This is a genomic window from Cupriavidus basilensis OR16, assembly GCF_000243095.1.
In the GTDB taxonomy this organism is placed as follows: Bacteria; Pseudomonadota; Gammaproteobacteria; order Burkholderiales; family Burkholderiaceae; genus Cupriavidus; species Cupriavidus basilensis_D.
On the sequence record NZ_AHJE01000029.1, the window covers coordinates 57672 to 112822 of the forward strand.

At 66.2% G+C, this 55151-nt stretch carries 58 protein-coding genes, 2 tRNA genes and 2 pseudogenes (2 of these 62 cut by a window edge); 33 read left to right on the forward strand and 29 right to left on the reverse strand.

Annotated features, from left to right (window positions below):
- The 3 genes from ada to OR16_RS11705 form a co-directional block, all read left to right on the forward strand.
- Positions 1–652, forward strand: partial view of a bifunctional DNA-binding transcriptional regulator/O6-methylguanine-DNA methyltransferase Ada gene (gene ada, locus OR16_RS11695; RefSeq protein ID WP_006158172.1) — the 3' portion only. Its footprint begins 434 nt before the window's first position; the window shows 652 of its 1086 coding nt (coding positions 435–1086); the start codon falls outside the window, past its left edge; its stop codon occupies positions 650–652.
- A 33-nt stretch (positions 653–685) separates the two neighbouring features.
- Positions 686–1393 (forward strand): 2OG-Fe(II) oxygenase, encoded by a 708-nt coding sequence (locus OR16_RS11700; RefSeq protein WP_006158173.1) that lies wholly within the window; start codon positions 686–688, stop codon positions 1391–1393.
- 229 nt (positions 1394–1622) lie between these two features.
- Entirely contained in the window at positions 1623–1853 is a 231-nt protein-coding gene (locus OR16_RS11705; RefSeq protein WP_006158174.1) for a hypothetical protein, read from the forward strand.
- Positions 1854–1923: 70 nt separating this feature from the next.
- Here OR16_RS11705 and OR16_RS11710 read toward each other — a convergent pair whose 3' ends face one another.
- The 3 genes and pseudogenes from OR16_RS11710 to OR16_RS11720 form a co-directional block, all read right to left on the reverse strand.
- Positions 1924–2499: a hypothetical protein gene (locus OR16_RS11710; RefSeq protein ID WP_337459827.1), complete on the reverse strand. Its 576-nt coding sequence runs from the start codon at positions 2497–2499 to the stop codon at positions 1924–1926.
- 62 nt (positions 2500–2561) lie between these two features.
- A complete protein-coding gene (locus OR16_RS11715; RefSeq protein WP_006158176.1) occupies positions 2562–3248 on the reverse strand; it encodes a glutaminyl-peptide cyclotransferase in 687 nt (228 codons plus the stop codon).
- A 9-nt stretch (positions 3249–3257) separates the two neighbouring features.
- Positions 3258–4477, reverse strand: a pseudogene (locus tag OR16_RS11720) (helix-turn-helix domain-containing protein).
- A 133-nt stretch (positions 4478–4610) separates the two neighbouring features.
- Here OR16_RS11720 and OR16_RS11725 point away from each other — a divergent pair.
- On the forward strand, positions 4611–5375 hold the full coding sequence (locus OR16_RS11725) for a DUF899 domain-containing protein (RefSeq protein WP_006158178.1): 765 nt from the start codon (positions 4611–4613) through the stop codon (positions 5373–5375).
- An 8-nt stretch (positions 5376–5383) separates the two neighbouring features.
- Positions 5384–6208, forward strand: coding sequence for a DUF2182 domain-containing protein (locus OR16_RS11730; protein ID WP_006158179.1), 825 nt, complete (start codon positions 5384–5386; stop codon positions 6206–6208).
- A 194-nt stretch (positions 6209–6402) separates the two neighbouring features.
- On the opposite strand, the gene OR16_RS11735 is transcribed toward OR16_RS11730, so the two are convergent.
- Positions 6403–7386 (reverse strand): aldo/keto reductase, encoded by a 984-nt coding sequence (locus tag OR16_RS11735; RefSeq protein ID WP_006158180.1) that lies wholly within the window; start codon positions 7384–7386, stop codon positions 6403–6405.
- A 325-nt stretch (positions 7387–7711) separates the two neighbouring features.
- Between OR16_RS11735 and OR16_RS11740 the strand changes: the two genes are divergently transcribed.
- Both OR16_RS11740 and OR16_RS11745 read left to right on the forward strand, forming a co-directional pair.
- A complete protein-coding gene (locus OR16_RS11740; protein WP_006158181.1) occupies positions 7712–8080 on the forward strand; it encodes a c-type cytochrome in 369 nt (122 codons plus the stop codon).
- Between the two features lie 91 nt (positions 8081–8171).
- Positions 8172–8546 carry a hypothetical protein gene (locus OR16_RS11745; RefSeq protein WP_006158182.1) on the forward strand — a complete coding sequence of 125 codons (375 nt, stop codon included), beginning with the start codon at positions 8172–8174 and terminating at the stop codon, positions 8544–8546.
- Positions 8547–8600: 54 nt separating this feature from the next.
- On the opposite strand, the gene OR16_RS11750 is transcribed toward OR16_RS11745, so the two are convergent.
- A complete protein-coding gene (locus OR16_RS11750) occupies positions 8601–8993 on the reverse strand; it encodes a hypothetical protein (RefSeq protein WP_043419388.1) in 393 nt (130 codons plus the stop codon).
- A 188-nt stretch (positions 8994–9181) separates the two neighbouring features.
- A tRNA-Leu gene (locus OR16_RS11755) sits at positions 9182–9268 on the reverse strand.
- 336 nt (positions 9269–9604) lie between these two features.
- Here OR16_RS11755 and OR16_RS11760 point away from each other — a divergent pair.
- From OR16_RS11760 to OR16_RS11780, 5 genes are all read left to right on the forward strand, one after another.
- The gene (locus OR16_RS11760; protein WP_006158184.1) at positions 9605–9955 is read left to right on the forward strand and encodes a DUF1428 domain-containing protein; all 351 of its coding nucleotides are present in this window, start codon (positions 9605–9607) and stop codon (positions 9953–9955) included.
- A gap of 221 nt (positions 9956–10176) precedes the next feature.
- Positions 10177–10449 (forward strand): hypothetical protein, encoded by a 273-nt coding sequence (locus tag OR16_RS11765; RefSeq protein ID WP_006158185.1) that lies wholly within the window; start codon positions 10177–10179, stop codon positions 10447–10449.
- Positions 10450–10537: 88 nt separating this feature from the next.
- Positions 10538–11479: a hypothetical protein gene (locus OR16_RS11770; RefSeq protein WP_006158186.1), complete on the forward strand. Its 942-nt coding sequence runs from the start codon at positions 10538–10540 to the stop codon at positions 11477–11479.
- A 103-nt stretch (positions 11480–11582) separates the two neighbouring features.
- Positions 11583–12158, forward strand: coding sequence for a TetR/AcrR family transcriptional regulator (locus OR16_RS11775; RefSeq protein ID WP_043419417.1), 576 nt, complete (start codon positions 11583–11585; stop codon positions 12156–12158).
- Positions 12159–12242: 84 nt separating this feature from the next.
- The gene (locus OR16_RS11780) at positions 12243–12938 is read left to right on the forward strand and encodes a pentapeptide repeat-containing protein (RefSeq protein WP_006158188.1); all 696 of its coding nucleotides are present in this window, start codon (positions 12243–12245) and stop codon (positions 12936–12938) included.
- A gap of 54 nt (positions 12939–12992) precedes the next feature.
- On the opposite strand, the gene OR16_RS11785 is transcribed toward OR16_RS11780, so the two are convergent.
- Entirely contained in the window at positions 12993–13334 is a 342-nt protein-coding gene (locus OR16_RS11785) for a hypothetical protein (RefSeq protein WP_006158189.1), read from the reverse strand.
- 105 nt (positions 13335–13439) lie between these two features.
- Positions 13440–13880: a YciI family protein gene (locus OR16_RS11790; protein ID WP_006158190.1), complete on the reverse strand. Its 441-nt coding sequence runs from the start codon at positions 13878–13880 to the stop codon at positions 13440–13442.
- A gap of 291 nt (positions 13881–14171) precedes the next feature.
- Between OR16_RS11790 and OR16_RS11795 the strand changes: the two genes are divergently transcribed.
- From OR16_RS11795 to OR16_RS11805, 3 genes are all read left to right on the forward strand, one after another.
- Entirely contained in the window at positions 14172–14870 is a 699-nt protein-coding gene (locus tag OR16_RS11795; protein WP_043419392.1) for a DUF2076 domain-containing protein, read from the forward strand.
- A 143-nt stretch (positions 14871–15013) separates the two neighbouring features.
- Positions 15014–15967, forward strand: a complete 954-nt coding sequence (pip, locus tag OR16_RS11800) for a prolyl aminopeptidase (RefSeq protein WP_006158192.1) — start codon at positions 15014–15016, stop codon at positions 15965–15967.
- Positions 15968–16213: 246 nt separating this feature from the next.
- Positions 16214–16594, forward strand: a complete 381-nt coding sequence (locus OR16_RS11805) for a RidA family protein (protein ID WP_006158193.1) — start codon at positions 16214–16216, stop codon at positions 16592–16594.
- Between the two features lie 136 nt (positions 16595–16730).
- Here the strand turns inward: OR16_RS11805 and OR16_RS11810 are convergent, their stop codons facing one another.
- The 4 genes from OR16_RS11810 to OR16_RS11825 form a co-directional block, all read right to left on the reverse strand.
- The gene (locus OR16_RS11810; protein WP_006158194.1) at positions 16731–17426 is read right to left on the reverse strand and encodes a dienelactone hydrolase family protein; all 696 of its coding nucleotides are present in this window, start codon (positions 17424–17426) and stop codon (positions 16731–16733) included.
- Positions 17427–17535: 109 nt separating this feature from the next.
- Positions 17536–18540, reverse strand: a complete 1005-nt coding sequence (locus OR16_RS11815; RefSeq protein WP_006158195.1) for a Bug family tripartite tricarboxylate transporter substrate binding protein — start codon at positions 18538–18540, stop codon at positions 17536–17538.
- Positions 18541–18568: 28 nt separating this feature from the next.
- Positions 18569–19978 (reverse strand): amidase family protein, encoded by a 1410-nt coding sequence (locus OR16_RS11820; RefSeq protein ID WP_006158196.1) that lies wholly within the window; start codon positions 19976–19978, stop codon positions 18569–18571.
- 108 nt (positions 19979–20086) lie between these two features.
- A complete protein-coding gene (locus tag OR16_RS11825; RefSeq protein ID WP_006158197.1) occupies positions 20087–20863 on the reverse strand; it encodes a FadR/GntR family transcriptional regulator in 777 nt (258 codons plus the stop codon).
- Positions 20864–21220: 357 nt separating this feature from the next.
- On the opposite strand from OR16_RS11825, the gene OR16_RS11830 reads away from it, so the two are divergent.
- The 8 genes from OR16_RS11830 (at position 21221) to OR16_RS11860 (ending at position 26734) form a co-directional block, all read left to right on the forward strand.
- Positions 21221–22366: a GGDEF domain-containing protein gene (locus OR16_RS11830; protein WP_006158198.1), complete on the forward strand. Its 1146-nt coding sequence runs from the start codon at positions 21221–21223 to the stop codon at positions 22364–22366.
- A 193-nt stretch (positions 22367–22559) separates the two neighbouring features.
- Positions 22560–23072 (forward strand): DUF6622 family protein, encoded by a 513-nt coding sequence (locus tag OR16_RS11835; RefSeq protein ID WP_006158199.1) that lies wholly within the window; start codon positions 22560–22562, stop codon positions 23070–23072.
- Positions 23073–23151: 79 nt separating this feature from the next.
- Positions 23152–23679, forward strand: coding sequence for a sterol desaturase family protein (locus OR16_RS11840; RefSeq protein WP_006158200.1), 528 nt, complete (start codon positions 23152–23154; stop codon positions 23677–23679).
- Positions 23646–23930 carry a hypothetical protein gene (locus OR16_RS47670; protein ID WP_337459828.1) on the forward strand — a complete coding sequence of 95 codons (285 nt, stop codon included), beginning with the start codon at positions 23646–23648 and terminating at the stop codon, positions 23928–23930. The genes OR16_RS11840 and OR16_RS47670 overlap by 34 nt, the downstream gene beginning before the upstream one ends.
- Positions 23923–25038 carry a sensor histidine kinase gene (locus OR16_RS11845; RefSeq protein ID WP_237717031.1) on the forward strand — a complete coding sequence of 372 codons (1116 nt, stop codon included), beginning with the start codon at positions 23923–23925 and terminating at the stop codon, positions 25036–25038. Before OR16_RS47670 ends, OR16_RS11845 begins: the two co-directional genes overlap by 8 nt.
- 47 nt (positions 25039–25085) lie before the next feature.
- Positions 25086–25904 (forward strand): LytR/AlgR family response regulator transcription factor, encoded by an 819-nt coding sequence (locus tag OR16_RS11850; protein ID WP_006158203.1) that lies wholly within the window; start codon positions 25086–25088, stop codon positions 25902–25904.
- Positions 25905–26144: 240 nt separating this feature from the next.
- Complete coding sequence (locus OR16_RS11855) at positions 26145–26411, forward strand: hypothetical protein (RefSeq protein ID WP_006158204.1); 267 nt, start codon at positions 26145–26147, stop codon at positions 26409–26411.
- Between the two features lie 83 nt (positions 26412–26494).
- Positions 26495–26734 (forward strand): hypothetical protein, encoded by a 240-nt coding sequence (locus tag OR16_RS11860; protein WP_141639864.1) that lies wholly within the window; start codon positions 26495–26497, stop codon positions 26732–26734.
- Positions 26735–26796: 62 nt separating this feature from the next.
- Here the strand turns inward: OR16_RS11860 and OR16_RS11865 are convergent, their stop codons facing one another.
- The 5 genes and pseudogenes from OR16_RS11865 to OR16_RS11885 all read right to left on the reverse strand — a co-directional run bounded on the left by OR16_RS11865 (position 26797) and on the right by OR16_RS11885 (position 33605).
- The gene (locus OR16_RS11865) at positions 26797–27381 is read right to left on the reverse strand and encodes a glycerol-3-phosphate responsive antiterminator (RefSeq protein WP_006158206.1); all 585 of its coding nucleotides are present in this window, start codon (positions 27379–27381) and stop codon (positions 26797–26799) included.
- Positions 27382–27386: 5 nt separating this feature from the next.
- Complete coding sequence (locus OR16_RS11870) at positions 27387–28940, reverse strand: FAD-binding oxidoreductase (RefSeq protein WP_006158207.1); 1554 nt, start codon at positions 28938–28940, stop codon at positions 27387–27389.
- A pseudogene (locus OR16_RS11875) lies at positions 28937–30602 on the reverse strand (FAD-dependent oxidoreductase). The gene OR16_RS11870 and the pseudogene OR16_RS11875 overlap by 4 nt, the downstream one beginning before the upstream one ends.
- 22 nt (positions 30603–30624) lie before the next feature.
- Positions 30625–32148, reverse strand: coding sequence for an FGGY family carbohydrate kinase (locus tag OR16_RS11880; RefSeq protein ID WP_006158209.1), 1524 nt, complete (start codon positions 32146–32148; stop codon positions 30625–30627).
- Positions 32145–33605, reverse strand: a complete 1461-nt coding sequence (locus OR16_RS11885; RefSeq protein ID WP_006158210.1) for an MFS transporter — start codon at positions 33603–33605, stop codon at positions 32145–32147. The genes OR16_RS11880 and OR16_RS11885 overlap by 4 nt, the downstream gene beginning before the upstream one ends.
- A 324-nt stretch (positions 33606–33929) precedes the next feature.
- Between OR16_RS11885 and OR16_RS11890 the strand changes: the two genes are divergently transcribed.
- Complete coding sequence (locus tag OR16_RS11890; protein WP_006158211.1) at positions 33930–35066, forward strand: zinc-binding dehydrogenase; 1137 nt, start codon at positions 33930–33932, stop codon at positions 35064–35066.
- Between the two features lies 1 nt (position 35067).
- Here the strand turns inward: OR16_RS11890 and OR16_RS11895 are convergent, their stop codons facing one another.
- Positions 35068–35457, reverse strand: coding sequence for a DUF302 domain-containing protein (locus OR16_RS11895; RefSeq protein WP_006158212.1), 390 nt, complete (start codon positions 35455–35457; stop codon positions 35068–35070).
- Between the two features lie 313 nt (positions 35458–35770).
- Between OR16_RS11895 and OR16_RS11900 the strand changes: the two genes are divergently transcribed.
- Entirely contained in the window at positions 35771–37087 is a 1317-nt protein-coding gene (locus OR16_RS11900; protein ID WP_006158213.1) for an Nramp family divalent metal transporter, read from the forward strand.
- Positions 37088–37129: 42 nt separating this feature from the next.
- Here OR16_RS11900 and OR16_RS47675 read toward each other — a convergent pair whose 3' ends face one another.
- Genes OR16_RS47675 through OR16_RS11935 form a run of 8 tightly spaced genes read right to left on the reverse strand, consistent with a single transcriptional unit; the run spans position 37130 to position 43637 of the window.
- On the reverse strand, positions 37130–37537 hold the full coding sequence (locus OR16_RS47675) for an enoyl-CoA hydratase/isomerase family protein (protein WP_337459832.1): 408 nt from the start codon (positions 37535–37537) through the stop codon (positions 37130–37132).
- Complete coding sequence (locus tag OR16_RS47680) at positions 37438–37908, reverse strand: enoyl-CoA hydratase/isomerase family protein (protein ID WP_337459829.1); 471 nt, start codon at positions 37906–37908, stop codon at positions 37438–37440. The genes OR16_RS47675 and OR16_RS47680 overlap by 100 nt, the downstream gene beginning before the upstream one ends.
- A gap of 46 nt (positions 37909–37954) precedes the next feature.
- On the reverse strand, positions 37955–39106 hold the full coding sequence (locus OR16_RS11910; protein ID WP_006158214.1) for an acyl-CoA dehydrogenase family protein: 1152 nt from the start codon (positions 39104–39106) through the stop codon (positions 37955–37957).
- Positions 39107–39109: 3 nt separating this feature from the next.
- Complete coding sequence (locus tag OR16_RS11915) at positions 39110–39940, reverse strand: SDR family NAD(P)-dependent oxidoreductase (RefSeq protein ID WP_006158215.1); 831 nt, start codon at positions 39938–39940, stop codon at positions 39110–39112.
- A gap of 23 nt (positions 39941–39963) precedes the next feature.
- Positions 39964–40410 carry a MaoC family dehydratase gene (locus OR16_RS11920; protein ID WP_006158216.1) on the reverse strand — a complete coding sequence of 149 codons (447 nt, stop codon included), beginning with the start codon at positions 40408–40410 and terminating at the stop codon, positions 39964–39966.
- Between the two features lie 10 nt (positions 40411–40420).
- On the reverse strand, positions 40421–40861 hold the full coding sequence (locus OR16_RS11925; RefSeq protein ID WP_006158217.1) for a MaoC family dehydratase N-terminal domain-containing protein: 441 nt from the start codon (positions 40859–40861) through the stop codon (positions 40421–40423).
- 2 nt (positions 40862–40863) lie between these two features.
- A complete protein-coding gene (locus tag OR16_RS11930; RefSeq protein WP_006158218.1) occupies positions 40864–42045 on the reverse strand; it encodes a lipid-transfer protein in 1182 nt (393 codons plus the stop codon).
- Between the two features lie 32 nt (positions 42046–42077).
- On the reverse strand, positions 42078–43637 hold the full coding sequence (locus OR16_RS11935) for an acyl-CoA synthetase (protein ID WP_006158219.1): 1560 nt from the start codon (positions 43635–43637) through the stop codon (positions 42078–42080).
- 144 nt (positions 43638–43781) lie between these two features.
- On the opposite strand from OR16_RS11935, the gene OR16_RS11940 reads away from it, so the two are divergent.
- From OR16_RS11940 to OR16_RS11950, 3 genes are all read left to right on the forward strand, one after another.
- Complete coding sequence (locus OR16_RS11940) at positions 43782–44795, forward strand: AraC family transcriptional regulator (protein WP_006158220.1); 1014 nt, start codon at positions 43782–43784, stop codon at positions 44793–44795.
- Between the two features lie 111 nt (positions 44796–44906).
- Positions 44907–46082 carry an ABC transporter substrate-binding protein gene (locus tag OR16_RS11945; protein ID WP_006158221.1) on the forward strand — a complete coding sequence of 392 codons (1176 nt, stop codon included), beginning with the start codon at positions 44907–44909 and terminating at the stop codon, positions 46080–46082.
- Positions 46083–46103: 21 nt separating this feature from the next.
- A complete protein-coding gene (locus tag OR16_RS11950) occupies positions 46104–46973 on the forward strand; it encodes an NAD(P)-dependent oxidoreductase (RefSeq protein WP_006158222.1) in 870 nt (289 codons plus the stop codon).
- A 19-nt stretch (positions 46974–46992) separates the two neighbouring features.
- Here the strand turns inward: OR16_RS11950 and OR16_RS11955 are convergent, their stop codons facing one another.
- Complete coding sequence (locus tag OR16_RS11955) at positions 46993–47922, reverse strand: alpha/beta hydrolase (RefSeq protein ID WP_006158223.1); 930 nt, start codon at positions 47920–47922, stop codon at positions 46993–46995.
- 240 nt (positions 47923–48162) lie between these two features.
- Here OR16_RS11955 and OR16_RS11960 point away from each other — a divergent pair.
- A tRNA-Leu gene (locus OR16_RS11960) sits at positions 48163–48247 on the forward strand.
- Positions 48248–48689: 442 nt separating this feature from the next.
- Positions 48690–49262, forward strand: coding sequence for a type 1 glutamine amidotransferase family protein (locus OR16_RS11965; RefSeq protein WP_006158224.1), 573 nt, complete (start codon positions 48690–48692; stop codon positions 49260–49262).
- 54 nt (positions 49263–49316) lie between these two features.
- Here the strand turns inward: OR16_RS11965 and OR16_RS11970 are convergent, their stop codons facing one another.
- Both OR16_RS11970 and OR16_RS11975 read right to left on the reverse strand, forming a co-directional pair.
- On the reverse strand, positions 49317–50222 hold the full coding sequence (locus tag OR16_RS11970) for an adenylate/guanylate cyclase domain-containing protein (RefSeq protein WP_006158225.1): 906 nt from the start codon (positions 50220–50222) through the stop codon (positions 49317–49319).
- A 74-nt stretch (positions 50223–50296) separates the two neighbouring features.
- Positions 50297–51328, reverse strand: a complete 1032-nt coding sequence (locus OR16_RS11975) for a patatin-like phospholipase family protein (RefSeq protein WP_006158226.1) — start codon at positions 51326–51328, stop codon at positions 50297–50299.
- 564 nt (positions 51329–51892) lie between these two features.
- Here OR16_RS11975 and OR16_RS47685 point away from each other — a divergent pair.
- The 3 genes from OR16_RS47685 to aspT all read left to right on the forward strand — a co-directional run.
- Entirely contained in the window at positions 51893–52408 is a 516-nt protein-coding gene (locus tag OR16_RS47685; protein ID WP_337459830.1) for a hypothetical protein, read from the forward strand.
- A complete protein-coding gene (locus OR16_RS11980; RefSeq protein WP_337459831.1) occupies positions 52297–53460 on the forward strand; it encodes a TrkA C-terminal domain-containing protein in 1164 nt (387 codons plus the stop codon). The genes OR16_RS47685 and OR16_RS11980 overlap by 112 nt, the downstream gene beginning before the upstream one ends.
- A gap of 121 nt (positions 53461–53581) precedes the next feature.
- A protein-coding gene (gene aspT / locus OR16_RS11985) for an aspartate-alanine antiporter (protein ID WP_006158227.1) crosses the window boundary here: on the forward strand, positions 53582–55151 show its 5' portion. Its footprint extends 116 nt past the window's final position; 1570 of the gene's 1686 nt are visible here — the first part of the coding sequence; its start codon is at positions 53582–53584; its stop codon lies off the right edge, out of view.

A 55151-nucleotide genomic window follows, 5' to 3' on the forward strand; every position in this document is an offset into this window, starting at 1 on the left:
CGCCAGGAAGCTGCGCGAAGAACTCAACGCACCTAACGCGTCGGTCACGGATGCGATCTATGGCGCGGGCTTCAACTCCAACAGCCGATTCTATGAAGCGTCGGAGCAATTGCTCGGCATGCGCGCCCGTGATTACCGCGCCGGCGGCATAGGCGCGGTGATCCGCTTCGCGGTTGGCCAGTGCTCGCTAGGGGCGATCCTGGTCGCACAGAGCCAGCGCGGCATCTGCGCCATCCTGCTCGGCGACGACCCCGACCTGTTGCTGCGCGAGCTCCAGAACCAGTTCTCCAAGGCGCAGCTGCTCGGCGGCGACGTTGGCTTCGAACAGTTGGTCGCGCAGGTGGTGGGCTTCATCGAGGCCCCCTCACTTGGCCTGAACCTGCCGCTGGATGTGCGCGGCACCGCCTTCCAGGAACGCGTCTGGCAGGCGTTGCGCGAGATTCCGCCCGGGATCACAGTGAGCTATGCCCAGATCGCCGAGCGCATCGGCGCGCCAAAGGCCGTGCGGGCCGTGGCGCAAGCCTGCGGCGCCAACCACATCGCGGTCGCCATTCCCTGCCACCGTGTGGTGCGGCGCGACGGCGACATTTCGGGCTACCGCTGGGGCGTGGAGCGCAAGCGCGAACTGCTGCAGCGCGAAGCCAAGACCTGAAGGCAAGCATTGCGAATATTACGAATATTGCCAATGCACACCACAACCCACATCATCGACCGCCTGGACTGGCCAGGCATCGCCGCTCAACTGGACGCGGAAGGCTACGCCGTGCTACCCGGGCTGCTTACGCGGGAACAGGCGCGCACCTTGGGCCAGCGGGCCGGCCATGCCGAAGGCGTCCGCCGGGAGTCGCTGGCCTCTAGCGGCCTGGGCCAGGGCGACCTCTTCTATTTCGCGGAGCGCTTGCCGCTGTCGCTGGCGGCGTGGCAAGAGGCGCTCTACCATCATCTCGCCCCGATCGCCAACAGATGGAACACGGCGCTGGATGTCGCCTATCGCTATCCGGCAGGACTGCCTGAATTTCTCGAACGCATCCACCAGGCGGGACAGCGCCGAAGGCAATCCAACCTGAGCCGGCTGGGCGAGGACGACTATCTCGCCTTGCACCAGCGAATCGATGGTGAGCACGTGTTTCCGCTGCAATGGGTGGCCTTGCTCTCCGAGCCCGGCAAGGACTTCACGGGCGGCGAGTTTGTCATGACCGAGCAACGCCCGCGCATGCAGTCGCGGCCCATGGTGCTCCCGCTGAAGCTCGGCGACGCAGCGATCATCGCCACCGCCCAACGCCCATTCAAAGGCAGCAAGGGCTACTACCGCGTCAACCTCAAGCACGCCATCAGCCGCGTACGCGGCGGTGAGCGCCTCGGCCTGGAACTGTCGTTCCACGATGCCCCATGACGCGGTCATGAAGCCATCGGCTTGATGAACCAGGCCTGGGACTTGATGACTGTGCCACGGAATGCACATTTGACCAACGAGCGCTTCCCGGACTATCTTCTATCGTGTTCTCTGGTTGGCGGCGAAGCGCGCCATGGAAGCACTTCGATGAAGACGGGGGCCGCGCGTCACGACGCTCGCGCCCCGCTATCTGCAAATGAGCTGCAAATGAGCTGAGGACCCGTAACCTATGTCAAAGACAACCAGGAAGCAGTACCTGAAGGCGCTCAACCGGCACCTGAAGAAGGCCTCGGCAGGCAGGTTCGATACCGTGTTTGTGTGCTATCCGCTCGGCACAAAACCGAAGAACGCCACTGGCGTGACAGCAAGTGCACCTGCCGACGCACAGATCCTCGCAGTCATGGATGCCGTCCAGGCTCGGGTATTTGCCAAGTACGAGGGCTCGGCAAAGCACGGATAGGCAGATGCTCCAGCAACGGCAGGCCACGCAGGCGCGCTGAAAGCGCCAAGCGTGGCCCCAGGCGTGGCGCCTAGGCGTTGGCCGGACGCCCGGTCTTGATGGCTTCGACTTTTGAGACCGCGCTCAGCAATTGCTTGGGCGATGTCGCGGCAAGCAGCAGCAATCCGGCTCGCAGGATCTCGCTCTTCTTGATATGCACGCCCGACTCCAGGCATCGCTGCTTGAGTTCAGCAATCTTTGCGTAGTCGGACTTGGGCATGGTGAAGCTGTCGCGCAGCACCTTTTCCTTCTTGGCGCCCGGCGCTTTTTTTGGCACGGCTGCATTGGCTTGCGCTTCGGGCTTCGAAGGCTTGCTCTTGTCAGCCTTTGTCATAGCCTTCGTGACAGCCTTCTTGCTATCCGACCCGCGCGGCGCTTTCTGCTTGGTTGCGGATGCGCGGCTTTCGGCTACTTCTGCGCTCGTCGGAAAATAAAATGCCTCTTTCGTCGGCGGCTTGATGATGGGTGAATTCACGGCAAATCTCGGGGCAAAAAACAGGATAAACAGTATATACCGTTTATCGATGATTTCCTGCGCCGCGTCAGTTCGAATCCGCAGATGCGGCGCAGCCAGATCGCGTGAATCCGCGTCTGCGTGCCGGCGCACCCACCAATGCGCCGGCAACGGGACCAGGCCCGTGCTTCCCGGCCCCGGGAGCGCCGCTTGAATTACTTGCCCGGGACCTCGGCGGGGACCCCGGAGCCGCTGCCGGCCGCGGTGCCTTGCCTGGGCCGGCGCACGGCCCTTACCTTCCCGCTGCTTCCGCCGCCGCAGAAGAACTGATCGCCGCCATCGGACTCCAGACCCGACACGATGACGCCGGGCGGCATCTCGATGCTCTCCAGGACCTCGCCCGTTTGCGGATCGACTTGCCTCAATTCGCTCTGGTCACCTTCCCAGGTACCGTGCCACAACTCGCCGTCGACCCAGGTGACCCCGGTGACGAAGCGGCTGGACGCGATGGTGCGAAGAACCGCCCCGGTCTGGGGATCGACCTGATGGATCTTGCGCTCCCGATACTGCCCTACCCAGAGCGACCCTTCGGCCCACGCGAGCCCTGAGTCACCGCCGCCGCCGGGCGCCGGGATGGTGGCGAGCACGCGGCCGGTCTGCGGATCGATCTTCTGAATGCGATCCTCGGCAATCTGGAACAGGTGCTGGCCGTCGAAGGCGGTTCCCGCATGCGCGGCAACGTCGATCGAGCGCAGGGTCTTGCCGCTCGCCGGATCGAGCGCGTTCAGCTTGTCGCCGGAGGCAAACCAGACTTGCTGACCGTCGTACGTGACGCCATGCACGCCGTCGACCCCCGCAAAGGGGCCATATTCACGGACGATATTTGCGGTTGATCGTTTCATGTCTCCATCCTAATCATTCGGCAGTGGCGCGGGGAGTAACAAGGTCGTCGCGAATCCAGGCACGGGTGGGGTCATCCAGCGGCGCGCCCGGCCGCGCCCAAACGACTGCACCTTGCCAGCTGCCGCAAGCGAGTCGAGCGCCCGCTGCACGGTGCGCTGGCTCGCGCCAAGCGCAACCGAGAGCGCCGAGCTCGACCAGGACTCACCATCGGCGACGAAGGCCAGCACCGCCGCATGCGCCTCCTCAACCGGCCGCGCGAGCACGACAACCTCGCGGGCGACGTGAGGCACCAGCGCAAACCCGCGCTTCGTCGCGCTCACGCCGGCCAGCGTCCCAAGCACCGCGCGAAGCCGCCCGACCTCGACGCGCAACCGCGCGCGATGCGATTCGTCGGCGTGCTTGGCGCGGAATGCCCGCGCGATGAGCGTGTCCCTCGGGACGTCCGCGGGCCACGCTTCGCCCAGCGCGCGCGCGAGCGCGAACAACAGACGCCTTGCCAGCGAGACCACCGTGCGCGCGTCACGCACGGCATGACGGCAGGCGTCCACGACAAGCGCCTTCGATGCCAGCAGCGCTTCCACCTCATCGAGCAGGAGGGGCCGTTCCTCGCCGCGCGCGATCAGGCGCGCCGCCGGCGAGTTCAGGATGAGGGATGCGCTCTCGACCTCCGCCGTCAGCGCGGGAATGCCGGCGTGGCGCGCGGCTCGCCCAGCCTGGACGAGCGCGGCGCGTGCCGCCTTTGTCCGCAGGCGCCGCATCGCGATGCCCGCCACGACCAGCGCGTGGGCGGCCTTCAACGCGGGCGGAAAGGGCGCGGGGTCGAGTTCGGCGAGCGTAAGCTCGGCCTCGTCGAGGCGCCCGATCAGGAGCAGGCGCCGGGCCTCCAGATACCGCGCATGCGCGGCGTTCACCCGGTCGCCGTGCTCCTCCAGCGTCGCCCGCGCCGCGTCGAGCGCCTTCGCGGGCCAGCCCAGGTCGCGCGAGACAAGCGCGATCTCCGCCTCGGCGACGACACATCTCGCGCGGGCCACGGCCTCTTTCGGGCCGAAGGCGCGCGCCGCGCTTCGCACCAGCGCCTTCGCGCGCACGAGATCACCGAGCTGCGCCACTCGGCGATGCCGCGAAGCGCGAGCGCGGGCGCGTCGCCGCGCAAGGCGACCCGGTTCAGCGCGCCGAGGGGGTCACCCGCGGCGAGCGCGCGCGCCGCGGCCGTGATCAGCGAATCCATATGAATCCCAATCCCGCCACACTTGTCACTCCCCCCGTCCGGATGCCCGGCACTAATCTATCACGACCACCAACCCACACGTTGTATCGCGCACTGAACGAACGACGATGGACACCCGACGGAGGAAAGCATGATGACGCAACACATGACCGCGACACGCGAACAATGGCTGGCAGCGCGGCTCGAGCTGCTTGAGGCGGAGAAAGACCTGACGCGGCGCAGCGACGAACTCGCACGGCGGCGGCAGGCGCTGCCGTGGGTCCGGGTCGACAAGGCGTACCGGTTCGAGACCGACGAAGGCAGCGCCTCGCTGGCCGACCTCTTCAGAGGGCGCTCGCAACTCCTTGTCTACCACTTCATGTTCGGGCCCGACTACAAGGCGGGGTGCCCGTCCTGCTCGGCGATCGCGGACGGGTTCGACGGCATCGTCGTCCACCTGGCGAACCACGACGTCACGCTTGCGGCGGTGTCACGCGCGCCGCTGGCGAAGCTGCAGGCGTACAAGCGGCGGATGGGGTGGACGTTCCCCTGGGCGTCCTCGCTCGGCAGCGACTTCAACTTCGATGCCAACGTCTCGTTCACCGAGGCGCAACAGCGCGACGGGGCCGTCGAATACAACTACAAGCGCGGCGGCCACGCAATGGACGCAACGCCGGCACCGGAGCCCGTCGCCCAATTCGCAGCCACCTGCGGCACCGACGCGTCCACCTACTCGCGCGATCGGCCGGGCCTGAGCACGTTCGTGCTTGAGGACGGCGTCGTCTACCACACCTATTCCACCTATGCGCGCGGCGTGGACGGGCTCTGGGGCATGTACCAATGGCTCGACCGCGCCCCCAAGGGGCGCAACGAAACGGGCATCTGGTGGCGCCGCCACGACGAGTACAACACGCGCTGAGCCAGGCCATGGGCAACGCTGGCGCGACCGGGGTACGGGAGGCTGCGCGAGGCATCGCCTCCGAGCGCGCCTTGCTGGGCCTCTCGGCGCTGCTCTTCTCCGCCTGCGCTGCGGTGACGATCGTCTGGTCCGCGTCCATGTCGGCAATGAGCGGGATGCCGATGCCCGGCGGCTGGACGATGTCGATGGCGTGGATGCGGATGTGCGGGCAGACGTGGGCCGGCGTTGCGGCGTCGTTCCTCGGCATGTGGGTAGCGATGATGGTGGCGATGATGCTGCCATCCCTGGTGCCCATGCTGTGGCGCTACCGCCAGGCGGTCGGCGGGACAGGCCGGGTGCGCCTGGGCCGGCTGACCGCGCTGGTGGGCGTGGGGTACTTCGTGGTGTGGACCGCGTTCGGCATGGCGGCCTTCGCCCTAGGCGCCGCGCTGGCGGCGCTCGAGATACAACAGCCGGCGCTGGCGCGCGCCGTTCCGATGGCGGCCGGAATAGTGGTCCTGATCGCTGGCGCGCTCCAGTTCACCGCGTGGAAGGCGCATCGCCTTGCCTGCTGCCGGGAGGCACCGGGGCACAGCCGCGGGTTGCCGGCGGACGCCGGCACCGCCTGGCGGCATGGCCTGCGCCTCGGCCTCTACTGCAACTACAGCTGCGCCGGCCTGACGGCGATCCTCCTCGCAGTCGGGGTCATGGACCTGCGCGTGATGGCTGCCGTGACAGCAGCCATCACCGTCGAACGTCTGGCACCGGATGGCGCGCGCGCCGCGCGAGCCATCGGCGCCGTCGCCGTCGGGGTGGGGTGGTTCCTGATCGCGCGAGCCGCCGGGCTCGGATGAAATGGGCCGCCCGTCCTGGTCAAGGCATCGTCCAAGCCGTTGCATGTTGAGGCACCAGAAGCTGTGCGCAAAGCAGGCTGCCGATGCCCATCAGCCCGCCCCACCCCGTCCATGCGCTGGCAGCCAGCAGCATGCCGAACAGGACCAGCCCGATGGCGATCGGCAGTGCTGGTACCGGGCAACATTGCGCTGGCTTAGCGGTCGACGCGTTGCTGCAGGTGGGCAGGATAGCGATCGCCCACCACCGTGATCTGTCGAAGTGCTGCTTCGATGGCGGACAGGTCGCTAGCCGAGAGTTCGAGCGCGGCCGCACCGACGTTCTCTTCCAGCCGATGCAGCTTGGTGGTGCCCGGAATCGGCACGATCCACGGCTTCCGCGCATGCAGCCAGGCGAGCGCAACCTGCGCCCGGGTGGCATCCTTGCCCTCGGCGATCTTGCCAAGCACCTCGACCAGGGCAGCATTGGCCTTGCGGTTTTCCTCGGAGAAACGCGGCACGATGTTGCGGAAATCGGTCTTGTCGAACGAGGTGCTCGCGTCGATCGCGCCGGTCAGGAAGCCCTTGCCCAGCGGACTGAACGGCACGAAGCCGATGCCGAGCTCTTCCAGTGTTGGCAGCACCGTCTCCTCCGGCTCGCGCCACCACAGCGAATACTCGCTCTGCAGCGCCGCCACCGGTTGCACGGCGTGCGCACGGCGGATCGACTGCGCACCCGCTTCGGACATCCCGAAGTGCTTGACCTTGCCTTCGCGGATCAGATCCTTGACGGCACCAGCCACGTCCTCCACCGGCACGGCGGGATCAACGCGATGCTGGTAGAACAGGTCGATGCGATCAGTCTTGAGGCGCTTGAGCGAAGCCTCGGCAACGGCGCGGATGCGCTCTGGCCGGCTGTCGAGGCCCTTGGTCGCGTCACCGTCCCGGAAGCCAAACTTGGTAGCGATCACCACCTGGTCGCGAAACGGCGCTAGCGCCTCGCCGAGGAGTTCCTCGTTGGCAAACGGGCCATAGGCCTCCGCGGTATCGAAGAAGGTGACGCCCCGCTCGAAGGCGGACCGGATCAGTTTGATGCCCTCGGATGTCTCGGTGGCCGGGCCGTAACCAAAGCTCAGGCCCATACAGCCCAGGCCGATCGCCGACACTTCGAGGCCACTGTTTCCCAATTTACGCTTTTGCATGCTCTTTCTCCTTGAGACAAGTCGGTTTCAGACGGTTCGCCGGCCTTCTATGCCGGAGCCGGCCCCGGTGACAAGCGCGACTTTGTCTTCGGAATAGTGATCCATCGCCGCCTCGCCTTGAACGTTCAGCCAGGTGAGATGATAGGCAGGCACCGTCTATGGAAAAAGCCCAGGAAGCCGCAAGCCTCTATGAACTGTGCTCATGAATAGCCGATCTCAGGAACGCCCGCATCTGGGCTCGGTACTGCGCTGGGGCGGAGCTCGGCTCTACGCGCTGGCCTCGGCGAATATAATGCCGGGCTGCTTCCCTGCTCCGCATCCGCCCATGAAGAAATCCGTATTGTTGACCCTGGCGCTGGCCATGCACCCGGCCGCGCAGGCTGCCGGCGACGCGCAGGCCGGCAAGGCGGTATTCACCTCGAAGTGTGCGTCCTGTCACAGCGTGGGCCCCTCGGCACGCGCCGCGTTTGGTCCCCAGCTCAATGGGATCTTCGGCAGGGTCGCCGGCGCAACGACCGACTACAAGTACTCCCCCGAGATAAAAAAGTCGGGCGTCGTGTGGTCTGAGAAAACCTTGAGCGCGTTTATCGCGTCGCCCGGCAAGGTTGTGCCCGGCACCAAGATGCGCTTCTGGGGGATCAGCAACGAGCGGCAGATCGCGGACCTGCTGGCCTACCTGCATACGTACCCGTAGCGAGCGCTTCAGAAAATTTCAAACGCGCCGTAACCGATAGAATAGGTGCAGGTGCCACATGGCGCCCCCACAGATCTGATCCGGAGTTGGCATGGAACCCCTCTCATTCGAGTTTGTCACCGTCGAGGAAGCGAGGCTGATCCTGGATGGCGCCGTGCCCACGGAAGGCAAGCCTGACTGGGCCGGCATGCGGCAACCGGTATCCGCGCAAGCCGAATCGCTCTCGGCCGCCGCGCTCAAATGGCTGGCCATGCTGCCGCCACAGGCGCGCCCCCTGGAGCTGTGCCGTACCTATCCGCGCATCGGCAACCAGCTGGCTGCGCTCTGGGCCAACCCAGCCGCGCTTTCAGACTTCCTGGCCGACTTGCTGATCGACAAGCGCGGCGGGCGGCAGGGGTTTCCCGGCGGCATCGCGCTTGAACTATCGCAACTGCAGGAACACATTCTGCGCACGATGGAGCCGTAACGGCATCACGGCATAGCGGCGTAGCGGCGTAGCGGCAGGGATGCGGCGCCCAGCTTAGTGCGCTCTTCCCGGCGTGCAGTTCTCCACCATGCCGGCGATGCGGCTGGCGCTCATCACGGGGTGCCATTCCCCGGAGCTGCGGATCTCGACATCGGTGCCTTCGGTAGCGCGGCGCAAGCTGATCAGGTGGAAGAACTTGTATTCATCCGCGTCGGCACGCCCGACCCGGATATCGACCTTGCCCGGTTCCGGGTACGCGATCACGGTGGCGTCGTCACCTAGCCGCTGCTTCAGGCACAGCACCAGGTCGCCTACGCTGGCCTTGGATTCCACGCGCTTGGGATCCATCGCCTGAATGGAATTTGCGGTAACGCCGCCCGAACAGGCCGACAGCAATTGCACAGCCATCGCGACAACCAGCAACACGCGTACCCGACCTTTTGACATTCCCGTTCCTTGGCTAGATGAGTCGGGTGATGTTACATCAAGTGAATTCGGATGACGTTGCTCGCGCCGCGCGAAGCACAACGCCGTGGTCGCATAACGCAGTGGTGGCATATCGCGGTGAGGCCAGAACGCGGTGGGGCCACAAAAACAAAAGGCCTGCACGGATGCAGGCCTTTTGCTTTCAATCTTGGTGCCCAGGAGAGGACTCGAACCTCCACAGTGTTGCCACCGCTAGGACCTGAACCTAGTGCGTCTACCAATTTCGCCACCTGGGCTAGGTGAGGTGGCGAATTCTACCCAACGTAACGAAATTTGCAAGTGCTGGCCGCAAGGAATTGGAAGAAAAGTACAAGGCTCCCCGAACCCTGCCCGTTGCGGCTCCCGCTCGTGTCCATCCCGTTCGGGGAAATATGCAAGCAACAAAGGATGGCACTCATTGGCCACATCGAGTGCCACGGCTGGCCGGTGCCGACCGCCCCCCTTCCGGTTTCGCGTATTTTTTTCTAGCATGCCTCCCATACCGTGTCGATTTCGGCGGCTCCCGTTCGTCGTCCCCATGACGGCGCGCGTCAGGCTCGCCGCTTCGCAGGCAATCCCAAAGGAGATCGGACATGCATTACATCGATGGATTTGTTGTCGCCGTGCCAACCGCCAAGCGCGACATCTACCGCGCGCACGCCGAGGCCGCCGCAGTGGTGTTCAAGGATCACGGCGCGCTTGGGCTGGTCGAGTGCTGGGGCGACGACGTGCCCGAGGGCAAGCTCACCTCGTTCCCAATGGCCGTCAAGCTGGAGAAGGACGAAACCGTGGTGTTCTCCTGGATCACCTGGCCATCGCGCAAGGCCCGGGACGAAGGCATGAAGGCCGCGATGGAAGACCCGCGCCTGCACAGCCAGGGGCCGATGCCGTTCGACGGCAAGCGGATGATCTTTGGCGGCTTTGAGATGATCGTCAACGCTTAGCGGCTTGATGGCAGTGGGCGGCTGACCTTGCCCGGGGCTTGCGGGCAAGGTTCGCTTTGGCTACTCACGGCAATTCAAACGGTTTATTTCACCGGAACAATCTTTCTAATTCACTTTCTCCGGCTCTGCGGCGAAAGTGGTGTCTGCAGGAATCCCGGTCGCCAAGACGCGATGCCAACAGACAAAGAAGGATCGAACGTGAAGATGAGACTGACCGCCGCTTGCATTTGCGCCGCCGCCCTGTCCATGGCGGGCGCCGCCCATTCGCAGCCGGCCGCCACGCCCTCCGGTGGCGCACCTACACGCTCAACAATCTCACGGCGAAGACGGGCGGCGATGGGGCGATCACGGTGCAGTTCGGCGGCTGCGAGGCGCAGGCAGCCAACAGCCTGCCGATCGTCCCGGGCTGGAACTACACCGTGCGGCTGTACCGCCCTCGCGCCGAGATCCTGAGCGGCGCCTGGACGTTTCCAGAACCTCAACCTGTCAATTGAGCTAAGCTGGTCGCTGGCAAGCTAGCCGACCAGAGACCGAACAATGCCCAGGCACAACCCAGCGCTGCATCGTAGCCAGAGGGCCCCCATGACGCCGCGGCAGCGGCGGCTTCTTATCGTTGGCGCGCTACTGCTGCTGGCCGCGCTAGGCTGGGCGCTGACAATCGTGCTCAAGCCCGCTATCCAGCGCACGATCGTCATCACAACCGGGGCGGACAAGGGTATCTATCTCGGCTTTGCCGAGCGCTACGCCCCTATCCTGAAGCGCGATGGCATCGCGCTGGATATCCGCAGCTCTTCCGGGTCGGTCGAGAACTATGAGCGGCTGAAGGATCCGGACAGCGAATACGAAGCGGGCTTTACCCAGGCCGATGCCCTCGTGCAGAAATTCCCATCTCTGTCCAAGATTGTTTTTCCGCGCGCCTCCACCAGCATCGTCAACGATCTTCCGCAAGCCGATGTCACGCTGCTGGCCGCCACGGCCCTGCTCGTATCCAAGGACACCCTGCACCCTGCACTGGTCTACCTGCTACTGGAAGCAGCCAGATCCGTCCACGGCGGCGATGATTACTTCACGCCGCTCGGCACGTTTCCCAATCTGAATACCAGCGAATTTCCCGTTTCGGACGAAAGCACGCGCTACTTCAAATCAGGCCGTCCCTTCCTGCAGCGCTACCTTCCGTTCTGGCTGGCCAGCTTTATCGAAAGGCGCCTGCTGATCCTGCTCCCCTTCATGGCCTTGCTGTTGGGCTTGTTGCAGGCACTGCCGCGCATGGCGCGGGCACGGATAAAAAACCGGCTCGTGGTCTGGTATCGGGAGATCAAGGCGCTGGAAGATGAAATATGGACGAACGCGCAGCCAACGCCCAGCCAGATTGCGCAATGGCGCGATGAGATCGAGAACATCGATGCGCATGCCAGCCGGATACGGATTCCGGATCGCTATTTTGAGGATGTCTACGCGCTCAAGCAGGCGATTGGCGTGGTACGGGACCGGATTGCGCAGGCGGCGGCGAAGGTGAAGGCGTAGCTGCGGATACGCCGGCAAGCCCTTTGGATCCGTCTCAGACCGCATTTTCTGGCCGATCGCCGTGGCAATGCTAGAATAATCAATCCATCCGGCTGGATTGATCATGTCCACAGCAAGCAAGCGCCCCAAGAACCCCGACCTGATCCGAGCCCAGTGCCTGTCCGTGATGCGGGACCTGCTGGTCTCCCAAGGCCCTGAGTCGGTGACGCTCGACCAGGTGGCACAACGCGCCGGCGTGACCAAAGGCGGGTTGCAGTATCACTACCGCAGCAAAAATGCCCTGCTCGAAGCGCTGAGAGACCAGCTCTTCGAGGAGTTCGACAAGGACTACCAACGCGCGCTGTCCGCCGAAGACGATCGTCCCGGCAAGCATGCCCGCGCCTACATCAAGACGTGTTTCGACGAGACGGCTTCCAACAACGCGATCGGAACGCAGCGTGCTATCGCCATGCTGGCCTTGACGCTCCCCTCGTGCCGCCAGACATGGAGCGAACGCATGACGGATGCCCTCTCGCATGACCTCCCCGGCACCGCTGCCGAAGACCAGCTCCTTCTCTGCCGGCTGGCCGGAGACGGCATGTGGTTTGCGGAAATGTTCGAGGTCTACCATGTGGACGGGACACGCAAGGCGCGCCTGCTGGCCTTGTTGCTGGACATGTGCGACAGGGCCACCGCCTGAACAGACTTGACCGACCGAACAATCCAAGCGAACCAACAGACCGAACAGACCCGGAGCGTTGCCGACGCTCCTACAGCGAACTCCATGCCCGCCCCCACTCCCTGCACCATCAGCAACACCACGCTCTCGCGTGACGCCATCATCGAGATTCTTGCGCAACGTCCCGCTCAACTCCGGTTCGAGCAATGCGCCTTTGACGACCAAGACCTGAGCGGGCTGGATTTTTCGTCCGTGGAATTCCTGATGTGCACATTTGCCGGTGCGCAGCTAAAAAGGGCGAAGCTCGTCGAGTCGAAGTGGATGCGCAGCAAGGCCGCCGGGGCCGACTTCACGCTGGCCGATGCCACGGAAGCGCGCTTCTGCAGCAGCGACCTGAACAACACGCAATGGGACCGCTCGCGGCTGGCCAGCGCCATCTTCACGGAAACCAAGCTGACCGGCGCGCGGTTCCGCGAAGCCGCCACCCTGGGCCTGGTGTTCCACAACACCCTGCTGGTCGGCTGCGACCTGCGTGGCCTGTCGTTCCGCAAGCAGCGCCTTGAGCAGCTCGACCTGTCCGATGCCGACCTCGCCGGCTGCGATTTCCGGGACGCCCTGTTCGACGGCGGCAGCCTGCATGGCGCCAACCTGAAGCAAGCCCGCTTCGATGGCGCGGACCTCCGCCTGGCCGAACTTGGCGGACTCAACCTCATAACCGCCGCGGCATCATTCAAGGGCGCCATCATCTCCGTGGCACAAGCCGCGGAAATTGTCGGGCAAGCCGGTATCCGCGTGAGCTGAATGGCTCCGCGTCCGAGACGCGAAGCACGACGTGATCCAGGCCTTGGTACGGCCTCACCCCCGGCGTACCGCGGTCACCTTGCCGTCCTTGACGTCCAGCGTGCGGCGCTGCGGGTTGTAGTCCATGGTGCCGGGCATCTGCTGGCCTTCCCGGTCACCGAATCGCCAGGCGCAGCCGTTGAGCAAGGCGACGGCATTGGCCTCGGTTTTGCCGATCAGGGCTTCGTCGCCAAGCTTGTCCGCCTGGCAACCCTGCGGCGTGCCGCGGCCGCCCTGCGGGCCCGGGTTGGGCACCGCACTGGCGGGGGGCTGGGCGGCGCATCCCGCCATGAGCGTTGCGAACACGATCGCGCCCGCCGAGACATGGCGGGCCCATGTGCGTTGCTGTTCTGGCATCCGATTCCCTGGTGGTGAGGTGGAAAAAGTCGAGTTTAGAGCAGAAAGGCGCCGCCAGAGCGCCTTGGTGCGCATGCCTCAATACTGCCTTGACCTGGCCTTGGCTCAGCCTTGGCTCCTCTTCGCGGTGGCTTGTGCCTCGGCCCACAGGCGCTCTTCCTGGGCCCGCAGCTCAGGCGTGAGTTCGGCACCGAAATCGTCGAGCTCGAACAGCGGGCGAATCTCGATCTCGGAGTCGCCTTCCATGGGGTTGGGGCAGCGCTTGACCCATTCGACGGCTTCTTCCATGGACTTGACTTGCCACAGCCAGAACCCGGCGACCACCTCCTTGGTCTCCGCGAACGGTCCGTCGACCACGGACCGCCGGCTGCCAGAAAATTGCACCCGCTTGCCTTTGGCACTCGGGTGCAAGCCCTCGCCCGCGAGCATCACGCCTGCCTTGACGAGTTCCTCATTGAAGTTGCCCATAGCGGTAAGCAGCTCCGTGCTGGGCATCTTGCCGGCTTCCGACTCGTTCGTAGCCTTAATCATCACCATGACACGCATCGTCTTCTCTCCTTGAGTGGATGTTGCAAGCCGCACGCCCCGACGCCGGATCAGGCTAGGCACGCGGCTCTGATACTACGACGAATCAGGCTACCGGAAATCGACACTGCTCTTGGAATATTTGACGAAGGCGAGCCCGCCAGGCGCGAATCGGCGCGATGCCGGGCAATCACACCCGGGCGCGTTTCTTTAAGTCTCGCTTAAGACTCGGCCCGTAGACTGCGATCACTGTGCTCGATGTGATCAATGTGATCACTGCCATCACACAAGACAACCCGGATAGGAGCTGCCATGACCCCCCAAGAGATGCAAGCACTGGAAGGCTTCCTGACCCAGCTCACACAGGCCAGGGCCGGCGCCAAAGACCCCCAGGCCGAGGCCGCCATCGCCGATGCGCTCGCCAGGCAGCCGGATGCCGCCTACCTGCTGGTCCAGCGCGCCATGATGCTTGACCATGCGCTGGCGGCAACAAAGGCGCAGGTTGCCACACTGCAGAGCCAGTTGCAGACGGCGCAGGCCAACGGCGCCAATCGCTTCCTCGACCCGGAAAACGCCTGGGGAAACAGTGCCAACCGCATGGCGCCCAGCCCCGTCATGGCGCAGCCGATGAACGCGCCAGTCACCATGCCGCAGCCAGTCCAAGCAGTCCAGGCCGCGCCAGCGCAGCCGGCCCGGCCCGGCTTCTTGAGCGGCGGCCTGGGCAGCACGCTGGGTGGCATCGCCACGACTGCGGCCGGCGTTGCCGGAGGCGCATTCCTGTTCCAAGGCATCGAGAGCATGTTCCATCGCAATGGCAGCGGCAATGGCGCAAGCGGCTTCCTGGGACAGCCAGCCGCGGGTGCGCTACCGACGGAGACGGTCGTCAACAACTACTACGGCAAGGACGAGCCCTCTCCCCTGGGCTCGCCGGACGCGGCATTGGATAACGGCCTCCTGGATGACGGGTCGGGCAATGACGACTTCCTGAGTGACGACACCTGGAACGCCTAGCGCGTCAGGGGGCTTGCCAGGCAGGCATGTCAGCGGCCTGGCAAGCCCCACCGATCTGATTGCGCTTCGGCACCCTGGGTAGGATGACGCGAGCAACGGCGATACACTCTTGCACTACGCCAAGCATCCTGGAAACCCGATCCATGCCGCAACCTCGCTCGCTCTACCCCGCCATCGACCCTTACGAAACCGGCACGCTGGATGTCGGCGACGGCCACGTGGTCTACTACGAACGCGTTGGCACACCCGGCGCCAAGCCGGCAGTGTTCCTGCATGGGGGTCCCGGCGGCGGCATATCGGCCGATCACCGCCGCCTGTTCGATCCGGCGCGCTACGACGTCATGCTGTTCGACCAGCGCGGCTGCGGCCGCTCCACGCCCCACGCGGGGCTAGAGGCCAATACCACGTGGCACCTGGTGGACGATATCGAGCGCCTGCGCAAGCTCGCCAAGGTGGAGCGCTGGCTGGTCTTCGGCGGCTCCTGGGGCTCCACGCTTGCGCTTGCCTATGCGCAGAAACACCCCGAGCGAACCAGCGAACTGGTGCTACGCGGGGTCTATACCGCGTCGCAGGCGGAACTGAACTGGTACTACCAGTACGGCGTATCCGAGGTGTTCCCCGAGAAATGGGCCCGCTTCCAGGCACCCATACCGCAAGCCGAGCGCGGCAACATGATGGCCGCCTACCGCAAGGTGCTGACCGGCACCGATACGGCAAAGCAGCTGGAGGCGGCGCGCGCGTGGAGCGTGTGGGAGGGGGAGACCATCACCTTGCTGCCGGACGCGGCCAACAGCGCCAAGCATGACGACGGCCATTTCGCGCTGGCGTTCGCGCGGCTGGAGAACCACTACTTCACGCACCTCGCCTGGCTGGAAGACGGCCAGTTGCTGCGCGACGCGCACCGCCTTGCCGGCATCCCCGGCGTGATCGTGCACGGCCGCTACGACATGCCCTGCCCGGCGCGTTACGCCTATGCGCTGCATCAGGCGTGGCCGGATTCGGATCTGCATCTGATCGAAGGGGCCGGCCATGCCTGGACCGAGCCGGGCATCATGGATCAGCTGATTGCCGCCACGGATCGGTTTGCGGCGGCGTAGTCGTCCGGCCTATGCGGCATAGCGTCAGGGCCGTCAATCCATGCCAGTTCGAACCGCCCGAGGCACCCGATCGAGGGGACCGCCAAGGGCTGCGGACAGCCCCCGCAAGCGAGATTTCCAGCAACCTGCGTTTGGGGTCTTGAACACCCATGTCCTAGACTGGAAGACCGCATCGCCGCCACCTGGCTACGCAGTGGCCGGCGGATGGCAATGCGGCATGCCAAGCTCTCACAGACAGGGTGCAATATGGAATTCCTGAACTCCGGCAAGGTGCTCCCCGCAGGGTTGCCCTTCTCCGAAGCGGTGCGCATTGGAGACCTGTTCTATCTCTCCGGGCAAATGGGGATCGTCCCCGGCACCACCCGCCTGGTGCCAGGCGGCATCCGCGAAGAAGCCCGGCAGACGCTGATGAACATGCGTATCACGCTGGAAGCACATGGCCTGTCGCTAAGGCATGTGGCCAAATGCACCATCTTCCTGGCCGACATCAGCGAATGGCAGGCATTCAACGAGGTGTACAAGGACTTCTTCCAGGCGCCTTACCCGGCGCGCAGCGCGCTTGGCGCGAACGGATTGGCGCTTGGCGGCAGGGTGGAGGTGGAGTGCGTCGCGGTGTTCAGCCCATGAGTTGTTGTCTCTGGGCGGGTGTGTGGCCAGGCGCGGCCACGCTGGCCATGGACGTGGGCACTTGGCAATCGCCGCGCCCACGTCCACGCGATCTTCCGTAAAGTCCATTTCCGAGAACGCCTTGATGCAATCGTAGTTACTGCATGGCCTGGAAAAAGGCTAGCGTGCGCGCGTTGGCGGCCTTGGCTGCATCGGCGTTGTAATGCACGCCATCGTTGCGCGCGAAGGCGTGCATGCAGCCGGGGTAGGTGTGGATTTCCACCTTGGGGCGGCCGCGCATGGCCTCGATGATGGTGGCGCGCGCTTCCGGCGGCACGAATTCATCGTCTTCGGCGATGTGCATCAGCAGGGGCGCTGTCTGCTTGCTCGCTTCCGCCAGGTGCTTGTCGATGCCGACGCCGTAGTAAGACACAGCGGCATCGGCGTTGGTGCGCGTCGCGGTCAGGAACGCCAGCAGGCCGCCCAGGCAGTAGCCGACCGTGCCTACTCCGCCGGTCACGCCCTGCTGTTTGCGTGCGGTCTGAATGGTGGCATCGAGATCTGCCACGCCCTTGTCGACGTCGAACGCGCTATAGAGCGCCAGCGCCTTTTTCCATTCGACCTCGGTCTTGTCGGTCAGCTCCACATTGGGTTCTTGCCGCCAGTAGAGGTCGGGGCAGATCGCGACGAAGCCCTGGCTGGCGAAGTCGTCGCATGTCTGCCGCATGTCCGCGTTGATGCCGAATATCTCCTGGATCACGACGATGGCGGTGCCGCGTGCGTTGGCCGATGGCGTGGCCAGATAGGCAGCGAAGCTGCCGCCGGCCACGTCGATGGTGATGCGCTTGCCCATGGAATGCCTCCCTTGCCTTGGTATGCCCGATGTACCAGGGTACTGTTATAGGCGATATCGCGGGAGACGACAGACCAACATGCGCGCGCCGGGAATCCGCGCGCCCCCCTCAATCTCCCTTGAACCCCGATGCCTTGATCACCGGCGTCCAGCGCGCGGCAAGCGCGTTCGAATACCTGGCGACCTCATCCGGCGCACTACCCGACAGCAGGTCATATCCCGTGCGCCCCAGCTTCTCGCGAACGTCCGGCATGGCAAGGATCTTGCGCACAGCATCGCCCCACTGCGCGGCCACGTCGGGCGAGGTGCCCGTGCGCACGTACAGCAGGTAGCGGGACGAGGTCACCAGGTTTGGAAATCCGGATTCCGCGAACGTGGGCACATTGGGCAGCGCATCGGCGCGCTTGTCGCCGGCCACCGCCAGCACGCGGAGCTTGCCGGCGCGGTGGTACTCCATGAAGGTGGTGGTCGCGTCCATGCCGGCGGAGATCTGGTTGCCCATCAGGTCGGTGACAAGGGCCCCGCCGCCGCGATAGGGCACCAGCGTGCTGCCCGTGTGGGACTGGCCAACGAATTCCACCGCGAGAAAATGCAGCAGCGTGCCAACGGTGCTGATCCCGATGGAATGCTCGGCGGGACGGGCCTTGGCCGCCTGCACGAATTCGGCCAGTGTCTTGATCGGCGAACTGGCATTGACCGCCAGCCCGAACTGAACGCCAGCCACGTCGGTGACCGCCTTGAAATCGGTGGCGGCGTTAAAGCGCATGTTGTTGTAGATCAGCGGCCCGATGAACATCGGATCCACCGGCGCCAGCAGTACCGAGTTGCCGTCGGCGGGCGCGTTCTTCAGTACTTCGGCCGCCACGCGGGTGCCGGCGCCAGGACGGTTGTCGACGATGACGGTGCGGCCCATCACGTCCTTGAGTTTCTCCGCCAGCAAGCGTCCCATGAAATCGGCTGGCCCGCCCGCCGGGAACGGCACGATGATGCGGGAGACGGACTGGCCCCATGCTGCGCGCGAAATCAAGGTACCGCTACACAGGACGGCTGCGGTACCAGCCAGCATGGCCCGGCGCGAGAGCCGCACGGCGGCGTTAGGGTTATGGTCGTTCATAGGATGCTCCTGGTTTGTTTGCGGGGGATTACCGGGCGGTGAATGGGGTGAAGTGCGCTGCGTCTTCGATGTGCTGGCCGGCTTGGAGCAGCAGGTCTTCCCTGAAGCGCCAGGCCATCAACTGCACGCCAACGGGAATTGCGCCGGCCATGCCCGTGGGTACCGAGAGCCCCGGCATGCCGAGCATGGCTGTGGCAAGCAGCGGGCTCTGGGCGTCGAGCAGCGCATGCGTTTGCTCCAGCGTGCCGGCGTCCGCGTCTTGCGCGCAGGGGCGCTGCCAGGACACCGGCATCAGCACCAGCGGATAGTGGTGCAGAAAGACCGACCAGTTGCGCGCCAGCGCCTGGCGCCGCGCCAATGCATCGAGAAAGCCGTCGCGGCTCGTTTCTGCCATGCCCTCGATCATGTTGCGCTGGCTGCGCCGCATGGCTTCGTCGCCGTGTTGTTCCACGCCGGCGATGATGTTGCGGCGGCTGTCGTCGGTGATCAGCGTGCGCCATAGCGCGGCGGCTTCGAGGAAATCGGGCAAGGCGGCTTCTTCCACCGCGTAGCCGGCTTGCTGCAACCATTGGGCGGCGCTGTCCAGTGCGTGGCTCACCGCCGCATCGACGGGAATACCCGGGCAATGCTTGAAGAGCGCCACGCGGATCGGGCCCGCTGGTGGCGGCAGCGCCAACGGCGCCGGCACCCACGCTGGGTCGCGCGCGTCGTAGCGCGCCATGGCGTGATAGCCGAGCCGCAGGTCGGCCATGCTGCGGGCCATGGCACCCTGCACCGACATCAGTTGGGGCGTGATGCCGCGCTCGGCGCTGGCGCTGGGGTTGTACGCGGGCACGCGGCCCACGGTTGGCCGCAAGCCGGGCACGCCACAAGCGTAGGCCGGATAGCGGATGGAGCCGCCGATGTCGTTGCCATGGGCAAGCGCCCCCATGCCGCAAGCCACCGCGGCAGCGGCGCCGCCACTGGAGCCGCCGGGGGTGATATCCGGATCCCAGGGGTTGAGCGTGCGGCCGTGCAGGCCGTTGTCCGTGAACCAGCGCGACGAGTAGGTGGCCGTGTTGCTGCGTCCGACAATGATGGCGCCGGCATTGCGCCAGTGCGCCACCACCGGCGCGTCTTCGCGCGCGATGTTGTCTTTGAGCGGAATCACGCCGTTGGTGGTGGCGTGTCCGGCCTGATCCACATTGATCTTGATCGTGACCGGCACACCGTGAAGCGGGCCAAGCTGCGCGCCGCTCGCGACCAGCCGGTCAGCCGCATCGGCACTCGCCAGCGCTTGCCCGGCCAGCACTTCTGCCAGCGCGTTGATGCGCGGGTTGAGCTGTTCGATGCGTGCGAGCGCGCTGGCGGTGGCCTCGCGGCAGGAAATGTCGCGGCGGCGCACGGCGGCGGCAATGTCGACGGCACTCCAGCGCCACAGCGTTTCGGGGGTATTCACGTTGAGACTCCAGGATTTCAGGGCAAAAACGGCCCCGCCCCCGGTGCAAAGCGGGAGTACGGCGAGGCGGATGGTGGATGCCGGCGGGCGGACCCGCGCGGCGGTGGCTTAGTCGCTAGGGCTCATCAGCAGGCTTCCCCGGTCGACGCGTGATTCGGCCTCAAGGGCCAGGGCTTCGGCGTGCTCCATATGCTCCTGCATGAGCGCGCGCGCACGGTCGGCATCGCGCGCGCGAAAGGCGTCCATCAGGCCAGTGTGGCTGTGGATGATTTCGTCGTCGAAACGCCCGAAGCTGTCCTGCGCATTGCGCACGACGATCACGCGGCGAATGATGTCGTTGAGCAGGCGGCAGAACAACGCCAGCATGGGGCTGCTGCAAGCATCGGTCAGCTGGTCGTGAAACAGCAGGTCAGCTTCGCGCCGCTCGTTCCAGTCCGCGCTGCCGCCAAGGGCCGGATGGCTCAGGCCGATCAGCGCATCGAGCTCGGCCAGGTCAGCGTCGGTCAGGCGCAGTGCCACGTTGGCAGCCAGCTCGGGCTCCACCGCGCGACGCAAGGCGTACAGCGTGGCGATATCGACCGGCTGGAAGTACAGGAAGTTGGAGACGGCCTCCAGGCAACGATCATACGAGGGCTGCGCCAGCGTGGCGCCGCCGTTGGGCCCGGTGCTGACGGTGACCAGCCCCTGCACCTGCAAGGCGGACAGCGCCTCGCGCACGGTCCCGCGCGCCACGCCCATCTGTTCGATAAGGGCCGCCTCCTGCGGCAGCTTGTTCCCTACCTTCTGCTGGGTCTGCACGATCCAGCGCTTGATGTCGATGACCACCTGGTCGGAGCGCTTCACGCGCTTGGTGCCCGAGATTTGTGGCTTGGGATCCTTGGACATCGCTTGCAGCCTATTTATGATCATAATTATCAGGATTATGATCGGATGGATGATTCTTCCAATACGGGTATTCCCTGTTCGCACATTGCATCGCGGTCTTTGTTCGCCGAGCGCTGCCCGACGTATTGGTTACGAACCAGATCGCGTATGCTTTTCCCTGCCTGGCGCGGGAAGGTCCTGCGTCCGTAGTTTCCCTAGTGCACCGCCCCTGCGGGGGGATTGCCGATCTCCATGTGCCATGGCTAGATGTGCAGGGTGCAAACCCAGCCCGAACGAGCACACTCACATGAGCGCATTTCCTGCAGTATCCCGACCGGTCAATGACTACGGTCAATCCTGTATCTCCACGGCTGATCCATGCTGAACCTGGACCTGCGCTCCCTGTCGGCGATGACGGGGTTGATCAATATCGCCCTGGGCATCGTCCTGCTGACCTTTCGCCGCGCCTATCCTGCCTCCATCAAAGGGTTGCTACCCTGGGCGCTGGCACCGCTGCTTTGCGCGCTTTCCACCGCCTTCTATGCGATGGACGGGCAGTGGCCGGCCGTGCTCGTCGCACTTGGCGGCAACGCGCTGCTGCTGTCGGGCTGCGCACTGTTCTACTTCGGCAGCCAGCGCTTCTACGGGGTGCCCTGCACCTGGAAATCCTGGCTCGCCCTGGGCATTGCCTGCCTGGCTGGCATCACCTGGTTCCTGCTGGTCCATCCCGACTACCGGATCCGCGTACTGCTGCTTACCTCGGTGCTAGCGGCGATATGCCTGACCCATGCGCGACTGACCTGGCAGCAGGGCCGGGGTTTCGCGCCGCGCTTCATGGCCGTTGTCCTTGCTTTCCAGGGGCTGGCCCTGCTGATGCGGGCCGCGACGACGGTGTTCCAGGATGCCGTCGATACTTCGCGGTTTTCCCCTTCGGCGATTCAGACCACGTACATTGCCGCGTTTTGTCTCGCGTCGCTGTTCGTCTGCCTTGGACTGCTTTTGACCGTGAGCGAGCGGTTACGCGCGCAGTTCGAGTACCTGGCGCAACGCGATGACCTGACGGGAGTACTGAGCCGCCGGGCAGTGCTGCACGCGGGTAGTAGTGAACTGAAGAACCGGCGCGGCGGCGGCCAGCCACTGTCGTTGCTGCTGATGGATATCGACCACTTCAAGCGCATCAACGACCAGCACGGACACATGGTGGGTGACCGCGTGCTGGCGCGTTTCGCACAAATCGTAGGCCGGGCACTACGCCACACGGACTATCTCGGCCGTTTTGGCGGCGAAGAGTTTGTCGTGTTGCTGCCGCGTACCGGCATGGAGGCTGCGCTTGCCATGGCCGAGGACGTGCGGCAGGCAGTGGAGCAGCAATCGGCCATCGCGGGGCAGCCCGCCTGCACGGCAAGCCTGGGGTTGGCCAGCATCGAGGCCGGAGAAGCGACCCTTGACGAACTGCTGGCGCGGGCCGATTCGGCGCTGTATCGCGCCAAGGCTGAAGGGCGCAACCGTGTTGAGGCAGGATAAACCGGGGCTCCCTCAAATAAATAGAACTGCGCGTGCGCGAGACCAACAAGCAATCACGCGATGGTGACTCGCCCCGCACCGCCTGCACTTCGCGACACCATCCGGCGTTTCATCGCAGTGACCTGCACAGCGCGCGGGCGTACGCCGAACATAGGCACCATCGCGTTTGCCCTGACAAAACTGGAAGCCCCCCATGCTCACCGGAATCCTCCACCACACGCCCCTCTGGGTCTGGACCTTGCTCGCGGGGCTGATCGCTCTGGGCCTTGCGCAAACCGTCCCCAGGCGGATGGCTCCGGCACGTGCCACGGGCGTGCCCATCGCCATGGCGGTGGTCTCGCTGGGCGGCGTCGTCTCGGTCTTCTCGCCGCAGCCGCTCGCGCTGCTTGGATGGGGAATCGGCGTGGCTGTCGCACTGGCGCTAGCCAACGCCATTGGCGCGTGGCAGGGCATTCGCTGGCTGGAGGCAGATCGCAGCCTGATGGTGCCCGGCAGCTGGGTGCCGCTGGCGTTGATCCTCTGCCTGTTTGTCACCCGCTTTGCCGTGAGCGTTGCCCTGGCCGTGAGCCCCGGCGTACTGTGGCATGGCAGCGTCGCGATGCCGATCGGCTTTATCTACGGTGCCGTTAGCGGTATCTTTCTTTCACGCAGCCTGGTCACCTGGAGCCTGACCAGGCAGGCGCTGCCCGGCAGCGTGCCGGGCTAATCACTTGGACCGCCGCTGACGGCATGCAAGCCATGGCAGCTGGCAACCGCTGCCCCGAATCCCACCCAGGCCTGCAGTCATGAACTCACTTGAGAAGTTTCAGCTGTTTATCGCGGTCCCGTCGGTACTGGCGTTCGCCTTGATCGAGGCCATCATCCTGTCGCGCCGCCAGCGCTACGACTGGCGGGCCTTCGGGGTGTCGGCGCTGGATCTGGTGGCGCGCATTGCGGTGGGGATCGCCTTGCCGCTGTCGATCGCGGCGCCGCTGGTGCGCCTCGCCTTCGAGCACCGCTTGATGACGATCCATCCCGTTGGCTGGATCGCGTTGCCGCTGCTCTTTATCGGCCAGGAATTCTGCTACTACTGGTATCACCGCGCGGCGCACAGGGTGCGGTGGTTCTGGAGCAACCATGCGGTGCACCACTCGCCGAGCCAGCTGAACCTGTCGGCTGCGTTTCGCATCGGGGTTCTCGGCAAGCTGACCGGCACGGCGCTGTTCTTTGTGCCGCTGGCGTGGATTGGCTTTGCGCCACGGATCGTGGTTGCGGTGTTGTCGACTATGGCGGTGTGCTGGTGGTGTTCGATCGCCTGTTTGGCACCTACGTGAAGGAGCGCGATGACCTGCCCTGCCGGTATGGGCTTGTGCATCCGATCGAGAGCGCGAATCCGTTGCGGATCGAGTTCACGCAGTGGCTCCACCTGGCGCGCGACCTGGCCGGGGCACGCAGCTTGCGCGCGTTCCTTGGATACCTGTTCATGCCGCCGGGCTGGACCCCGCATGGCGCAGGGAGTACCACGGCGGAGCTGCGCGCGCGGCATCCGCAGGCCGACCTGCCGCGAGTGATTGCCGGTGGCTGATCTCCAGCCCCAGCGCATCATGCGTTATCCCGCTAGAGAACTGGCCTGGCTGTGGCGCGAACTACGGATCGGCGTGCCGGTGGCATTCGGCGTCGCCAGCTTCTTCGCCATCATGTTGCGCGAGCCATTCGGCAGGAGCCTGGCCTATTCCCTCTGCATCACGATGACGATCCAGGTCCTGGTGGAGGTGGGCCGCTATGGCCTGTTGCGCGGGCTGCCCGATACGTCGGCAGGTGCGGCTCCCGGCGCGCCCGCTACGCCGCGGCGCTGGCCGGACTGGAAGTGGATGTCTGCGTGGATCGTGGTGTCGGGTGTGGCGGGCTATTTTGGCGGGCATGCGATTGGCGATGTGCTGACCGGCGGCCATGGCACGCTGTCGGAATTGATGGGCAATCCGCGCGGCTTGCTGCTGAGCATGACGGTGGTGCTGGTGCTCTCGCTGGGCATCTCCTACTTCCACTATGTGCGCGGCCGCATCGCGGCCGCGGAGGCGCGCGCGCAGGCGGCCATGCGCAGCGCCGCGGAGAATCAGCTGCGCTTGCTGGAGTCGCAGCTGGAGCCGCACATGCTGTTCAATACGCTGGGCAACCTGCGCGTGATGATCGGGCAGGATCCCCAGCGCGCGCAGGTGATGCTGAACCAGGTGATCTCGTTCCTGCGCGCCACGCTGCAGGCCTCGCGCTCCGGCCCGCATCCGCTGTCATGCGAGTTCGATCGCATCGCGGATTACCTGGCGTTGATGCAGGTGCGCATGGGCGCGCGGCTGCAGATCGAGCTCGACCTGCCGGCCGGCCTGGCCAACCTGCCAGTGCCCCCGCTGCTGCTGCAACCCTTGGTGGAGAACGCCATCAAGCACGGGCTGGAGCCCATCGTCGCGGGTGGCTGGATCAAGGTGACGGCGCGCCGCGAAGGCGGCACGCTGGTGCTCGGCGTGCGCGACACCGGGGTGGGCTTGAGCGAGCTGCCGCCCGGCTCGGATTGCTTTGGCACGGCGCAGGTGCGCGAGCGGCTCGCCCAACTCTATGGCAAAGCGGCGAGCTTCCAGCTGCTGGCCGCCGGCGACAACGACGGCGGCACGCTGGCCGTCGTGCGCCTTCCCCTATCCTGATTGACTGCCGCGCACCCTGCCCGCCCACCCAGCCCGATACTGCTGCCATGCAAACTACTGCCCTGATCGCCGAAGATGAAGCGCTGCTGGCCGCGGACCTCACGGCGGAGCTGGCCCGCTTGTGGCCGGAGCTGGACATCGTCGCGACCGTCGGCGACGGCGGCGCCGCCGTAGCGCAGGCGCTCGCCCTGCAGCCGGACCTGCTGTTCCTGGATATTCGCATGCCGGGCATGAGCGGACTGGAGGCGGCGCAGACCCTGGCCGAGGATTGGCCCGACTCGGCCAAGCCGTTCCCGCTGATCGTCTTCGTGACGGCTTACGACAAATACGCCTTGCACGCCTTCGAGCATGCGGCCGTCGACTACGTGCTCAAGCCCGTGCAGGCCGACCGCCTGGCAAAAACCTGCGCGCGCCTGCAAGCCACGTTGCAACAGCGTGCGGCCCCGCCGTCCGCCTCGCCGTCCCTGGACGCCACCATGGACCAATTGCGCGCGCTGCTTGGCGTCGGCATGCCCACGCCGCTGGCCGCGCCGGCGGCCAGCCCGCTGCAGGTGATCCAGGCGAGCGCCGGCAATACCGTGACGATGGTGCCGATTGCCGAGGTGCTGTATTTCGAGGCCGCGGACAAGTATGTGCGGGTGGTCACCGCGCAGCGCGAGCACCTGATTCGCATGTCGCTGCGGGAGCTGCAGATGCGGCTGGATCCGGCATGCTTCTGGCAGGTCCACCGCAGCACCATCGTGCGCTGCACGGCCATCGCCAGCGCGCTGCGCGATGACAGCGGCAAGCTCACCCTGACCCTGCGCGAACGGCCGGAAAAGCTGGCGGTCAGCCGGCTCTATGCGGACGCGTTCAGGGGGATGTAGCCGCAAGGCCGCAAACGCTGCGCCTGTGCGTGGCTATCCCTTCCCATATGGTCCTGCACAGGTGTCTGCGTGCCACCGACGCTTGCCCGGCGTGTTGGCGCAGCACCATCGTTTTCCGCCGGATTTATGCCCGCCCGCGCACACCGCGCGGCGCCGGGCCATGGCATGGCGTGTGCGTGGTGAAGGGGGAGCGTCGATCCCGGCGCTCCCCCTTCACCACAACCCCGTCAGGAGAAGACCATGTCCACCCTATCCATCGGAAACCTGCCTCGCCCCAGCGAGCTTGAGCAGGCCGCCCGGATTGCCGTGACCGGCGGCACCGGCGTCTACCCCATGCCCATGATCATGCGCAGGGAGCCCGGCTATGGCGAGTTTCCGAAGCTGTCCGGAATGCCGGAAATACCGGAAATGCCTGCGATCCTGAAATCGTTCCCGTGCGGCTCTCCGATCTATCGCGGGCCGATGATGGGCCCCGACTCCGGCGAGCCGAAGGTCGTTCCTCTCTGACCCTTCCCCATCCCCTTCCCCATCTACGTCACGAGATCCAACGGCACGAAAAGATGCCGAACCCTGCTTTCAAGGAGCACACCATGCACAGCAAATCTGCCATTGCCGCCCTCGTCGCCGCCGCGCTTGCAGCGGCCTTGCTCGCCAGCGCCGCCCAGGCCGCCAGCCCACAGGACCGCACCGTCTACAGTGACCGTTGCGGCTGCAACTTCCGGGCCGAAAAAGCCGACCCCTACACCGACGGCGGCCGCACCGGCAAGTTCGACTCGTTCGGCGAAGGCGCACGCCAGGTTGACCCGTTCACCGACGGCGCCAGGGCCTGAGCGGCGCCCGGCGAGCGCAAGCATGCGTAGCCGTGCTTGCGCTCGCTCAGGACCTCATAACTTCAGGACTTCAGCACGGCCGCCTCCAGGTTCCACAGCTTGCTATCGCTGGTGGACACCGCCACGGCGCCTTCCCGGATCGCGCTGCGGATATCGTCCTTGTTGCACACGAACCCCGAGGTCACGATGGGCGGCAGCGCCTTGCGGTCCTGGGTGGAAAGATGCGCGAGCATGGGCGCTGGCATCAGCTGCACCAGGTTGGGATCGCTTTGCTCCAGCGCCTTGACGCTGCGCGGCCAGGTCGAACGGTCGGTCACGAACACCTTCTGCATCGTGATCAGCCCGGCCCGATTGGCGCGCTGGATGGTGGCCACCCGGGTCGAGACGAGACTGGTCACCCCGATGTCGGCGAGATATTCGACGCCGCCCTTGTCCTGCGACAGCCCTTCGCAGCTGTCGATATTGACGATGACGTACTTGCCAGCCTTGGTCAGCGTGGCCACGACGGGCTGCAACTTGCGTAGCTCAACGTTGGCGACGATGCAGACCTCGGCATGGCTCTCGATCAGGATATCGGCCTGCTCGACGCCAAAGAGCGTCGCGATGACCGGGTGTCGCGCCAGGCGTGCCCCGAGTGACTTGTCCATGGTGCTTACCGATCCGGGTCGTGGGGCAGCTCGTCAGTGAGGCCGAGCTTTCCGGGGTTGAGGATGTTCTTGGGATCCAGTGCTTTCTTGACCGCCATCAGTACCGGAAACGCGCTGCCCAGCGATTCACGCATATACGGCGCGCGCAACAGCCCGATGCCGTGATGGTGGCTCAACGCCGCATTGTATTTGATCAATACCGCGTTGGCAGCGTCCCAGGCCTGGCGATACCACCTGGCCCGGTTCTCCACATCGACCTCGCCGCGCAGCGAGAAGTACAGGCAGGCGCCATCCACATAGGCATGCGACTGGTGGGCCGAGCCGGCGAGCGTGCCCGGCACGGCGTTGATGGCGTTGACCACATCCGTGTAGATCGCGGGCAGGTCGCTCCAGGGGCCGGACATCTCCAGCGTGTCGGCGACAAAGCCGGGGCCGCGCTTGAAGCCTTCCGCGCTCTTGCCGGTCAGGTAGCGCGTATCCAGCCAGCGCTCGAAGATCGCTTCGCTGTCCAGCGCCTCGCCGAGCGCCTTGCACACGCCTTCGCTGATGGCCATCACGGCGTCGACCATCTCGCGCGCGCCTTCGTCGGCGATCAGCAGCACGTTGGTGTCGGGCAGGTTGAACTGCACGCGGCTCTCGAGCTTGTCATACAGGCGCAGGGCCGCGGGATTGGCGCCGCGCTGCATGATCTCGCGGCAAGCTTCCAGGCCAACGGCGAAGGTCTTGAAGCCATAGGCGATGGCGCGGCCGTAGTCCGGCAGCCGATGCAGCTTGAGGCGCACGCGCACGATCACGCCGAGCGTGCCTTCCGAGCCGATGAACAACTGCTGCAGGTCCGAGCCGAGCGCCGCGCGCGAGTAGCCGCCCACGCTGATCAGCGTGCCATCGGCCAGCACCACATCCATGCCGAAGACCATGTCCTCGATCTTGCCGTAGCGCGTGGAGAGCTGGCCGGCGCCGCGGCACGCCACCCAGCCGCCCACGGTGCTGATGGCGAACGATGACGGCCAGTGGCCCATCGTCATGCCGTAGTCCCTCTGGATGGTCTGCTCGAACACGTCGCCGAACAGGCCGGCTTCCACCTCGACGATCTGGCTTTCCCTGTCGAAGCCCAGCACCTTGTTCAGCTCGCACACGTCCAGCACGATGCCGCCGCGCACCGGCAGCGCCGCGCCGGTGACATTGCTGCGGCCCGCCGACACCGTCACCGGGATCGCCGCCGCGTGCGCGATCCGCATGACGGCCTGGATCTGCCCGATCGTGGACACGCGCACGATGACGGCCTGCGGCGTGGCCGGCCGGCCCGCGGTCTCGGTCATCATGGAGCCGGCCCACCAGTCGCGCGTCCAGGCCACCACGCTGCCGGTATCCGTCAGCACCTCATCGGCCACGCCGCGCAGCGCATCGATGTGCGCGGCGTCCACGGCGACAGCATCGCGCTGCAGGCCGGGCGTGCTGGAGGTGTCCTTGAGGGTGGCCGCATAGGCCGGCGGCGTGTGCGCGCCGACGACGTAGTTGCCACGGTTGTAGCCGCGCTTGATGGCTTCCTTGCTGATCATTGTGTCTCTCCCAGTAGAACGGATTTTTCATGTGCGACGGCAGCCAGGTAGTCATCGACCTGTTGCGCCACCACGGATTCGGACAGGCCGAGCTCGGCCTGCAGGATTGCGCCCACGCGGGACGCGGCGCGCGCCGAGGCATCGCGCGCCATCAGGCGGGCGCGGATGCGGCGCGAGAGCACGTCGTCCACGCAGCCCGCCAGTTCGTGGCGCGCGGCATAGACGATCTCGGCTTCGGTATAGGGAAGCCCGTCGACGATCGGTGCCTGCAGGCGCGAATCGGCCTGCAGGATGTCGCTGACGAAGCGGGCTTCCGTGCCATAACGCTCGCCCAGGTGGGCGGACAAGCCGCCGGATGCCACGATGGCCTGCGCGTCATATCCCGCGGCACCCAGCAGGTACGCGGATTTGGTCTGGCATTTGTTGCGCTGGCCAATCACCTTCTGCGCCGCGTCAATGGTCTGCTCGGCCATGTGCCGGGAGGTGGTCAGCTTGCCCCCGACGATGGTGACGAGGCCGTCCGCCGCGGTATGGATCTCATGGTTGCGCTTGATCTCCAGCGTCTTGCCCCCCGGCGGCGCCACCAGCGGGCGGCAGCCCGCGATGCTGCCCAGCACGTCTTCGGCCTTCAGGTCCGTCTTCAGCGCCCAGCGCGCGCCGTCCAGCAGGAAGTCGAGTTCCTCGCGGGTACAGCAGACGTTGTCGAGATCGCCCTCGTAGTCTTCGTCCGTGGTGCCCAGGTAGGAAACGTTGCCCCAGCGCGTGATGGTGGCGCGGCGGTTGCGCCCCGGCACGGGAATGGTCACGGTGCAGTCGTTGCGGACCTTGAGCCAGGGAATGGCCACGTGCACGCCCTTGGCCGGGCGGATGTGCAGCGTCTTTTCCTCGCCCTTCTTGCGGCCGGTCCAGTCACGCAGCCACACGCCAGTGGCCATGACGACGACGCCGGCCTTGGCGCGGATCTCCCGATCCCCGGCATGAATGATGGCGCCGTCGACCTTGCCGTGACCGTTGCGGGTGATCTCCACCACCTTGGCGTGGTTGACCACCGCCGCACCGTGAAAGGCCGCGGTGCGGGCGATGTTCAGCGTGAGCCGGGCATCGTCCACGCGCGCGTCGAAGTACATGAAGCCGCCGAGCAGGTTCTCCTCGTTGAAGGTCGGGCAATGCGACAGCACCTCGGCCTTGGTGAGCTTTTGATGCAGGATGCCCTCGCGCCAGCCGCCCGCCAGGTCGTAGGTCCAGAGCAGGCTCTCGAATGCCTTGGACAGGCGCTTGTCGAACACGCCGTCCTTCTCCATCACGGGAAACAGGAACGGCAGGCGCTGCACCAGGTGCCTTGCGTTCCTGCGCAGGCGCTGGCGCTCCAGCAGGGAATGACGCACCAGCCCGAGGTTGCCCTGCTCGATGTAGCGCAAGCCGCCATGCACCATCTTGGAGGACTTGGACGACGTGCCGGAGGCGAAATAAGGCGACGCGATAGCCGCGCAGGCTGGCATCCAGCGCGGCATAGGCGCCGGTCACGCCGCCGCCGACGATGAGGATGTCGAAGGTCTCGCTGCCAAGGCGATCCAGCTGCTCCTGGCGTACCAGGCGCAGCGGTTCGGTGGATGTCATCCCGGCGCGGTCGCGGCCGGGACGTCTGGATGGAAAAACCATCATGTTTCGGCGATCTCCTGGCAAGTCAGTGGTGATTGAAGGTCTGCGCGTGGCGCAGCTCGGACGCTACCCGTGCGTGCCAGAGCGCGCGGCGCTCGCCACGCTGGTCGGCGCCAAGGCGTGGCTCGAACACGGCATCGGTCTCGTTGGTGGCGCGGGCGTCTTGCAGCGAGTCCCACAGCAGCCCGGACGAGCCCGCGAAGAAGGCGATGCCGCGCAAGCTGGCGCGATCGGTCTCGCGCATGCGCCGGATCGGCATGCCGGTCAGGTCCGCCTGGATCTGCAGCAGCGCGTCGCTGCCGGAGAGACCGCCGCCCACGATGAGTTCGGACACAGGCACGCCGGCGACTTCCTCGTTGGCCTCCATGCAGGACGAGACCGCATGCGCGATGCCTTCCAGGATGGCGTAGGCCACCTCGGCCTGCGTGCTTGCGATCGAGACGCCTGTCAGTGACGCGCGCGCTTCGGGCTGCATCTGCGGCACGCGCAGCCCGGTGAGCGCGGGCAGGAAGGTCACGCCGCGCGCGGAGTCGACGGTAGCGGCCAGCGCGCTGATCTGCCTGGCGCTCTCGAACCAGCGCAGCTTCTCGCAAACCCAGTTCAGCGCGGAGCCGGTGGTGGCGACGAAGGTCTCGACGGAAAGATGCGAGATATCAAACTGCCGGCGCGCGGTCATGGTCAGGGTGCCGTCGTACAGGCCGGCCTTGGCCGGTGGCTCCGGCCCGATCACCAGGTCCACGAAGCTGCCGGTGCCGTGCACGCACATCGATTGCCCGCGCTCCAGGCACCCGAGCCCGGCGGCGCCGGCAAGCTGGTCGCCCGCGCAAGCGAGGATCGGCACGTCGATGCCCAGCAGCTCGGCGCGCGTGCGCCCGAAATCGTCGGCATCCTGGCGCAGCGCGGGCAGCAGCGTGTGCGGGAATTCCAGCGCGTCGAGCCAGCCGAGGTGATAGCGGTGCCCGGCCAGCACGTAGGCGCTGGCGGAGGTGACGTTGGTCGGCGTGGTCACGCAGGCGCGCTCGGTGGACAGATGCCAGAGCAGCCAGGTGTCGATGGTGCCGAACGCCAGGCTGCCCATGCGAAACGCCTCGGCCACCTCGGGCGTGTCCCGCAGATGGCGCGCGGCCCAGAGGTAGGGAGAGCGCACGCCGACCGGACGCCCGACCTGCTCGATCAATGTCTTGTCCCAGGCGGGCGCCAGCGCGCTGAGCTCGCCGGCATAGCGCGTGTCCTGCCAGACCATGGCGGGCACGATCGCCCGCCCGCTGCGGGTATCCCACAGCACCGCGGTGGCGCGCTGCGTGGCAATGCCCAGCGCAACGATGCGCAACTGCGCTTGCCGCGCGCGTGCGATGGTGGCGCGGCAGACAGCAATGGTCTTCTCCAGGATCGCGTTGGCATCCTGCTCCACCACGCCGGGCCGGGGCGCGTCCACCTGCAGCGTGGTGTACTCGAGGCATGAGACATGGCCGTCGGCGGCAACCACGGCCGCCCGCGTGCCGGACGTGCCTTCGTCGATGGCGAGTATGACGTTCCTGTTGGTCTTCATCGTTGGGATTTTTCTATCGCCGGGTTGAGGAACGCCGGGGCCGGCGTCTCGTCGCCGCTGAATTGCGGGGCATCGGCTTCATTGTCAGGATTGATGGTGGTGCGCGTCGGGTCCCACTTGATCGCCAGGCAGATGATGCTGGCCGTCAGCGGCACGATCGAGAGGATCAGGAAGGTGGTTTCCAGGCCGTACTTTTCCCGGAAGATCGGGAAGATCAGCAGGCCAAGCGCCGCGCCGGTAGAGCCCAGCGCACCGATGATGCCGTTGGCCCCGGCGCGCAGCTCACTACGGAACGACAGCGACGAAAGACTCTTGCCGTTGGCGCCAGGGCCGCCCGAGTGAAACAGGATGAACAGCGACGGCACGATCACCGCCACCCAGATCGGCATCTTGCCGTTGAACAGGCCGAGGATCAGCAGCATGACGAAGACCGCGGCGAAGCCAAAGGCGGAAGCGCGCCGCAAGCCCAGCTTGCGCCCGATCAGCGGCGACATGAAGCCACCGAAGATGCCGAAGACGTTGAAGACCAGCGCGCCCACCGTGGCGTAGACAAAGTCCTTGCCGAACAATGCCGCGCTGATCAGCGGCAGGTACCACCCCACCGCGAAATACTGGATGGACTGCCCGATCTGCACTGTCGCCGCAAGGATGGTGCGCGGCAGGTACACGCCGCGAAAGATCAGCAGCACATTGGCCAGGCCGCGCTTTGCCTGGTTCAATACCGGCAGGCGCTCCCCCACCGGCGCGGCGACAAAGGGCCGGCCATAGATCCGCGTCATCGCCTTGGCCGCATCGGCCAGCCGCTCCTTGCGCGCCAGCCAGATCGGGCTCTCCACCAGGAAGGCAAGCTGCAGCACCAGGATGCCAAGCCCGAACACGGCGGTAGCGGCCACGGAGTAACGCCAGATGGCATCGCCCACCTGCCAGGAATGGAACAGCAGCGCCAGCAGCAGGTTGCTGCAGACCGCCGTGTACCACATGCCCTGCCAGGTATTGAGGCGGCTCTTGAGCTTGACCGGCGTGAACTCCGCGAGCACCGCCATGGCGATGGCAAAGTCGATGCCGTAAGCCGCCCCGACAAAGAAGCGGCCGACGAGAATCACCTCGAATCCTGGCGCGAACACCACCAGCAGCGCGCCGATCACCGCGAGGAATTTCGCGAGTATCAGCGGGCGGATGCGGCCCCACCGGTCCGCCATCCATCCACCGATGGGATTGAAGGCGATCGCGACCCATGAAGCAAACGACGTCAGCAGCGCAACTTGCGAAGCGGCAAGCTGCAGGTTCCGCGTCATGGGCCCGAGCCCGGCGCTCAATGCGGAATTGGAAAATGCGTCTAGGAACAAGCCGCCCAGCGCGAGCCACCAGATAAGGCCGGCTCTACCTTTTATGCCTGGGCAGGAATCAATAAACGAGATGACATCATCGATGCCACGGATCTTGATCGTGGATTGCACAGCGGTCTCCTTGTTTTATTTCTGTAAGAGGCCGAGCAATCTGCACGCAGGAAGAGACCATCTTACAGATGGTCTCTTATCTAGATCTGCAGGCGAACTCTAGGTTGAAAGGTTCAGGGTGTCAAGGAGGGGAATCGCGGGGACGAGGACATTCCTGTCCACCTCTATCAGTGCGATGCATGATGGCCTGTCGGTCCGCGCATGACCTGGATTTCCGCTCCAGTACGGGTTTCACAAGAACTTGCTACATTGCTGACTGCTGGCGAAAACGGCCTCACGCGGCCGTCCCGCTCACCGCAAACCGACTTACCAAGGAGACATCAAATGCACACCGCACTTCAACTTCGTTCGCTGATCAAAAGCAGCGGTGAACTCGAGCTGTCGCTGGACAGCATCGACACGCCGCGCCCCGGCCCGGATGAAGTGCTCATCCGCATCGAAGCCTCTCCCCTCAACCCGTCCGATCTCGGCCTGCTGTTCGGTGCGGCCGACATGAGCACGGCCAAGGCCAGCGGCACGGCGGAGCGCCCGGTGGTCAGCGCGCGCGTCCCGGAAGCCGCGATGCGCAGCATGGCAGGCCGCCTCGATGCTTCCATGCCGGTTGGCAATGAGGGCGCGGGCGTGGTCGTCGAGGCTGGCTCGTCCCCTGCGGCGCAAGCGTTGATGGGCAAGACCGTGGCGGCCATCGGCGGCGCGATGTACTCGCAATACCGCTGCGTTCCCGCGGACCAGTGCCTGGTCCTGCCCGAAGGCGCCACGCCCGCCGATGGCGCGTCGTCATTCGTCAACCCGCTCACCGCGCTGGGCATGGTCGAGACCATGCGAAGCGAAGGCCACAGCGCGCTGGTGCACACCGCCGCGGCCTCCAACCTGGGGCAGATGCTCAACCAGATCTGCCTCAAGGATGGCATCAAGCTGGTGAACATCGTGCGCAAGCAAGAGCAGGCGGACCTGCTCAAGGCACAAGGCGCGGTCCACGTCTGCAACGCTACGTCGCCCACGTTCATGCAGGACCTCACCGAGGCGCTTGTCGCCACTGGCGCCACGATCGCGTTCGACGCCACGGGCGGCGGCAAGCTCGGCGGCCAGATCCTCACCTGCATGGAGGCGGCCTTGAACAAGACGGCCCGCGAATACAGCCGCTATGGCTCGGCCACCCACAAGCAGGTCTACCTCTACGGCGGCCTGGACATCAGCCCGACCGAGTTCAACCGTGGCTTCGGCATGGCGTGGGGCATGGGCGGCTGGCTGCTGTTCCCGTTCCTGCAGAAGATCGGGCGCGAGCGGGCCAACGCGCTCAAGCAGCGCGTGGTGGCGGAGCTGAAGACCACCTTTGCCAGCCACTACTCGAAAGAGATCTCGCTGGCCGAGGTGCTGGACCTGGCCGTGATCGCCGTCTACAACAAGCGTGCAACCGGGGAGAAGTACCTGATCAACCCGAACAAGGGCCTGGCCGGATAAATCACCCCGGGGCGCCTTGCGCGCCCACCGTGTCAAGAATCAGCCGCTGCGCCACGACCAGCGGCGCGGCGCTGCCGGCCGGCAACGGGTGAGCGCTTTCCAGTTCCGCGGCAGTGTGGAAGCTCACCCAGGTGCTGCCCTGGCCGTCATTGCGCACCAGTACACGCAGGGGCAAATCCAGCGCAACGCTGGGTGCCGCGAGCATCAACGGCGTCCCCCCCTTGGGGTTGCCATAGATCAGCACCTGCGTCGGCGGCATCGCCAGCCCGGCGTTGCGTGCCGCCTCGGCATGGTCGATCCGCGCGAAGATCGTCATGCCCTTGTCTTTGAATGCCGCGAGCAGGCGCTCCACGGTGGTCGGGAAATCGTAGTGGCTGGGATGGGTTTCCATGACGGACTCTCGTTGCTTGCCTGGATCACTCTATATCCCTGCAGCTCGCCTGCCATGCGCAACTTGGCGCAACGCCGTCGATGAAGTGCGCGAGCAACATCTCGCCTTAAATGTCGCCTTAAGCCGGCGCGCATTTTTCGCCACAAATAATCCATCGGCGTCGGGTTTCCACGTAGCCATATAGTCCTTTTAAATGCGAGTGATTTGCATTTACAATTGGCTGTATCGCCTCGCAGTGACAACAATCAAGCATCGACCGCCGAACACCGAACACCCAACACCGAACGCCGTCTACATCACGCACACGCCAGCCATGCCGCCGACCCGCGATCCCCTCACCCTGCCCGCCAGCCCGCGGCTCGCCCCGCCGGCAGTGCCGCGCCTGGCCTACCTGGGCGCCGGTACCCTGGTCGCGGTCGGTTACATGGATCCCGGCAACTGGGCCACGGCCATCTCCGGCGGCGCCAAGTACGGCTACAGCCTGCTGGCGGTCATTGCCGCGTCCAGTCTCGTTGCCATGCTGCTGCAGTGGATTGCCGCGCGCGTCGGTGTGGTCACCGGGCGCGACCTGGCGCAGCTCAGCCGGGAGCGTTTCTCCCGGCCCGTCGTGCTCACCCTGTGGGTGGGCAGCGAGATCGCCATCATCGCCTGCGACGTGGCCGAGGTGGTCGGCTGCGCCGTGGCGCTGCAACTGCTGCTGCACGTGAACCTGTGGGTCGGCGTGCTGATCTCGGCGGCAGCCACCGTGGCCATGCTGGCCGTGCACCGCGAAGGACGGCGCACGCTGGAAGCGCTGGTGGGCACGCTGATCCTGCTGGTGGCGCTGTGCTTCGTCGCGCAGCTGGCGATGGCGCAGCCCGACTGGGCGGCGGTGGCTGGCGGCTTCGCCCCCACGCCGGAGCTGGTGCGCGATGCGGGCATGCTGTGGCTCGCCGCCGGCATCGTGGGCGCTACCGTCATGCCGCACAACCTTTACCTGCACTCTTCCCTGGTGCGCAAGTACAGCCCTGGCGCAGTGCATGGACAGCCGCCCTCGCCCGCCGCCGCGCCGGCGCTGGTGCGGGCGCTGCGCGGCGTCGGCATGGACACCCTCGGCTCGCTCACCTTCGCCTTCCTGATCAATGCCGCGCTGCTGATCGTGGCGGCGGCCGTGTTCCACGCCAGCGGCATGACCGACGTATCGGACCTGGCCGACGCGCACCGCTTGCTCGACCCGCTGCTGCATTCCCGATGGGCCAGCCTGCTGTTCGCCGCTGCGCTGCTCGCGTGCGGCCTCAACTCCACGCTCACCGGCACGCTCGCCGGGCAGGCGGTGATGGAGGGCTTTCTCAACCTGCGCATGTCGCGCGCGCGCCGCGCGCTGCTGACGCGCGCCCTGGCGATCGTGCCGGCCCTGGTTGCGGTCGGCATCTTCGGCCAGCATGGCTCGGCGGAACTGCTGGTGGCCAGCCAGGTCGTGCTCAGCGTGAGCCTGCCCCTTGCCGTGCTGCCGCTGATCGGGTTCGCCTCCCGCGCCGACCTCATGGGCGCGTGGCGCGTACGCGGCCTGCCGCTGGCGCTGGCGTGGCTGAGCGCGGGCGCCATCCTCTTCCTGAACGGCGCGCTGCTGTGGCAGAGCGTGGCGGCGTGAGGCCACCAGGGCGGACCGCAAAGAAGCCGGTGGGCTAGTGGGCTAGTGGGGCGCCTCGCCCTGCGTGAACCGCGGCGGCCTCTTCTCGACGAACGCACGCACGCCTTCCCGCGCATCGCCACTGCTCGCGCAAGCCGCGAGCAACTGGTGCTCCAGCGCCAGATGCGCCTGCAACCCGCGCGCCGGCAGCCCGCTGCACAGACGCTTGATCGCGGCCAGCGAGCCGCTGGCCGCGCTAGCCAGCCGCGCCACCAGTGCCTCGGCAGCATCGGCCAGTTCGGCGTCCGGGTGCAAGGCATCGATGACGCCATGCGCCAGGCAGCGCTGCGCGTCGATGGTCTCGCCGAGCATCAGCCACTGCTGCGCCCGTAACGCGCCGACGCGCCGGGCCAGGAAATACGAAGCACCGGCATCCGGCGACAGGCCGATCGCGGCGTAGCCGGTGCGCAGCGCTGCCGATGCTGCGCCGAGCAGCCGATGCCCGCGCCGGCCACCGGCCCGCTGAGCGCCGCCACTACCGGCATCGGCGCCGTGGCCAGCCGGTACAGCGCGGGGTGCAGCGGGGTGAGGATGTCGTCCACCAGCGTGTCCAGCGCCGTCCCCGCAGCGACGAACTCGTCGATACTGCCGCCGGCGCAGAAGATGCGCCCTTGCGCCGCCAGCAGCACCACGCGCGGCTTGCTTTCCAGGACTTCGCCGATGGCGCGCACCAGCGCCCGGCTCGCCGCGAGCGTGAGCGAATTCGCGCGCTCAGGCCGGCTCAACGTGATGCGGCCGATATGGCCGGCCACGCCCCAGCTCACCCCTTCCGATTGCTGCATGGGTTCCTCCATCCTTGCGTGAGATGCTTGAGATCGATCCTTGGCATCATGCCGCGAGCTTGCGCGCGATAAGTTCCTTCATGATCTCGTTGGCGCCGCCGTAGATGCGCTGTACGCGCGCGTCGGCATACAGGCGTGCGATCGGGTACTCCATCATGTAGCCATAGCCACCGAACAGCTGCAGGCATTCGTCGGTGACCTTGCCCTGCTGCTCGGTGCACCACCACTTGGCCATGTAGGCCGCTGTGTCGTCCAGCGTGCCGTCGAGCAGGCGCTGGATGCAGTCGTTGACGAAGCTGCGCACCACGTGCGCCAGCGTGGCGCACTCGGCGAGCTTGAAGCGCGTGTTCTGGAAATCGTACAGCGACTGGCCAAAGGCCTTGCGCTGCTGTGTGTAGTCGAGCGTCAGCGCCACCGCGCGCTCGATCACGGCGGCGGCGGGCACGGCAAGCAGCATCCGTTCGTACGGGAGCTGGCTCATCAGTTGGGCAAAGCCCCTGCCCTCCACCCCGCCCAGCAGGCAATCTGCCGGCACCCGCACGCCGTCGAAGGACAGCTCGGCGGTGTCCGATGCATGCTGGCCCAGCTTCTCCAGCCGCCGCCCTACCCGGAAGCCCGCCAGGTTCTCCGTCTCCAGCACCACCAGCGACACGCCCCGGCTGCCGGCTTCGCCGGTACGCACCGCCACCACCAGCAGGTTGGCGGTAAAGCCGTTGGTGATGAAGGTCTTGGCGCCGTCGATCACGTAGTCGCCGCCCTCGCGCCGGGCACGGCTGCCTAGCGCCTGAAGGTCGGAGCCGCAGCCGGGTTCGGTGAGCGCGATGCCGGCCAGCATGTCGCCGCTGGCGAGCCTGGGCACCCAGCGCTGATTCTGCGCTTCGGTGCCGTAGTCCAGGATGTAGTGCGCGGCGATGGTGTGCACGGCGGTGTTGGCGGGCACCTCGGCCTTGGCCAGCTCATCCTGCACCACGCACTGGTAGGCCAGGCTGGCACCCGCGCCGCCATAGGCCTCATCCAGTTCAGGCAGCAGGAAGCCCATTTCCCCGAAGGGGCCCCAGACCTCGCGCGGGATATAGCCCTGGCGGCGCCAGCCGTCCAGGTGCGGCGCCAGCTCACCGGCGACGTAGCGGCGCACCTGCTCGCGGAAGGCTTCGATGTCTGCATCCATCCATTGATGGCGGTACGGTTGCGGCAGCATGGCTCAGATCCCCGTCAGGCCGCCGCTGCACATCAGCGTCTGGCCGCTTACATAGTCCGACTCCGGGATGCAGAACATGTACACGGCGCCGGCCGCCTCGTCGGGGGTGCCGCCGCGCCCGAGCGGAATGCCTCTCTCCATCGCGGCCATCAGGTCCGGGTTGACGCCGACCTTGATCTCCCGGCCTTCGATATTGGCGGTGGCATGGTCCGCGGTGCTGCCCGTCAGCCGGGTCTTGATCAGGCCATAGGCCACGCAGTTGACGGTGACGTTCATGCGGCCCCATTCCTTGGCCAGCGTCTGCGTCATGCCCACGATGCCGGCCTTGGCGGTGGCATAGTTCGCCTGGCCGGCATTGCCGAACAGGCCGGCCACCGAGGACGTGTTGATCACCTTGCGCACCACGCGCTGGCCGGCCTCGGCTTCGGCCTTGACCAGCCCGCGCAGCACCGGCTGCGCGGCGCGCAGGATGCGGAATGGCGCCGTGAGGTGGCAGTCGAGCATGGCGTACCACTGCTCGTCGGTCATCTTCTGGATGACGTTGTCCCAGGTGTAGCCCGCGTTGTTGACGATGATGTCCAGGCCCTGGTACGCATTGACGGCGGTGCCGATAAAGCGCTCGGCAAAGTCCGGTGCGCTCACGCTGCCAACGCAGGCCAGCGCCTCGCCACCGGCAGCGCGGATGGCCTGTACCACTTCCTCGGCCGGTTCGGCATCGAGATCGTTGACGACGATGCGGGCGCCTTCGCTAGCCAGCTTGAGCGCGATCGCGCGGCCAATGCCACGGCCCGAGCCGGTGATGAGGGCGATCTTGCCTTCGAGTTTGCGCGTCATGGGTGTGTCTCCTGCAGTCAGGTTCAGGGCAGCGCGACCAGCGCTTCGCCCACGATCTTGGTTTGTCCGAACTGGTTGGCGCTCTGCACCTCGATGCGCACGCAACGCTCGCCGTTGACGTCGAGCTTCTCGAGCACGCGGCCGCCGCAGTGGATCACGTTGCCCAGGTGCGTGATGCCCTGGAAGCGCACATCGAAGCGGCGCAAGCGGGCTTGCGGCGCCCAGCCGGTCAACAGCCGGCCCAGCCAGGCCATGCCCAGCATGCCGTGCGCGAATACGTCCGGCATGCCGGCGCGGCGCGCGAAGTCGAGGTCGATGTGGATCGGGTGATGATCGCCGGAGGCGCCGGCAAACAGCGCGAGCGTGCGGCGGTCCACCGGGGGCAGCGTCAGTGGGGGTAGTGTGTCGCCGACCTGCACCGAATCAAAGCCAGGGGATGTCAACTCCGTCATGTCCGTCATGTCCGTCATGTCCGCTCCTTCAGTTGCGCACCACGGTCAGCGACCGCAGCCTGGCCACGGGCTCGCCGCGCTGGTTCGCCACTTGCGATTCGGTCTCGATGAATTCGAGCGCGCCGCCTTTCTTGTCGTAGATGTCCTTGATCCGGGAGGTGACCGTCATCGTATCGCCTGCCACGATGGGGCCGAGATACTCGAAGCTCTGCTCGCCGTGCAGCACGTTCTGGATCGGCACGCCAAGCCGGTCGAGCAGGCCGAACATCGCGCCCGAATCGAGCTCGGCGGTGAACAGGAAGGTGGGCGGCGCCGGCAGGTCGGCATAGCCCGCGTCGCGCGCGGCGGACTCGTCGAGGTAGACCGGGTTGGTCTCGCCGATGGCCTTGGCGAAGAACTTCAGCCGGCCGCGTTCGACCGGCAGCACCGAGCTGCCGATCTCAAAGCCGATCCATTTCTTGTCGACCATGATCAGACTCGCTCGTACAGGGTGACGACGCAGGCGCCGCCCAGGCCCAGGTTGTGCTGCAGCGCCAGCCGGGCGCCGTCCACCTGCCGCCCACCGGCGCGCCCGCGCAGTTGCCCGACCAGTTCCGTGCATTGCGCCAGGCCCGTGGCGCCGAGCGGGTGGCCCTTCGACAACAAGCCGCCGGAGGGATTGGTGACCACCTTGCCGCCATAGGTGTTGTCGCCATCGACCACGAACTTCTCCGCGCCACCGATGGGGCACAGGCCAAGCGCCTCGTAGCTGATCAGCTCGTTATGGGCAAAGCAGTCGTGCAGTTCCACGACGCCGATATCCTCCGGTCCGACGCCCGCGGCCTCGTACACCTGCCGGGCGGCGCTGCGCGTCATGCCGAAGCCGACCACGTCTCGCATATCGCGCGTGCCGAAGCTGTCGGGCGTATCGGTGGTCATGGCCTGGGCGCGGATGCGTACCGTCGTGTCAAGGCCGTGCTTCTTCGCGAACGCCTCGGAAACCAGGATCGCCGCTGCCGCGCCGCAGGTCGGCGGGCAAGCCATCAGCCGGGTCATCACGCCGGGCCAGAGCATCGGCGCGGCCATCACCTCGGCCTCGGTCACCACGTTGCGAAACAGCGCCAGCGGATTGTTGGCAGCGTGGCGGCTGGCCTTGGCGCGTATCTTGGCGAAGGTCTCGAGCTTGGTGCCGAACTCCCGCATATGCGCGAGGCCCGCGCCGCCAAAGTAGCGCAATGCGAGCGGCAGCTCGACGTCGGTCAGCTCGGCCGCCAGCGCGTCGAAGCGCTCGAAGGGGCTGGGGCGGTCGTTGAACACCGAGCCCAGCGCGCCCGGCATCATCTGCTCGAAGCCGAACGCCAGCACGCAATCGGCCATGCCGCTGGCCACCGCCTGGCGGGCCAGGTACAGGGCGGTAGAGCCGGTCGAGCAATTGTTGTTGACGTTGACCACCGGGATGCCGGTCATGCCGACTTCGTACAGCCCGCGCTGGCCTGCGGTGGAGTCGCCGTAGACGTAGCCGGCGTAGGCCTGCTGCACGCTGGCGTACTCGACGCCGGCATCGGCCAGCGCGGCCCGCACGGCCTTGGCCGCCATCTGGGGATAGGGCTCGCTCGCTCCTGGCTTGGTGAATGGAATCATGCCGGCGCCGGCAACGATCACGGATGAGGTCATGGCTACTCCTTGTCGTATTGCGTATGGATGAATCAGCTCACCTGCCGCTGCTGCCCTTCCCAGAAGGGCTTGCGCAGTTCGATCTTGAGGATCTTGCCGGCGCCGGACAACGGCAGCGCGTCGCGGAACTCCACGCTGCGCGGGCATTTGTAGCCCGCGATCAGCGTCTTGCAGTGGTCGATGAGTTCGCCAGCCGTGGCGGACGTGCCCGGCCTGCCCACCACCACGGCGTGCACGGCCTCGCCCCACTCGGCGCTCGGGACGCCGATCACGGCGCTGGCGACCACGGCGGGATGCTGGGCAAGCGCGTTCTCCACCTCGGCGGAATACACGTTCTCGCCGCCGCTGACGATCATGTCCTTCAGGCGGTCGACAATGAAGATGAAACCGTCCTCATCCATGTAGCCGCCATCGCCGGTGTGCATCCAGCCGTCGCGCACGGCAGCGGCATTCTCTGCCGGCTTGTTCCAGTAGCCTTGCATCACGGTGGGCCCGCGCACCGCCACCTCGCCCACGGTGCCGCGCGGTACTTCGCAGCCTTCGCCGTCGACGATGCGGACTTCGGAGGTGTAGCTGGCGCGGCCGGCGGCGCGCAGCTTGCCTTGCGCGCGCCCCTCGGCGGTGTGATACCAGGCGGGGTTGATGGTCGCCAGCGGCGACAGCTCCGTCATGCCGTAGGCCTGCACGAAGCCAACGCCCGGCAGCGCGGCCATGGCGCGCTCCAGCACCGCTTCGGAGATCGGCGAGGCACCATAGATGATGGCCTGCAGTGCGCTCAGGTCGCGCGGCTTTTTCATCGCCGGGTGATCGACCATCATCTGGATCATGGTCGGCACCAGCAGCATATGGGTCACGCGGTCACGCTCCAGCGTATCGAGCACCAGCTCGGGGTTGAACGCCGGGATGATCGCGTGCGTGTTGCCCTCCATCCATTGCGGCATCGCCAGCCCCATGTCGGCCAGGTGGAACATCGGCGCGGCGTGCAGGTAGGTGCCGCCTGGCGTGGCCAGTCCCTCCGCGCGCAGTGCCAGGCCAGAGGCACACAGGTTGGCGTGGCTCAGCATGACCCCCTTGGGAAATCCCGTGGTGCCGCCCGTATAGAAGATGCCGGCGAGGTCCTCGTCGCGCCGCACGGCATCGGGTACTGGCGCGGCATTGGCCAGCAGCGCCTCGTAGCCGTGCATGCCGGAAGGCACTTCGCCGTCGCCGCAGTAGATCAGTTCGCGCAGCGTGGCGGCGTCGCGGCGAAGCTGCACCGCGAGCGCACGGAACGTCTCGTCGACCAGCAGGATGGTCGAGCCCGAGTCGTCCAGCGAGTACAGGATCTCCGCCGCCGACCAGCGGGTGTTGCAGGGGTTCAGCACGCCGCCGGCCCAGGGCACCGCCATCTGGTACTCAAGGAAGCGGTCAGAGTTCAGCGACAGCATGGCAACGCGGTCGCCGCTTTGCATGCCCAGCTTGCGCAAGCCGCCAGCCAGGCGCGCCACGCGCTCGGCCAGCTGGCGGAAGCTGCGCTGGCGCTCGCCATAGCGCACCGCGATGCGCTCCGGGTGTTGTTGCACTGCACGATGCAGGGCTTGCGTGAGGTACATGGGTGTCTCCGTCGCGTTTCGCGAAAGCGTTGGCGTCTTGTATTGTTTGTGCTGCCCATGGTAGAAACGCGCGGCTGAGCGTGCAATTGCGCATCGCCCCGAATGCATGGCAGAAGACCTCAATCCACCACGCCCGCCCGATCCATGCCGCCTCCCCCGGTCACCATCTCGATCGCCTTAGTGCACGGCATGCTGGCCGGGGTGCGGGCCCGCGGCCAGTCCTGCGACGTGTACCTGGCCGACGCCGGCATCGCGCCCGACCTGCTCCGGGAAGCTGGCGCGCGCGTCACCGCGGCCCAGTACATCGCACTGTTCCGCTCGCTGATCGACCGCCTCGGCGACGAGGGCCTGGGCTTGCTGTCGCGCCCGCTCAAGCCTGGCAGCTTCGCCCTGACGGCCCGCTCGGCGCTCGGCGCGCGCGACCTGGAGACGGCCATCCGGCGCATTGCGCGCACCTTCCAGCTGGTGCAGGACGACGTTGAGCTGGTGCCGGTGCGCGAGGCGGACCTGGCCGGCCTGGCCCTGCACTTCACCCACACCGCGCCGGCACGGCCAGGCTTCCTGGACGAGATGCTGTTGCGCGTGTTCTGGCGCCTGCTGGCCTGGCTGGCCGGCGGGCAACTGCCGGCCGCGCGCTTTGACTTTGCCTTCGAATGCCCGCCGCATGTGGGCAGCTATGGCAAGGTCTTTCCCGCGCAGCTGAATTTCGGGCAGGCGCGCTCGGCCATCTGGTTCGACGCCGCCCGGCTCGAGAGCCCGGTGCGCCGGGACGAGGCCGCGTTGCGGGACTTCCTGGCCCAGGCGCAGGCCAATGTCATCATGCCGCGCCGCCGCGAAGAGATGACCAGCGCGCGCGTGCGCGGCCACCTGCAGCTCACGCAACCCGCCTGGCCCGACCTTGCCGCGACCGCCGACGCGCTGCATATGTCGACCTCCACGCTGCAACGCCGCCTGGCCACGGAAGGCACCTCGTTCCAGGCGCTGAAGGACGAGCTGCGCCGCGATATCGCGATCGTCCGGCTGAACACCTCCACGGTGCCCCTGGCCGCGCTGGCACAGGAACTGGGATTTACTGACAGCGCGGCATTCCAGCGCGCGTTCAAGGCGTGGACCGGCAGTGCGCCGGGAACGTATCGGCGCGGCGAGAGCGGTAGCTAGCCGCCGCCGATCTACAATTGCCGATGCATGGTGGCGGCGAATTCCGGGAGGGGATGCGCCAGGCCAACAACACAAAAAACAAGAAACGCAAAAACACAGAGGAGATTGCCCGTGCCCCACCCGCTCAACCGCGCCACCCTGCTGTCCGCCGCCCTTCTGCTCGCATCGTTCGCCGCCCTGCCCGCCCACGCCGACATCCGCGTGGGCATCGACGTCTCCACCACCGGCCCGGCCGCCTCGATCGGCATCCCGTCCAAGAACACCATCATGATGTGGCCGCAGACCCTGGGCGGCCAGCGCGCGCAGTACGTGATCCTGGACGATGGCTCCGACCCGGCCGCGGCCGTGCGCAACGTGCGCAAGCTGATCTCCGAGGAGAAGGTGGACGTGGTGGTGGGCCCCAACATCACGCCCACCGCCATCGCCGCGCTGGATGCCGTTGCGGAAGGCGAGACGCCGATGGTGGCGCTGGCGGCATCGGCCGCCATCATCGAGCCGCAGTCGGACCCCAAGCGGCGCTGGGCGTTCAAGATGCCGCAAAACGATTCGCACATGGCTACGGTCCTGACCGAGTACATGAGCAACCATGGCATCAAGACGGTCGGCTTCATCGGCTTCAACGATGCTTACGGCGAGAGCTGGTGGCGCGAGTTCTCCAAGCTGGCGGAGGTGCGCAAGCTCAAGGTAGTGGCCAACGAGCGTTTCTCGCGCAACGATACGTCGGTGACCGGGCAGGTACTCAAGCTGATGGCGGCCACCCCGGACGCCATCCTGATTGCCGGCGCGGGCACGCCGTCGGTATTGCCGCAGAAGACGCTGGCCGAGCGCGGCTACAAGGGCAAGGTGTATCAGACCCACGGCATCGCCACCTGGGATTTCCTGCGGGTTGGCGGCAAGGATGTGGAAGGCACGCTGTTCCCGACCGGGCCGGTGGTGGTGGCGCGCCAACTGCCGGACAGCCATCCGGTGAAGAAGGTGGCGATGGATTTTGTGACGCGCTATGAAGCGAAGTACGGCGCGGACAGCATCACGCAATTCGCCGGCGATGCCTGGGGCGCGTGGATGCTGCTCGACGATGCCGCGCGCCGTGCCGGCACGAGCGGCGCGCAGCCGGGCACGCGCGAGTTCCGCCACGCCATGCGCGATGCGCTGGAGACGACCACCAGCCTGACCATTCCCAACGGCGTGATGAACCTGAGCGCGAAGGACCATCAGGGCTTTGACCAACGCTCGCGCGTGATGGGTGTGATCCGCGGCGGCAAGTTTGCCTACGCGTCAGACAAGTAAGGACATGCAAGGATATTCGAGATGAGCAAGACGACGATTGGCTTTATCGGCCTTGGCGCGATGGGCACGCCGATGGTGCGCCACCTGCTCGCCGGCGGCCACGCCGTGCGCGCCTATGTACGCCGCCCCGAGGCCGCCGACGCGGCCCGCGCGCTTGGCGCCGTGCCCTGCGCCACGCCCGCGCAAGCCGCCCACGGCGCCTCGGTGGTGTTTACCAACGTCACGTCATCGGAAGACGTGCAGGCCGTGCTGCTGGGCGAGCACGGCGTGATCGAAGGCGCGGCGCCGGGCACCATCTGCATCGACCACAGCACCATCTCGCCCATCGTCACCCGCGAGATCGCCGCGCGGCTGGCCGAGCGCGGCATCGAAGCGCTGGACTGTCCCGTCTCCGGCGGCACCGTGGGCGCCGAGGCCGCCAGCCTCACCATCATGGTGGGCGGCAAGGCCGAGATGCTCGAGCGTGTGCGGCCGCTGCTCGGGCTGCTCGGCAAGACCATCACCCACATCGGCGATCACGGCGCGGGGCAAGTCGCCAAGCTGTGCAACCAGATCGCGCAGGTGGTCAATATCGAAGGCATTGCCGAAGCCATGCGCTTCGCGCAGGCGCAGCAGGTAGACAGCGGCCGCGTGCTGCAAGCCATGGCCACCGGCATGGCCGGCAGCCGCATGCTCGACATGATGGGGCCGAAGATGGTCGCCCACGACTTTGCCCCCGGCATCGAAGCGCGTCTGCACGACAAGGACTTCGGCCTGGCCGCCGAGATCGCGCGCCAGCTCGGGCTGGAGCTGCCGGCCATGCAAGCCACCTCGCGCCAGCTCGGCACGCTGATGGAAAAGGGCTGGGGCAAGGACGATACGTCGTCGCTGCTGCGGGTGCTGGAGGGCTGAGTCGCCGGCAGGGGGGCCGCTAAGCCACCCCCATCATCCGCCGCACGGCCAGCAGCAACGGGCTGTCCCTCTCGGCAAAATCATTCATCACGTTAAAATGGTGCCTGCCGGGCATCGGCACATGCGCCGCACCCGGTGCCTGCGCGTTGGCGGGCCAGCCCGCGCGCAGCAGCTCGGTCTGCCGGTGGTATTCGCCCGGCTCCAGCCCGCCCACCGCGGTGACCAGCGGCGCATCCGTGGCCGGCGGCAGGAAGGCCGGCGAGAGCCGGTCGACATCCGCCGCCGACAGCTTCAGGTCAACCTGCAGGAAGTCCGCCCGGCGCAGCGGTTCCAGGTCATGCAGGCCGCTGACCGAGACCACGCCCTTGACCAGGTCCGCCGGCAGATCGCCGCCTACGCGCGGCCATAGCGTGGTGAGCATCATCGCGGCCATGTGACCGCCGACGGAATGCCCGCCCACGAAGATGCGCAATCTGTCGTGACCGAGCCGGCCGGACTCCCGGTACAGCCAGGCCACGCTGCGCACAGCCTGCAGCACGATGGTCGGCACTGTCACCGCCGGGCACAGCGAGTAATTGATCACCGCCACCGACACGCCGCAGTGCGGCAGCGCATTGGCCACCAGGCTGTGGTCGCGCTTGTCCAGTGCGCGCCAGTAGCCGCCGTGGAGGAACACCAGCAGCGGCGGCGGGCCATCGGCGGCGCCCGGCTCGGCCGGGAAGTAATCGAGTTGCTCGTCCGCCGCGTGCGGGCCGGGCTCGGCGCCGGCATAGCTCAGGTCCTCCAGCCAGCCGGCGCGCTGGCGCACCTGGCGCGACAATGCCGCCCAGTGGGCCATGTGGACGGCGTTGTCCGGTACGTTGGCCCGGTTGTTGTATTCGCGGGCATAGAAGGCGGGATCCTGCGACGGCAGCTGCGCAAGGCTGGCGAGGGAGGGCTGGGTGGACATGTGGCTCCAGGGTGGATGGGAGAAACCGGGCAGCCGCCACGGCTGCGATCATGCTAGCGAGTTCGCGCAGCGCCAGATATCGACAACTTCCCGGATACCGTCCCCATCGCCCGGACGCACCATGGCCTCGGATGGGGCGCGATTGGGCCAGTTGTGGCCTGGCAGGATTTGCGGCATAATTCCCGGCTCAGCACCGTGCTGGCACGCCGGACTCCCGGCAAATCCGCCAGCACCCACTCAGCCCGGGTGGTGAAACAGGTAGACGCAGGGGACTCAAAATCCCCCGCCGCAAGGCGTGTCGGTTCGAGTCCGACCCCGGGCACCATCTTCAGTAATGCCTTGAAATTAAAGGGGGTTTTCCTCACCCCGACTCGATTCTCGGCACGCCGCTACAAACACCAAGCATCCGGTTTTTCCCGCAATTTTTCCGCAGGCGGGCTTCGGAAACACATACCACCCGTTCCATACGCCTTCCGATTCGTAGCGCCAATCGGGAAACGCGCCCTCCCATCTTGCCTAGCCTCGGCCAGCGTTCACGGTCCTGCCGCCTCTCCAGCGCCATTGCGTTGCACCTGACGTCCTGTGAGCAGGCACAAATTGAAGCCCCGTGGACCAAGCTCGAGTGCCTTTTCGTACAGGGCTTCGGCTGCGTCGCAGTAGCCAAACACTACTGACAGGAACTGACAGTCACGTCCATTACTCTTTGGGCTCCTGCGGGAAGGACGATTCCCCAGGCATTGATCAGCAGCATAGAGAAGGACACTCCAATGACACGTGCCATTACTATTCTTACCGAGAACTTTTCCGATTGGGAAACCGCCCTGATCAATTCCGCTGGCCGTGCTTACTACGGCTTCGATACGCGCTTTGCCACCCCCAGCGGTTCCCCGGTCACCTCCTCCGGGGGCATGGTGGTCTCCCCGCACTTGGCGCTCGAAGCCATCCAGCTCGATGCGCTTGACCTGCTGATCGTATGTGGCGGCACCATCTGGCGGACCGATCAGGCCCCAAATATCGCAGCCCTGGTTGCCGCGGCCCATGAAAGGAACATCATCGTCGCTGGCATCTGCGACGGTACCCGTGTGTTGGCGCAATCGGGCGTGCTCGATCACCTCCGGCATACTTCCAATTCGGCGGAAAACCTGGCGGAACTGAACTATGGTGGAGCCGCCTACTATCAGGATGTCCCTTATGCGGTTGCCGATCAGCGCGTCGTCACCGCTCCCGGTACCGCCCCGGTCAGCTTCATGGCCGAAATCTTGCGCACCTTAGGCATAAGCGACGAAAACCTCAAAGCTTACCTGGCGATGCACGCTGCCGAGCACAGCAAGCCTGCCTAGACAGGGGTATCCCTCGCTTCGTCACGCGTTTCCGAGCCGTACCGTGCTTGGAAACTAAGCCGGAAAAAACTCGATCCGCTCCCCCACGCCGGCCATCGACTGCCCGAACGTAATCCAGCCGTGCCCTCTGAGCGCGACTTCGTCACGGCGCAGGATGATTTCGTCGTCGCCGTCGATGGCAACATGGGTGCCATTCGAGCTTCGGTCGATCAGCATGTATTTGCCCGCGCGGAACTCGACCGTGGCGTGGAACCGCGATGTCTGCGGATCCGCGACGACGATCGTCATCGCGGCGTCGCGCCCGATCGTGACCGGCGGCGAGGCGCCGTTCATGCGGACCTCCGTTTCCCGGTAGCGCAGCGTTAGCGCAGCGGCTCGGATCGCGCGCTGGCTTGTGTCGGCGAGAACGGTCATGTCGGCGTTCTGCTGCCATATCGCTTCGAACAATTCCACGGGCGCTTCCTTGCCGCGCACCTGAATCGGGTAGAGATAGCGCATCACCTGGCGCAGGCTTGCCGGCAAATGCGCCACGGCGTCCTTGCTGGTGATGATCTGCCCCTGCGATGCGAGCTTGGCGAGGCGCGCGGCAAGGTTCACCGTGTCGCCGAACACATCGCCCGATGCATCGCTCAAGATCGGGCCGTGGTGAAAGCCGATATGGATCGCCATGGGCAGGCCGGATACCGGCGGCAGTTCGGTAATCGCCACTTGCATATCGAGTGCAGCCAGCATGGCATTTTCGGCGGACGGGAACAACACCATCACTTCGTCCCCGATCGTCTTCACGACCCGGCCTTGCTGCGCCGACGAACAGGATTTCATCAGGGCAAGGCACTGCCCGATGGCGCCGAAGGCAGCCGCGTTGCCGGCCTTCTCATACAGCTTTGTGCTGCTGCTGACATCAGCGAACAGCACGGCGCCGTCTGAGTGGGACTGCGCAGGTATCGATTCCCGGTCCATATGCGTCTCAACCTGTTTGCTCGCTGCGCGCCTCGCATGGCGCCCTGCACTGATGGTAGTACGCGGCTGAACGCTCAAAGGAATGTTTCAGCGATATCGATCGAGGAGCGCTGGCCGAGTGCGTCGAAGTTTGCCGCGAGCCAGGCGTCGGCCCGCTCGCGCCCGAGTGTGAACATGCCGCGCAGGAAGGCCCAGTCCGCGTTGAACTTGCTGGCCGCGCCCAGCCGCGCCATCTCGGCTTCGGCATCGATGCTGTGGATCAGCATGCGGCGGTAGTGCGCCGGGTCGAGCGCGCCTTCATCGATCAGCCGGGTGATGAACTCGATGGCGCGCATCTCGCGCATCAACGAGGAGTTGAAGCTGAGCGTGTTGATCCGGTCCAGGATTTCGCGTGCCGAGGTCGGCACCTGGGGAATGTGGATCGGGTTGAGGCGGATGATCAGCACATCGCGGCTGTCGGTCTCATAGATCAACGGATAGATCGGCGGATTGCCCATGTAGCCGCCGTCCCAGTAGTACTCGCCGTCGATCTCCACGGCCTGGAACAGCGCTGGCAGGCAGGCCGAGGCCATCACGGCCTTGGCGCAGACCTCGGCCGTGCTGAACACGCGGATGCGCCCGCGCAGCACATTGGTCGCGCACAGGAACAGCTTGACGCTCTTGCTGTGCCGCAACACCTCGAAATCGATGGTCTCATCCAGGATGTTCTGCAGCGGGTTGAGGTTGCACGGGTTCAGCTGGTAAGGCGAATAGAAGCGCGTGAGATGGTCGAACATCATCCAAGCCGGCGACATCTCCATATGGCCGCCGCCCATCAGCTTGTCCAGCCAGGTGGGTTGCAAGGGGCTCAATTTCGCGCAGTCCGAGACCTTGCGCCAGCACGTCTCGAGCGCCTGGCGCGCGCCTTCCGGCCCGCCGCTTGCGAGGCCATAGGCGAGCACGGTGGCATTGACCGCGCCGGCGCTGGTGCCGCTGATGCCATCGATCCCGATGCGCTTGTCCTCCAGCAGCCGGTCCAGCACGCCCCAGCTGAATGCCCCGTGCGTGCCGCCCCCTTGCAACGCGATATTGATGCGGCGAATCGCGGGGAGTTGATTGGCTTGCATGGTGGCCTCCGGTTTCTGTGCCTCTGCGCCTCGGTACCGCAGTCCTTCCGTGTTGGAGAGCGGCTCCGGCTGAGCGAGCGTGGAACACCTTCGTATGGTAGATGCGGGGGCGCGCCAGCGGGGCATGCAGGAAGGCGCGGGCGTCATAGCGGACATCGCGCAGCCCGGGCAGTTAGGACGGCGCGCTTGCGTCCGGTCCAATCCGCGGTGGCGTCATCGCTAGAGCCTTCCGCCGGATGCCCGCCGATCAAGTGGCCCATTGCGCATAACCATGCATCCAGGCCAAGAGATGCAGCCCGATTGCGCGATGCGCGCCGACCAATTGCCGGCCAATCGCCGGCCCATCGGCCGCACTTGCGGCGCACCCCCAATGCACATTGACACCGTTTAAATCACAAACAAAAGCTTTCAGCACGCATGCCAAGTGGCGGCAGTGATAATGGCCCACGCCGAATCTGCGCGGTGCCCGCAGGGAAGGATCGCGGGCCGACGCCCGCGCCACGATCCCGTTGCGCCGGCACCCCGTGGACCCTGTGATTCCTCTCTGACAGCCGCCGCTGCTCCATGGAAACCATTGTCCACCTGTTAGCCACGCAACCCGAGATTGCCCTGTTCCTGGCGCTGGCCGTGGGGCACGCCGTGGGCGCGGTCAAGGTGGGGCCGTTCCAGTTCGGCGGCATCTGCGGCACGCTGATTGCCGCGCTGGTGATCGGCCAGAGCGGGGCGCGCATCGACACCGATGTGCGCAACGTCTTCTTCGCCTTGTTTATCTTCGCGCTGGGCTTCACCGGCGGCCCGCAATTCTTTGCCAACGTGGCGCGCAGCTGGCGCATCGGCCTGCTGTCGGTCGTCGAGGTCGCCGTGGTGCTGGCGCTGATGGCGCTGGCGGTGGTGGTGTTGAACCTGGACCAGGGCACCGCGGCGGGCTTGCTGGCCGGGGGTTCACCAGCCAGCTGGCGCCACTGCTATTGCGCATCAACCTGCGCGAGTCGGCCGCGGCGCTGTGGCATCGGCTCGGTGGCGAGTCCGATATGGGCGAGCGCCAGTACAGCGCGCTGCCGCGCCTGGTGGGACGCGTGATCGAGGTACGGACCGCCGCGGGCCAGACTGTGCTGGCGGCCGAGCAGGCGGTGGCGCTGGGCGTCACCATCCGGCGTATCCGGCGCGACGGCCATACCTTCAAGCCATCGCCCGACGAATTGCTGCGGGCCGGCGACGTGGTGCTGGCGTATGGACGGCGCGACGCCATGGTGCCCTTCATGCAGGCGGTGGGCATCGAGCTGCCCGAGGCGCCGGAAGCCGCGGGCGAAGCCAGCATGGACCTGGTGGCGCAAACCGAGCAGGACGTGTTGCTGACACGCCGCGAGGCGAGCGGCCAGACGCTGTCCGCGCTGCGCCGCATGGCGGATGTGGGCATGGGGCGCGGCGTGTACATCGACGCCATCCGGCGCATGGAGCGGCCAATCCCGCCGTTGCCAAACACGGTGCTCGAGCGTGGCGATGTGGTGAGCCTGAGCGGCCCATCCGAAGCCGTGGAACGGGTGGTGCCGGAGCTGGGCTATCGGGTCGTGCCCACCATCAAGACGGATTTTGTGTTTCTCGGCATCGGCGTGCTGCTGGGCATGTTGCTGGGCAGCCTGAGGCTGAAGGTTGGCGGCGCGGAGCTGACGCTGGGCACCGGTGGCGGCTGCCTGGTGGCGGGCCTGGCCTTCGGCTGGCTGCGCGCGCGGGTGCCGCTGATGGGCTCGCTGCCGTCGCCGGCGGCGGAGATCCTGAAGGATTTCGGGCTGGCCACGTTCATCGCGGCGGTGGGCCTGTCGGCCGGACCGGACGCGATCAAGCTGGTGAAGACCTATGGCCTGGCGCTGCCGGTTGCCGGCATCTTGATTTCGATCGTGCCGGCCGCGTTGTCGCTGCTGATCGGCCACTGGTGGCTGAAGATCGAAGCCCCGATCCTGCTTGGCGCGGTCGCCGGCCAGCAATGCAGCACGCCGGCGATCATGGCGCTGACCAATGCGGCGGGCAACAGCACGCCGGTGATCGGCTACACCATCACCTATGCCATCTCGAACGTGCTGCTGCCGTTGATGGGGCCGATCGCGGTCGCCGTGGCCGGCGCGCTGGCGCACTGATCGCGCACGGCCCGCGGGCGGCATCGGTTCCCGCCCAGCGCGCGCTGCCGACACCCCTTACCTGATTCATTAGTTCATTGATTCACCGATTCATCGATTCATCAAGCAGCAGGAGCAAACTATGGAGTGGTTGCACAACATCTTCCAGAAGTCCCCTGAAGCGGCGTTATTCCTGTCGCTAGCCGTAGGCTACGCCATCGGCAAGATCAGCTTCGGCCGCTTCCAGCTGGGCGGCGTGGCAGGATCGCTGCTGGCCGCGGTGATCATCAGCCAGGTGGGCGTGGAGATCGACAACGGCGTCAAGGCGGTGATGTTCGCGGTGTTCATCTACGCCGTGGGCTACGAGAGCGGGCCGCAGTTCTTCAACTCGCTCAACCGCAGTTCGCTGCGGGAAATCGCCATGGCCGTCTTCATGGCGGTGGTGGGGCTGGCTACCGTGGTGATCCTGGCCAAGCTCTTCCATCTCGACAAGGGGCTGGCCGCGGGCCTGGCCGCCGGCGGCATGACGCAGTCGGCCATCATCGGTACCGCGGGCGACGCCATTACCAAGCTCGGCTTGCCGCCCGACCAGGTGAAGCTGCTGCAATCGAACGTGGCGATCGGCTACGCCGTGACCTATGTGTTCGGCTCGCTCGGCGCCATCATCGTGTGCGTGAACATCCTGCCGCGCTTCATGAAGTCGGACCTGAAGACCGATGCCAAGAAGATCGAGGCCGCCATGCACGGCGGCACGCCGCAGTTCGGCCCGGGCCAGCGCGGCGCGCTGCCGCGCCTGGTGGGGCGCGTGTTCCGCGTGGCCGGCGCCACCGGCAAGACCGTGGCGGAGATCGAGACCAAGGGCGAGGATCTCGTCACGGTCGAGAAGGTAATGCGCGACGGCAAGCCGCTCGAAGTCAAGCAGGACCTGGTGCTCAAGGCCAACGACCTGGTGCTGATGGTGGGTCGGCGTGACGCCATGGTGCCCACCGCGACGGTGATCGGCGAGGAAGTGGCCGATGCCGACGGCATGGGCGTGGTGATGCAGACGCGCCGCGCGGTGTTCACCCACAAGGACATGAACAACAAGTCCATCGCCCAGATCATCGGCATGGTGGAGCGCGACCAGCGGCACGGCGTGTATATCGAGCACATCGAGCGCTACGACCATCCGCTGCCGATCCTGCCCGAGCTCAAGCTGCAGCACGGCGACATCCTCACCTTCTACGGCACGCCTGCCGACACCGCGCGCGCGGCCAAGACCGCCGGCTACGAGCTGGTGCCGAGCGAGAAGACGGACTTCGTCTACTTCGGCGCCGGCGTGCTGGTGGGGCTCTTGATCGGCCTGCTGGTATGGCGCGTGGGCTCGATCCCGCTGACGCTGGGCTCCGGCGGTGGCGCGCTGCTCTCCGGCCTGGTGTTCGGCTGGGCCCGGTCCAAGCACCCGATGTACGGCGCCATGCCGACGGCGGCCTGCCAGTTGCTCAAGGACTTCGGACTGGCGGCCTTCGTGGCCATCGTCGGCATCAACTCCGGGCTGCAGGCGGTGACCACGCTCAAGCAAAGCGGGCTGACCATCTTCCTGCTGGGCGCGGTGGTGACGCTGCTGCCGTTGTTCCTCACCATGCTGTTCGGCCGCTACGTGCTCAAGTACGACAACGCCGCGCTGCTGGCCGGCGCGCTGTCGGGTTCGCGCAGCGCCAACCCGGCCTTCG

Bases quoted from the DNA above. Each gene is read 5' to 3' on its own strand.
- OR16_RS11700 (WP_006158173.1), top strand. From the start codon at position 686: ATGCACACCACAACCCACATCATCGACCGCCTGGACTGGCCAGGCATC.
- OR16_RS11705 (WP_006158174.1), top strand. From the start codon at position 1,623: ATGTCAAAGACAACCAGGAAGCAGTACCTGAAGGCGCTCAACCGGCAC.
- OR16_RS11715 (WP_006158176.1), bottom strand. From the start codon at position 3,248: ATGAAACGATCAACCGCAAATATCGTCCGTGAATATGGCCCCTTTGCG.
- OR16_RS11725 (WP_006158178.1), top strand. From the start codon at position 4,611: ATGACGCAACACATGACCGCGACACGCGAACAATGGCTGGCAGCGCGG.
- OR16_RS11730 (WP_006158179.1), top strand. From the start codon at position 5,384: ATGGGCAACGCTGGCGCGACCGGGGTACGGGAGGCTGCGCGAGGCATC.
- OR16_RS11735 (WP_006158180.1), bottom strand. From the start codon at position 7,386: ATGCAAAAGCGTAAATTGGGAAACAGTGGCCTCGAAGTGTCGGCGATC.
- OR16_RS11740 (WP_006158181.1), top strand. From the start codon at position 7,712: ATGAAGAAATCCGTATTGTTGACCCTGGCGCTGGCCATGCACCCGGCC.
- OR16_RS11745 (WP_006158182.1), top strand. From the start codon at position 8,172: ATGGAACCCCTCTCATTCGAGTTTGTCACCGTCGAGGAAGCGAGGCTG.
- OR16_RS11750 (WP_043419388.1), bottom strand. From the start codon at position 8,993: ATGTCAAAAGGTCGGGTACGCGTGTTGCTGGTTGTCGCGATGGCTGTG.
- OR16_RS11760 (WP_006158184.1), top strand. From the start codon at position 9,605: ATGCATTACATCGATGGATTTGTTGTCGCCGTGCCAACCGCCAAGCGC.
- OR16_RS11770 (WP_006158186.1), top strand. From the start codon at position 10,538: ATGACGCCGCGGCAGCGGCGGCTTCTTATCGTTGGCGCGCTACTGCTG.
- OR16_RS11775 (WP_043419417.1), top strand. From the start codon at position 11,583: ATGTCCACAGCAAGCAAGCGCCCCAAGAACCCCGACCTGATCCGAGCC.
- OR16_RS11780 (WP_006158188.1), top strand. From the start codon at position 12,243: ATGCCCGCCCCCACTCCCTGCACCATCAGCAACACCACGCTCTCGCGT.
- OR16_RS11785 (WP_006158189.1), bottom strand. From the start codon at position 13,334: ATGCCAGAACAGCAACGCACATGGGCCCGCCATGTCTCGGCGGGCGCG.
- OR16_RS11790 (WP_006158190.1), bottom strand. From the start codon at position 13,880: ATGCGTGTCATGGTGATGATTAAGGCTACGAACGAGTCGGAAGCCGGC.
- OR16_RS11795 (WP_043419392.1), top strand. From the start codon at position 14,172: ATGACCCCCCAAGAGATGCAAGCACTGGAAGGCTTCCTGACCCAGCTC.
- pip (WP_006158192.1), top strand. From the start codon at position 15,014: ATGCCGCAACCTCGCTCGCTCTACCCCGCCATCGACCCTTACGAAACC.
- OR16_RS11805 (WP_006158193.1), top strand. From the start codon at position 16,214: ATGGAATTCCTGAACTCCGGCAAGGTGCTCCCCGCAGGGTTGCCCTTC.
- OR16_RS11810 (WP_006158194.1), bottom strand. From the start codon at position 17,426: ATGGGCAAGCGCATCACCATCGACGTGGCCGGCGGCAGCTTCGCTGCC.
- OR16_RS11815 (WP_006158195.1), bottom strand. From the start codon at position 18,540: ATGAACGACCATAACCCTAACGCCGCCGTGCGGCTCTCGCGCCGGGCC.
- OR16_RS11825 (WP_006158197.1), bottom strand. From the start codon at position 20,863: ATGTCCAAGGATCCCAAGCCACAAATCTCGGGCACCAAGCGCGTGAAG.
- OR16_RS11830 (WP_006158198.1), top strand. From the start codon at position 21,221: ATGCTGAACCTGGACCTGCGCTCCCTGTCGGCGATGACGGGGTTGATC.
- OR16_RS11835 (WP_006158199.1), top strand. From the start codon at position 22,560: ATGCTCACCGGAATCCTCCACCACACGCCCCTCTGGGTCTGGACCTTG.
- OR16_RS11840 (WP_006158200.1), top strand. From the start codon at position 23,152: ATGAACTCACTTGAGAAGTTTCAGCTGTTTATCGCGGTCCCGTCGGTA.
- OR16_RS11850 (WP_006158203.1), top strand. From the start codon at position 25,086: ATGCAAACTACTGCCCTGATCGCCGAAGATGAAGCGCTGCTGGCCGCG.
- OR16_RS11855 (WP_006158204.1), top strand. From the start codon at position 26,145: ATGTCCACCCTATCCATCGGAAACCTGCCTCGCCCCAGCGAGCTTGAG.
- OR16_RS11860 (WP_141639864.1), top strand. From the start codon at position 26,495: ATGCACAGCAAATCTGCCATTGCCGCCCTCGTCGCCGCCGCGCTTGCA.
- OR16_RS11865 (WP_006158206.1), bottom strand. From the start codon at position 27,381: ATGGACAAGTCACTCGGGGCACGCCTGGCGCGACACCCGGTCATCGCG.
- OR16_RS11870 (WP_006158207.1), bottom strand. From the start codon at position 28,940: ATGATCAGCAAGGAAGCCATCAAGCGCGGCTACAACCGTGGCAACTAC.
- OR16_RS11880 (WP_006158209.1), bottom strand. From the start codon at position 32,148: ATGAAGACCAACAGGAACGTCATACTCGCCATCGACGAAGGCACGTCC.
- OR16_RS11890 (WP_006158211.1), top strand. From the start codon at position 33,930: ATGCACACCGCACTTCAACTTCGTTCGCTGATCAAAAGCAGCGGTGAA.
- OR16_RS11895 (WP_006158212.1), bottom strand. From the start codon at position 35,457: ATGGAAACCCATCCCAGCCACTACGATTTCCCGACCACCGTGGAGCGC.
- OR16_RS11900 (WP_006158213.1), top strand. From the start codon at position 35,771: ATGCCGCCGACCCGCGATCCCCTCACCCTGCCCGCCAGCCCGCGGCTC.
- OR16_RS47680 (WP_337459829.1), bottom strand. From the start codon at position 37,908: ATGCAGCAATCGGAAGGGGTGAGCTGGGGCGTGGCCGGCCATATCGGC.
- OR16_RS11910 (WP_006158214.1), bottom strand. From the start codon at position 39,106: ATGCTGCCGCAACCGTACCGCCATCAATGGATGGATGCAGACATCGAA.
- OR16_RS11915 (WP_006158215.1), bottom strand. From the start codon at position 39,940: ATGACGCGCAAACTCGAAGGCAAGATCGCCCTCATCACCGGCTCGGGC.
- OR16_RS11920 (WP_006158216.1), bottom strand. From the start codon at position 40,410: ATGACGGACATGACGGACATGACGGAGTTGACATCCCCTGGCTTTGAT.
- OR16_RS11925 (WP_006158217.1), bottom strand. From the start codon at position 40,861: ATGGTCGACAAGAAATGGATCGGCTTTGAGATCGGCAGCTCGGTGCTG.
- OR16_RS11930 (WP_006158218.1), bottom strand. From the start codon at position 42,045: ATGACCTCATCCGTGATCGTTGCCGGCGCCGGCATGATTCCATTCACC.
- OR16_RS11935 (WP_006158219.1), bottom strand. From the start codon at position 43,637: ATGTACCTCACGCAAGCCCTGCATCGTGCAGTGCAACAACACCCGGAG.
- OR16_RS11940 (WP_006158220.1), top strand. From the start codon at position 43,782: ATGCCGCCTCCCCCGGTCACCATCTCGATCGCCTTAGTGCACGGCATG.
- OR16_RS11950 (WP_006158222.1), top strand. From the start codon at position 46,104: ATGAGCAAGACGACGATTGGCTTTATCGGCCTTGGCGCGATGGGCACG.
- OR16_RS11955 (WP_006158223.1), bottom strand. From the start codon at position 47,922: ATGTCCACCCAGCCCTCCCTCGCCAGCCTTGCGCAGCTGCCGTCGCAG.
- OR16_RS11965 (WP_006158224.1), top strand. From the start codon at position 48,690: ATGACACGTGCCATTACTATTCTTACCGAGAACTTTTCCGATTGGGAA.
- OR16_RS11970 (WP_006158225.1), bottom strand. From the start codon at position 50,222: ATGGACCGGGAATCGATACCTGCGCAGTCCCACTCAGACGGCGCCGTG.
- OR16_RS11975 (WP_006158226.1), bottom strand. From the start codon at position 51,328: ATGCAAGCCAATCAACTCCCCGCGATTCGCCGCATCAATATCGCGTTG.
- OR16_RS47685 (WP_337459830.1), top strand. From the start codon at position 51,893: ATGGAAACCATTGTCCACCTGTTAGCCACGCAACCCGAGATTGCCCTG.